The sequence below is a fragment of the Ramlibacter sp. genome, from assembly GCF_035627355.1.
Lineage (GTDB): Bacteria > Pseudomonadota > Gammaproteobacteria > Burkholderiales > Burkholderiaceae_C > Ramlibacter.
Genome location: NZ_DASPLW010000010.1, coordinates 107,443 through 155,751, shown reverse-complemented (window position 1 = coordinate 155,751; position 48,309 = coordinate 107,443). Strand labels below are relative to the sequence as shown.

Here is a 48,309-nt window from a genome sequence, read left to right as displayed (position 1 = left end):
TAATCCTGTTTGCTCCCCACGCTTTCGTGCATGAGCGTCAGTGCAGGCCCAGGGGATTGCCTTCGCCATCGGTGTTCCTCCGCATATCTACGCATTTCACTGCTACACGCGGAATTCCATCCCCCTCTGCCGCACTCCAGCGATGCAGTCACAAATGCAGTTCCCAGGTTGAGCCCGGGGATTTCACATCTGTCTTACATCACCGCCTGCGCACGCTTTACGCCCAGTAATTCCGATTAACGCTTGCACCCTACGTATTACCGCGGCTGCTGGCACGTAGTTAGCCGGTGCTTATTCTTACGGTACCGTCATTACGCCGAGGTATTAGCCCGGCGTGTTTCGTTCCGTACAAAAGCAGTTTACAACCCGAGGGCCTTCATCCTGCACGCGGAATGGCTGGATCAGGCTTTCGCCCATTGTCCAAAATTCCCCACTGCTGCCTCCCGTAGGAGTCTGGGCCGTGTCTCAGTCCCAGTGTGGCTGGTCGTCCTCTCAGACCAGCTACAGATCGCAGGCTTGGTGAGCCTTTACCCCACCAACTACCTAATCTGCCATCGGCCGCTCCAATCGCGCGAGGCCTTGCGGTCCCCCGCTTTCATCCAGAGATCGTATGCGGTATTAGCTACGCTTTCGCGTAGTTATCCCCCACGACTGGGCACGTTCCGATGTATTACTCACCCGTTCGCCACTCGCCACCAGGGTTGCCCCCGTGCTGCCGTTCGACTTGCATGTGTAAAGCATTCCGCCAGCGTTCAATCTGAGCCAGGATCAAACTCTACAGTTCGATCTTGATTTGTTGCCCCTTGCGGGGCCGCTCAAAAGGAATCGAAGTGAACTTCACTTCTCTTCAGTGAGCGTTTGTTGTTCCGAAGAACTTGGCAATCGCCATCAAACGCCCACGCTTATCGGCTGTATGTTGTTAACGAACCTTCTTGGCGCCACCGGCTCATCGCCTGTCTTGCCTGCGTTCGCTGCGATCAGCGAAGCCTTGAATTATGACAGTTTTTTCTAAGCTCTGTCAAGCTGTTTGCCGTTTTCTTTTGCCTTCGCTTCGTTGTCGAAGCTTTTGCAAATCGCTTTCGGCGAAGCCCTCGATTATGGCAGACTTTTTAAAAACCTGTCAAACCCGAGGGTTTTTGCTGATTCCGCTTTGCTTCGGTTGCCGCTAGGCCGCCTCGGCGCTTCGTCTTCAGCAGAGCCTTGAATTCTATACCGGATTTTTCGCTCCGGCCAACTCATCGACTCTTTTTTCTTCCCCGCTTCGGTGACCTCACCTTGCGGTGGCGTCTCGTCTGCGGAGCCCGCGACTATAGCACTCCGCGAACGAGCCCGACAACACGGATGCACTTTCTTACGTGGGCCATGCCGATGGCGCGGCACCCGTTCTCGACGGGGCCTTCTCTGCACAGCACTAGAGCTGCTGCCTGTAGCTTGCGGCGCTCCGCCTCCGGTGGAGCCGGCTACCCATAATCGACCGTTCCATGGCCCTAATCACCCTGCTCGAAGCCCAGTTGGCCTATGGCCACGTTCCCCTGCTGGACCATGCCCAATTCGCCCTCGAGGCGGGTGAGCGCGTGGGCCTCATCGGTCGCAACGGCGCGGGCAAGTCGTCTCTTCTGAAGATCCTGGCCGGGCTCGAGCGGCCGGATGACGGCACCCTTCAGTTGCAGCAAGGAATCCGGATCTCCTATGTGGCACAGGAGCCCGTGCTCGACGGCTCGGCCACGGTTTTCGAAGTGGTTCGCAGCGGCCTGCGCCCCGTCCTCGACCTCATCGACCAGTACAGCCACGGCATGGGCGACCTCGATGCGCTTCAGGCCCGCATCGAGGCCGAAGACGGCTGGAACTGGGAGCAGCGCGTCAACGAGACCTTGCATCGCCTGCATCTCGACCCTGCAGCCCGCATCACCACGCTTTCCGGTGGCGTGCGCAAGCGGACGGCTCTCGCGCAGGCGCTGGTCACGCGCCCCGACGTCCTGTTACTGGACGAGCCCACGAACCACTTGGACCTGGATGCCATCGAGTGGCTCGAGGGCCTGCTGCTGGACTTCAAGGGCAGCGTGGTCACCATCACCCACGACCGCGCCTTCCTCGACCGCACCTCGACCCGCATCGTCGAGCTGGACCGGGGACAGCTGCGCTCCTATCCCGGCAATTTCAGCCGCTACCAGGCCTTGAAGGAAGAACAGCTGGCACAGGAGGCGGTGGTCAACGCCAAGGCCGACAAGCTGCTGGCCCAGGAAGAGGTCTGGATCCGCAAGGGCGTGGAAGCCCGGCGCACGCGTGCCCAGGGCCGCATCAACCGCCTGCAGAGGCTGCGCGAGCAGCGCAGCGCCCGGCGCGAAGCGCTCGGGCGCGTGCGCATGGAAGTGGCGGCCGGGGCGCCCACCGGCAAGCTGGTGGCCGAGCTAGAGGGCGTGGGCAAGGCCTTCGACGGCAAGTCGGTGGTCCGCGACTTCTCCGCCACCCTGCTGCGGGGCGACAAGGTCGGCCTGGTGGGGCCGAACGGCGCCGGCAAGACCACCCTGCTGAAGCTCATCCTCGGCGAGCTGGCACCGGACAGCGGCAAGGTGCGCCAAGGAGCCAACCTGCAGGTGGCCTATTTCGACCAGATGCGCGAGGCGCTGGACCTCGACGCAACGCTGGAGGACTTCATCAGCCCCGGCAGCGAGTGGATCGAGATCGGCCGACAGCGCAAGCACGTCAAGAGCTACCTGGGCGATTTCCTGTTCTCGCCGGCGCGCGCGACATCCCCCGTGCGTTCGCTTTCGGGTGGCGAGCGCAACCGCCTGCTGCTGGCACGGCTGTTCGCGCGTCCGGCCAACGTGCTGGTGCTGGACGAGCCGACCAACGACCTGGACATCGACACGCTCGAGTTGCTGGAAGACCTGCTGCAAGACTACGAGGGGACGGTGTTCCTCGTCAGCCACGACCGGGCGTTCCTGGACAACGTGGTGACCAGCATCGTGGCTTGGGAGGGCGATGGCCGCTGGCGCGAATACGAAGGCGGCGTGCAGGACTGGCTGCAGCAATCGCAGCGCAGCCGTTCGCTGGCGCCCGCACCCAGTCTCTCGCCGGCAGCCGCACCCGCCGCCGCTCCGGCCCCGGCCAAACCACAAGCGACGCCAGCCCCGCGCCGCAAGCTCAGCTACAAGGAGCAGCGCGAACTGGAGGCGCTGCCGGGGCAGATCGACGCCCTCGAGCAGGAACAGGCCGCGATCGCCAGCGAACTCGCCGACGGCAGCCTCTATGCACGCGATGCCGAGCGCGCCGCCCGGCTGGCCGTGCGCAGCAGCGAAATCGAAGACGAACTGATGGCGGCGCTGGAGCGCTGGGAAACGCTCGGCAGCCTGTAGGGCGCGGCTGTCGCCATCTGGCGGCCACGGCTGACCTTTCGGCAGCCGCGCAGGGCACGCGGCCCACCTACAGTGTCCGGGCATGCCATTGCCCCACTTCCGAGGCTTGTCGCGGCCGGCACCCGAGGGCTGGCTTTGGCGGCTCGCCACCTGCCTGCTGCTGCTGGGATGGACCACCGGCTGTGCCGGCCTGCCGAGCCAGGTCGAGCGCACTGCGTCGCGCGCATTCGCCGCCCCGGAACAGACCAGCCTGGGCCGACTGGTGGCCGCGCGGCGCGCACAGGCGGGCACGCGCGCCGCCTCCGGCTTCCTGTTGCTGGACAGCGTGGACTCGGCGTTCAGCAGCCGGTTGGCGCTGGTCGAGCGCGCCGAGCGCAGCCTGGACCTGCAGTACTACGCCATCCACGCCGATGCCAGCACCGCGGTGCTGCTGGAGCGCATCCGCAGCGCCGCCGCGCGCGGCGTGCGGGTGCGCATCCTGCTCGACGACTTCAACTCCGTCGGGCCGGACGCCCAGGTGCTGCGCCTGGCCTTCGTGCCCGGCATCGAGCTCCGCCTCTTCAATCCGCTGACTGGCTCGCGCCGTTCGCTGCTGACCCGCATCCTCGGCTCGCTGCCGGATGTGGATCGCATCCAGAAGCGCATGCACAACAAGCTGTTCATCGCCGACAGCGCCTGGGGCATCACCGGCGGACGCAACCTCGGCGACGCCTACTTCGGCGGCGACCCCGACGGCGCCTTCGTGGATCTCGACGTGCTGGCGGCTGGTGCCGTGGTGCAGCGGATGGCCGCCAGCTTCGACCGATTCTGGAACGACGAGCTGGCCTATCCGGTGCAGGCCTTGCTGGAGCAAGAGGACCTGGACCGGCTGCGCAAGGACGATCGCAAGGAACCGCCTGCCGGCCCTGCTGCCTCCAGTCCCGGCCTCCAACCCGCCTCGACTTCCACTGGCGCCACTGTCGTCGCCCCTGCCTCATCCAGGGCCGCCCCGGGCAGCAGCGACAAGGTGCTCCCCAACGAACGCAACACGCCCCCGCCGCCCTCGACGCGGCGCCCGCCCATGGACCTGCAGCAGGTGCCGCTGGTCTGGGCTCCCGCCGCCCTGCTGGTGGACGAGCCCGGCAAGATCGCGCCCGGCGACGACGAAGCCGACGCCGGCGAGACCGTGGTGGACGGGCTGTTGCAGCTGATGCAGCAGGCCCGCACCGAGCTGCTGATCATCTCGCCCTACTTCGTACCCGGGCCCCAGATGATGGCGGTGTTCGCGCAGGCCCGCGCGCGCGGCGTGGCGGTTCGCGTGCTGACCAACTCGCTCGCGTCGAACGACGCGCCGGCCGCCCACGCCGGCTATCGACGCTACCGGCGCGAGCTGCTCGCGCTGGGCGTCGAACTGCACGAGATGCGCGCCGACTCGCCTGTCGACGCCGCGCAAGGCAGTGCCGGCGCCAGCCGCTCCGGCTTCGGGCTGGGCAGCCAGGCCGGAGGGTCCAAGGGCGCCGCGCCCCGCGCCAGCCTGCACTCCAAGGCCGTGATCATCGACCGGCGACTGTCGGTGATCGGCTCCATGAACCTGGACCTGCGCTCGCAGAAGCAGAACAGCGAAGTCGCCTTGCTGATCCGCAGCCGCAAGCTCGCCGACGCCGGGGCCCGGCTGATCGAGCGCACCTTCGCCCATGGCGCCTACCGGGTCGAGCTGGCCGGTGACGAGCTGCTCTGGCGCGCGCCGCCCGGCGCCCCGTTCGGCGACGCCACCCACGAACCCGACGCCTCGCTGCGGCTGCGCCTGCTGGTCGACCTGCTCGCGCCGATCGCGCCCGACGAGATGCTCTGACGGCGCGCTACATCCGGCGCACCAGCTCGGCGTATTTCTTCCAGAACGCCGCGTCCTGGGTGGTGGCGAAGTTGATCCGCATCAGCGTGCTCGGCTTGCGCTCGGCATGGAACAGCGCGCCGGGCGCCAGCAGGTAGCCTTCGTCCAGCATGCGCTGGGCCAGCGCGTCGGTGTCCACGCCGGTGTCCACCCAGCCGAACAGGCCGGCCGGCTCGGCCGCGAAGCGGCAGCCGGCGTTCAGGGCCAGCTTCACGCTGCGGCTGCGCGCCGCATCCAGCCGGCTGCGGATGCGCTCGGAGTGCCGCCGCAACTGCCCCTGCTCGATGCACAGCGCCAGCGCCCGCTCCAGCAGCGCCGGCGTGGTCAGCGTCGACAACAGCTTGGTGTCCAGCAGCCGCTCGACCAGTGCCGGGTTCGCGGCGAGGAAGCCGATGCGCCAGTTCGGCGCCAGGATCTTGGCGAAGCCGCCGACATGGATGGTGCGCTGCAGGCCGTCGAGCGCGCACAGCCGGGTGGCGTGCTCCGGCGCGATGTGGCTGTAGGTGTCGTCCTCGACCACGTGGAAGTCGTGCTGGTTGGCCAGTTGCAGCAGGCGGTGCGCGCTGCCGGGCGACAGGCAGTAGCCGGTCGGGTTGTGCAGCACGCTGACGCTCACGTACAGCTTGGGCCGGTGCACCTCGCAGTAGCGTGCCATCACCGCCAGGTCCGGCCCGTCGACGCGCCGCGGCACCGGCAGCAGCCGCATGCCCATGGCCGTCAGGCGCGCGAATTCCACCGCCCAGCCCGGCTCCTCGACCATCACCGGATCGCCGGGGCGCAGCAGGGCGCGGCTGACGATGTCCAGCGCGTGGGTCGCCCCTATCGTGGTGATGATGCTGTCCGGGCCGGCGTGCACGTTCATGGCGGCCAGCTTGCGCGACAGCGCCAGGCGCAGCGCGCCGTCGCCCATCGGTTCGCCGTATTGCAGCGAGAACGCCTGCAGGGCCCGGGTGCCGGTCACCTTGCGCACGGCCGCGGGCATGAAGGTCGATTCCATCCATTGCGGCGGGAAAGCGCCCATGCCCGGCTGCGGCTTGCCGCCCAGTCCATGGAACATGCCGCGGATCAGCGTGGTGGCGTCGACCGGCGAGGGCGCCGGCTCGGCCGCTGTGGCAGCGGACGTTTCGGCGCGACGCGCGGCGGACGGCCGCGTGGCCGGCTCGCGCAGGGCCAGCTCGCGCACGAAGAAGCCGCGGTTCTTGCGCGCTTCCACCAGCCCCTGGGCCAGCAACTGGTCATACGCGGCCACCACCGTGGCCGGGCTCACGCCCTGCTGCTGCGCGCACAGCCGCACCGACGGCAGGCGCGCGCCGGGCGCCAGCAGCCGATCGCGGATGCGCTGGGCGAAGCGGCCCGACAGCTGCTCGGTGAGCGACAGGGAGGAGGATCGGGTCAGCATGGGAGCTTTCGTGTACTGCCCGGCGGACCGATACAGATCGGCATCTGAACCGGGCAACTGTACTGGTGGTGTATTGGTTCGCGAGCTTACAGTGGGTTGGATGCACCCACAAGCCATGGCCCTGCACGACTCGCTCGCAAAGCGCGCCGACGCCGGAGCGCGCACATGAGGCCGCAGGAGATCCGCGGGCTCTGGCTCGGCTTCATCGGCGTCGCCGTCTTCGCGCTGACCCTGCCCATGACGCGGCTGGCGGTCGGCACGCCGGAGGCGCCGCAGATGTCCGGCGTGTTCATCGCGCTCGGCCGCGCGGTCGTAGCCGCAGCCCTGTCCGCGGCCTTCCTCCTGGCCAGCCGGGCGCCGCTGCCGCGCCGCGGCGACTGGCTGCCGCTGGCGATCACCGCGGCCGGCGTGGTGTTCGGCTTTCCTCTGCTCACGTCGGTCGCGATGCGCTACGTCGAAGCGGTGCATGCCAGCGTGATCGTGGGCGTGCTGCCGCTGGCCACGGCTGCGGTCGGGGCCTGGCTGCACCGGCAGCGGCCCGGCCCTGGCTTCTGGGCCTGCGCGGCCCTGGGCAGCGCGTTGGTCGTGGCCTTCGCCCTGCTGCGCAGCGGCGGCACGACGCTGCACGTGGCCGACCTGCTGCTGCTGGCCGGCATGGCGTGCGCGGCGGTGGGCTACGGCTGGGGCGCCCGCCTGTCGCAGCGCATGCGCGCCGAGCACGTGATCTGCTGGGCGCTACTGATCTCGCTGCCGCTCACCCTGCCGCTCGCACTCGTCACCCGCCCGCAGGCGACGCTGCCCGCCTCGGCCTGGTGGGCCTTCGCCTACGTCGGCGTGTTCTCGATGTGGCTAGGCTTCTTCGCCTGGTACCGCGGCCTGGCGCTGGGCGGCACCGTACGCGTCAGCCAGGTGCAACTGGTGCAGCCCTTCCTCGGCATGCTGTTCGCCGTGCCCCTGCTCGGCGAGACGATCGACGCCACCACGCTCGGATTCGGCCTGGCCGTCATCGCCACCGTCTTCATCGGCCGCAAGATGCCGGTGCACCCCCGTTCCCAACCGGAGCCTGCATGAACCCCTACGACCTGCCCTCGACCTGGGTGCTGGCGCGCCGCGCCAGCCGCATGAACCCGTCGGCGATCCGCGAAATCCTCAAGGTCACCGAACGCCCGGGCGTCATCAGCTTCGCCGGCGGCCTGCCCTCGCCGAGCACCTTCCCGGTCGATGCGTTCGCCGCCGCCAGCGCCCGCGTGCTGCAGGAAGACGGACCGGCCGCCCTGCAGTACGCCGCCAGCGAAGGCTTCCCCGCCCTGCGCCAGCAGGTGGCGGCCGGACTGCCCTGGCCGGTGGACCCGGACCAGGTGCTGATCACCACCGGCTCGCAGCAGGGACTGGACCTGGTGGCCAAGGTGCTGGTGGATGCCGGCTCGCGCGTGCTGGTGGAAACGCCCACCTACCTGGGCGCGCTGCAGGCTTTCGCGCCGATGGAGCCGGAGATCCTGGGCGTGCGCAGCGACTACGAGGGCGTGCAACTGGACGACCTGAGGGCCAAGGCCGAAGGGGCCCGCTTCCTCTACCTGCTGCCGAACTTCCAGAACCCGACCGGGCGCAGCATGAGCGAGGCGCGCCGGGCCGCCCTGGCCGAACTCGCGGCCGAGCTGCGGCTGCCGATCGTGGAGGACAACCCGTATGGCGAGCTGTGGTTCGATCGTGCGCCACCGCCCCCACTGTCGGCTCGTCATCCGGACGGCTGCCTGTACCTGGGCTCGTTCTCCAAGGTGCTGGCCCCGGGGCTGCGCCTGGGCTTCCTGGTGGCACCGCCGGCGCTCTACCCCAAGCTGCTGCAGGCCAAGCAGGCGGCCGACCTGCACAGTCCCGGGTTCAACCAGCGCATGGCCGCGCAGGTGATGGCGGGCGACTTCCTGCAACGCCACGTGCCGCGCATCCGCGCGCTCTACCGCAGCCAGCGCGACGCCATGCTGGCGGCCCTCGAGCGTGAAATGGCCGGGCTGGGCTTGCAGTGGAACGTGCCCGACGGCGGCATGTTCCTGTGGGCGCGGCTGCCGCACGGGCTGGACGCGCTGGAACTGCTGCCCCGCGCCGTGGAGGCCGGCGTCGCGTTCGTGCCCGGCGCGCCCTTCTATGCCGATGGCAGCGAGGACCCCGAGGCGCAGCGCACCCTCCGGCTGTCCTTCGTCACGGCCAGCGTCGCCGAGATCGACCGCGGCATCGCCGCCCTCGCCGCCGTCATCCGCCAAGCCACCGGCTGATCCGCCGCATCGTTACTGCCAACGGAAACTCCCATGCGCATGCGCCCCTTCCAGCAGGTCGACGTCTTCACCGCGACCCCTTACCTCGGCAACCCATTGGCCGTCGTGCTCGACGGCAGCGGCCTGTCCACGCAGCAGATGCAGGCGTTCACGAACTGGACCAACCTGTCCGAGGCCACGTTCCTGCTGCCGCCCGAGCACCCCGAGGCCGACTACAAGGTCCGGATCTTCTGCCCGGGCCGCGAACTGCCGTTCGCCGGCCACCCCACCCTCGGGAGCTGCCACGCCTGGCTGGGCGCCGGCGGCCGGCCCCAGGGCGAACACATCGTGCAGGAATGCGGGGCCGGCCTGGTCCGCATCCGCCGCGACGCCGCGTCCGGAAAGCTCGCGTTCGCCGCGCCGCCGCTGCGCAAGAGCGGCCCGCTGCCCGAGGCCGAGGTCGAGCTGATCGCGCGCGGACTCGGCCTCGCCCGCACGGACATCGTGGCCCATGCCTGGTGTGACAACGGGCCGAACTGGCGCGGCGTGATGCTGCGCAGCAGCGAGCAGGTGCTGGCGCTGCGGCCCGACGCCGCGGTGCTGGCCGGCCTCGACGTCGGCGTGGTCGGCCCGCGCGGCAAGGTTGGCGTGGCCGGCCCGCGCGCCGCCGGCGACGACTGCGCGTTCGAGGTCCGCGCCTTTTTTCCCGGTAACAACGGCATGGCCGAGGACCCGGTCACCGGCAGCCTGAACGCAGCGCTGGCGCAATGGCTGGTCGGCGCCGGGCTGGCCCCGGAGCGCTACGTCGCCTCGCAGGGCACGGCGCTCGGCCGGGCCGGCCGGGTGCACGTGGAGCGCGCCCCCGACGGCACGACCTGGATCGGCGGCCACTCGGTCACCTGCATCGCCGGCGAGGTGCGGTTGTGAGCGCGGTGCCGGGCATGGACCACCTGGTGGTGGTGGCCGACTCGCTGGTCCAGGGCGCCGACTGGTGCGAGCGCACCCTGGGCGTGACGCCGGGGCCCGGTGGCGAGCACCCGCTGATGGGCACGCACAACCGCCTGCTGCGCATCGCCACCGTCGACCACCCGCAGGCCTATTTCGAGATCATTGCGCGCAACCCGGCGGCCACCGCGCCCGGGCGCACCCGCTGGTTCGACATGGACCAGCCGGCGCAGCAGTCGGCCGTGCGCGAACACGGTCCGCGGCTGGTGCACTGGGTGGCGCGGGTGCCGGACCTGGATGCCGCACTCGCCGCCTGGCGCCGGCTGGGCCTGGACCGCGGCGAAGCCATCGCTGCCTCGCGCGAGACGGCGCGCGGCCTGCTGCGCTGGCGCATCGGCGTGCGGCCGGACGGGCAGCGCCTGCTCGACGGCTGCCTTCCCACGCTGATCGAGTGGACCGGGCCGCACCCGGCGGCGAACATGCCCGAGAGCGGGATCGCGTTGCACGCGCTGGCCCTGCAACATCCGCAAGCCGGCCTGCTCGGCCGCGCGCTATCCGCGATCGGCATAGCCCGCGTCGCCGTGGCCGAAGGCCCGGCCAACCTGTGCGCCACGCTGCGGACGCCCAAGGGCGCCGTGCGCCTGGAATCCTCGGGACTCTGACCATGCGCTTCACCACCACCGAAATCGACGACGCCCGCCGCATCGTCTATGCCCGGCTGCCGCCCACGCCGCAGTACGCCTGGCCCATGCTGCGCCAGCGAATGGGGCTGGAGGTGTGGGTCAAGCACGAGAACCACACGGCGGTCGGCGCCTTCAAGGTGCGCGGCGGCCTGACCTGGTTCGACGCGCTGGCGCGTTCGCGGCCGGAGGTGCGCGGCGTGATCAGCGCCACGCGCGGCAACCATGGGCAATCGGTCGGCTATGCCGCCCGGCTGCACGGCCTGCAGGCCACCATCGTGGTGCCGCACGGCAACTCCACCGAGAAGAACGCGGCCATGCGAACGCTCGGCGTCGAACTGCTGGAGCACGGCGAGGACTTCCAGGCCGCGCGCGAGCACGCCATCGAGCTGGGGCGGCAGCGGGGGCTGCTCATGGTGCCCTCCTTCCATCGCGAGCTGATCCGCGGCGTGATGACCTACTGGCTGGAGTTCTTCGAGAGCTTCGCGCGCGGCAGCGAGCCCGACGTGGTCTACGTGCCCATCGGCCAGGGCTCGGGCTTCTGCGCCGCGGCCGCCGCCCGCGCCCACACCGGCGCGCGCAGCGAGCTGGTCGGCGTGGTCTCGGCCCATGCCACCACCTACCTCGACTCGTTCCGCGCGGGCCGGGTGATGGCCGCCCCGGTGAGCACCGAACTGGCCGACGGCATGGCCTGCCGGATCGCCGACGAGGAGGCGCTGGCGGTGGTGCGGCGCGAAGCCGCCGACGTGGTGGCGGTGACCGACGACGAGGTCGGCGAGGCCATGCGCATCCTGTTCCACGACACGCACAACGTGGCCGAGGGCGCCGGCGCGGCCGGCCTGGCGGCGGCGCTGCAGCAACGCGGACGCCGCGCCGCGCGCAGCGTGGGCCTGCCCATCACCGGCGGCAACGTGGACAGCGCGCTGTTCGCCCGGGTGCTGTCAGCCCCGTCGGTGCCGTCCTACACGGCCGGCGGCAGCGCCCGCCTAGAGTGATCCCGCGCGCCGCGCGGGCGCGGGAGACTTCCATGGATCGAGTCACGGGGCCGTTCGACGGCCGTTGGGTCGCCAGCTCCGCCAGCGAAATGGGTGCCGGCAGCGGGCGCTACCTGGGGTTCGCCAAGGTCTGCTGCACCCGGCCAGGCAGCTTCTGGCTGGCGACGCTGTGCGAGCAGCCCGGCTGCTGCGCCCACCTCTGCGGCGGCGGGCTGTTCGACACGCCGGAGGCCGCGATGGCCAGCGCCGAACTGATCGCCGCCGGCCACATTCGCGCCAACGCGTCCTTGCCGGCCGGCACGGCCCCCAGCACGTCGCCCACCCTGCACGCGGCCTGCTGATCCCGGCCGCCGGGCGTCACGCACGGGACCGGCGGGTTCCGGGCGGCGAACCAGAATCGCGCGCATGGGAACCCTCTACCTCGTGCGGCACGGCCAGGCCTCCTTCGGCGCGGCCGACTATGACCAGCTGAGCGAGCTCGGCCGGCGGCAGAGCGTGCGGCTGGGCGAGTACTTCGCGCACCAGGGGATCCACTTCGACGGCCTGATCGCCGGCACGCTGCAACGCCACAAGCAGACGCTGGCCGGGATCCTGCAGGGCATGAACCGGGCCGGCGAGCACCTCGCCTGGGAAGGCCTGAACGAATACGACAGCGAGGCGGTGATCGCCGCCATCCATCCCGGACCGCGCGAGCGGCCACGCACGCCCGAGGAGGCGCGGCACCACTTCCGCCTGCTGCGCGACGGCCTGGCCCAGTGGATGGCCGGCGCCGCCAACCCCGCCGGCATGCCGACCTGGCGCGACTTCCTGGCCGGCGTGGCCGGCGCGCTCGACCATGTGCGCGCCAACCACTACGGGCAGAACGTGCTGGTCGTCACCAGCGGCGGTCCGATCGCCACCGCGGTCGGGCACGTGCTCGGGGCCTCGCCGCAGGCCACCATCGAGCTGAACATGCGCATCCGCAACACCGCAGTGACCGAGTTCGCCTTCACCCCCAAGCGGCACTCGCTGGTCAGCTTCAACTGCCTGCCGCACCTGGACGCGCCGGACCTGCGCGGCTGGATCTCCTACGCCTGAGCCAGCGATCATGGTGCGGCCGCGGCCGTGACCCGGCGCAAGCAGCGGGTTCGGGCCTTGGCCTAGACTGCCCGCATGAGCAGCGCGAGCGGCAGCCCGGACGACAGCCCCTGGCAGGTAATCTGCCTGTGCGCCGCATGGTGCCGCGCATGCGGGGAATGGGCCCCCGTCTTCGATGCGCTCGCCGCCGCCCATCCGCAGGCCCGGTTCGCGTGGGTGGACATCGAGGACGAAGCCGACGCCATGGGCGACGTGGACATCGAGACCTTCCCCACCCTGCTGGTCGGGCACGGCACCCAGGCCCGCTTCTTCGGACCGGTGCAGCCCTCGCAGGCACAGGTCGGACGGCTGCTCGACACCCTCCTGTCCGGCGATCGCGCGGCGCCCGCCACCGCGCCGGAAGCGAGCGCGCTGCTGCATCGGCTGCAGGCCGCCGTGCTCCGAAAAAGCTAGCAGCCGATACAGGCCTTGTCTGGATGTAACCCCGCAAGGTCCCTTCCTACACCGCGCGGCTCAAGGGCCTGACGAGCGTTTCTCTGCTTTGCAAGCCCAATCCGGGGTCATGGCGGGTGTGCGGCCCCCATGCATCTCTTTCCCAAGCTTTTTCCAGGAGTACCCAGATGGCATCGAACAATCAAGGCAACGCCGGTGGCAAGTCGAACCGCGGTTTCGCATCGATGGATCCGGAGCGCCAGCGCCAGATCGCCAGCGAGGGCGGCAAGGCGGCCCATGAAAAGGGGACCGCCCACGAGTTCACGTCCGAGGAAGCCCGCGAGGCCGGCCGCAAGGGGGGCCAGGCGCGCAGCGCCAATCGCAAGCGGAGTGCGCAGTAGATCGGCTGCGACGGTGCGCCGCGCAGCGGCTCACGAACCAGGGGCCGCCCGCGCAGGGTGGCCCTTTTTTTCGGTGGCCTCAGGTGCCGCCGACGAAGGGATTGCTGCGGCGCTCGCGGCCGAAGGTGCTCTCCGGGCCATGGCCCGGGATGAACACCGTGTCGTCCCCCATCGGCCACAAGCGCTCCACGATGCTCGCGACCAGCGTGTCGTGATCGCCGCCGGGGAAGTCGGTGCGGCCTATGCTGCCGGCGAACAGCACGTCGCCGACGAAGGCGCGCTGCAGCTCGGGTGAATGGAACACCACGTGGCCGGGCGTATGGCCCGGGCAATGGCGCACGTGCAAGGTGTGCGCGCCCAGGGTGACGGTGTCGCCGTCCTCCAGCCAGCGCACCGGCGTGAAGGCCTCGGCCGGCGGGAAGCCGAACATGCTGCTTTGCTGCGGCAGGGCGTCGATCCAGAACTGGTCGCCCCGGTGCGGGCCGATGATGGGCAGCTGCAGCCGTCGGGCCAGTTCGCCGGCAGCGCCGGCGTGGTCGATGTGGGCGTGGGTCAGCCAGATCTGCTTCAGTGAAAGGCCGAGTGAAGCGACCTGCTGCTCCAGCACGTCGAGATCGCCGCCCGGGTCGACGACGGCGGCTTCCAGGGTCTGGTCGTCCCAGACCAGCGAGCAGTTCTGGGCGAAGGGCGTGACAGGGACGGTGCGGTAGCGGAGCATGCCGCGATTGTCCCCGGCCCGCGCGCCTAGCTGCCCGCGGCCGATCAACCTTTCTGCTTCTGCCCGGACGCCGGCCGGCCCGAACGGTCCGGCTCGGCGGGCGAGGAGATGTCGCCGAGCGACAGGCCCACGTCCTCCTCGTCGGCCGGGCTCTTGGCGGCGATGTCGCCGATCGACAGGATGCCGACCAGCCGGTCCTGGCCGTCCACCACCGGCATGCGGCGGATCTGCGCGTTCGACATCTCGACCAGCACCTCGTCGACGTCGTCGTCCTGCCGCGCCGTGCGCACGTGGCCGCTCATCACGTCGGCCAGCTTGCAGGACTTCGGGTCGACGTCGCGCGCGAGACCACGCACCACGATGTCGCGGTCGGTCACCATGCCGCACAGGCGCTCGCCGTCGCACACGGGCACCACGCCCACGTTCAGTTCATCCATCACCTTGGCCGCATCCGCCAGCGTGTCCTGCGGGGTCATGCTTCGGGGGTTGCGGGTCATCACGTCGGCCACGGTTGCCATGGTTCGCTCCTGGTTGGTGCCGGCGCCAGCCGCCGGCTTGCGGACCAATCTACGCAGCCCGGCGGCGAACGCCATAGTCCGCCTCGCAAGCTGCCGTAGGACGTGAATGACGGACCGGGACGCCCTTCAGTCGGGCCAGTGCGGGCGATCGACCAGGGTGGACAGCGGCACCTGCGCCACTTCCTGCAGCAGCTGCGCCAGTTTCAGCCCGGCCGCCTCGACGACGGCCCGGCCCTTGTCGGCGCTGGCCAGCGCGGCGTTGCCGGCGGCGCCCTGCGGGTTGTAGTCCTGCATGTGCCAGCCGAGCTTGGCGCTGCGGCCGTTGCCCAGCAGGCCGAAGCGCTGCGCCCGGTCCTGCGAGCTGGAGCGGAAGTCCTGCGCCCGGGCCATGTCCACCCACTGCGGGCGCAGGGCCAGCATCATCGAGGTCTCGATGTCGCCGGCATGGATGCCGAAGCGGTGCTCCGCCGGCGGGAAGCGGCCGGTGACCTCGTCGCCCAGCGGCAGGTCGTACCAGCTGGCCGAGAAGACGATCAGCTCGCAGCGGGTGCGCAGCTCGCGCGCCACGATGTCCATGAGGGCGACGTGCCCGCCGTGCGCGTTGAACAGCACCAGCCGGCGCACGCCGGCGCGCGCCACCGACTCGCCGATCTCCGTCCACAGCCGGATCGTGGTCTCGGCCGACAGCGTCAGCGTGCCGGGGAAGCGGATGTGCTCGGTGCTCTTGCCGACGACCTGGGTCGGCAGGAACAGCACCGGCAGTTCCGCCGGCAGGTGCGGCAGGCTGGCCACCACGATGCCCTCGACCAGCGTGGCGTCCACGCTGACCGGCAGGTGCGGCCCGTGCTGCTCGGTCGCCCCCACCGGCAGCACCGCGACCACGTCCGCGGCCTCGCCCGAGGCCTGCAGCCGCGCGAACTCGCGTGTCGTGAGGTCGGACCAGAAGCGGGAAGGCAGGGCCATGGCGCGATGGTAGCGGTTGCCATGGCCCCGGCCGATGGCGCTCGTCAGCCCGGCGCCCGCGGCGCCGGTAGCCGCCCGAACAGTTGCTCCAGCGACAGCGCGATGCCCAGCAGCCGACGGTCGCTGTTGGCCGGCCCGTCCAGTTCCAGCCCGACCGGCAGCCGTGTGCTGGCGCCGAAACCGATCGGCACCTGCACGCCCGGCACGCCGGCATTGCTGCCCGGATCGGTGTTCTGGATCAGCAGGAGGAAGTTCTCCAGGCTGCTGGCCTGCGGGTTGGCCGGCAGCGCCGTCACCGGCACGGTCGGGAACACGAAGGCATCCAGCCGCTGGCTGGCGAAGGTTTCCGCGTAGAGCCGCTGCAGCGCGGGCCGGTGCGTCTGCATCGCCGCCTGGTACACCGGCGCCGCGTCGACCACGCCGCCGGTGGGCGCCGGCAGCTTGCGCGGCACCACCAGGCCTTCGTAGGTGCCCTTCACGTCGGGGCTGGCGATGCCGGCCGCCAGTTGCTGGAGCGTGAGGCCGGTGCCCGACTGCGCGAGGTAGGTCGCCATGTCGTCGTTCGCCTCGTACAGCGCCAGCGGGAAGCTGACCGCCGCATTGAGCTGCGCCAGTTGCGGCAGCGGCACCTGCACCAGCGTGACCCCGGCGCTTCGCAGCCGCGCCAGCGCCGCGTCCCAGGCACCGCGGGTGTCCGCATCCAGGTTGGCCAGCATGCTCGGCACGACGCCCAGCCGCACCGTGTCCAGCGGCACCGGCGCCGCCGCCGTTGCGCCGGCCAGCACGCGGTCCAGCAGTTCGACGTCGCGCATGGACACGGCCATCGGACCGGCGGTGTCGCGCGTGTGCGAGATCGGCGCGATGCCGGCCTGCGGGTAGCGCCCCACGGTCGGTCGCAGCGACGCGCAGCCGTTGAAGGCGCAGGGAATGCGCACCGAGCCGCCCGTGTCCGTGCCCAGCCCGGCCGGCGCCATGCGCGCGCCCAGCGCCGCCGCGGTACCCGAGGACGATCCGCCGGCCACTCGCGACGGGTCGTAGGCATTGCGCACGCCCACCGGGTTGCCGGGCGCGATGTAGGCCGGGTTGTAGCCGGTCACGCCGAACGCGAGTTCGTGCAGGTGCGTCTTGCCCAGCACGATGGCACCGGCCTGGCGCAGGCTCGCCACCACCGGCGCGTCGGCGCGCGGCACGAAGCGCCGAAGGGCCGGGGTGCCGGCGGTCGAGGGCAGGCCGGCCACGTGGATGTTGTCCTTCACCACGATCGGCACGCCCTCCAGTGGGCGGCAGGGCGCGCCCGCCGCGCGCCGCTGGTCGACCGCCCGCGCCGCCGCCAGGGCGCCGTCCGCATCGAGCGTGATGAAGGCGTTCAGCTCCGGCCTCGCCTGCGCACGCGCCAGGTAGGCGCGGGTGAGCGCCTCGCTGCGGAGCCGGCCGGCGCAGATCAGGCTCGCGGCCTCCGTGGCGGTGAGGGCATCGATGTCGGGCGCGGGCGCGGTGCCGGGCGGCGAAGCACAGGCGGCCAGCACGAGTGCGGCAAGGGGGACGGCAGTGCGCAATGGACCCATGGCTCTCTCCTTGTGAAACCCGCACCGTCGGCGCGCACCGGCCGCACTCAGCGTGCCGGCGCCACCCGCCAGACGGCATTGCCCACGTCGTCGGCCACCAGCAGCGCGCCGCGCGCGTCCAGTGCCACGCCCACCGGCCGCCCCCAGGCCTTGCCGTCCGGGCTCAGGAACCCGGTGAGCACGTCCCGCGGCGGGCCGGCCGGCTTGCCGCCCTCGAATGGAATGAACACGACCTTGTAGCCCGCCAGCGGCTGCCGGTTCCAGGAGCCGTGCAGGCCCACGAACGCGCCGCGTGCGAAGGGCGGCAGGCGCCCGTCGGCGAAGGCCAGCCCGAGCGGGGCGACATGGTTGCCCAGCGCGTAGTCCGGCACCACGGCGCGCGCCACCAGGTCGGGCCGCGGCGGCTGCACCCGCGCGTCCACGTGCGAGCCCCAGTAGCTCCAGGGCCAGCCGTAAAAGGCGCCCTCGCGCACCGAGGTGAGATAGTCGGGCACCAGGTCGCTGCCCAGTTCGTCGCGCTCGTTGACCACGGTCCACAGCACGCCGGTGGACGGCTCCCAGGCCAGGCCGTTCGGGTTGCGCAGGCCGGTTGCGAACAGGCGCTTGGCGCCGGACGCCCGGTCGATGGTCCAGATCGCCGCGCGGCCCTCCTCCATCTCCAGCCCATGCTCGCCGACGTTGCTGTTCGAGCCCACCGTGGCATACAGCGTGCGACCGTCGCGGCTGGCCAGCAGGTTCTTGGTCCAGTGGTGGTTGTGGCCGCCGGGCAAGGGGGTCACCGCCGTGGGCGGCGCCGTGATGCGCGTCGCGCCGGGGGTGAAGGGGAAGCGCACCACGCCGTCGGCATTGGCGACGTACAGCTGCCCGCCGACCAGCGCCATGCCGAAGGGCGAATGCAGCCCCTGCAGCAGCACCGAGCGGGTCTCGGCCACGCCGTCGCCGTCGGCATCGCGCAGCAGCGTGATGCGGTCCGCGCTCGGCACGCCGGCGCCGGCCCGCTTCATCACCCCTTTCATGGCCCAGCCCTTGATGCCCGGCTCGCCCTGCCCCTCGGGCGGCTGCGGTTGGTTGCTCTCGGCCACCAGCACGTCGCCGTTGGGCAGCAGGTACAGCCAGCGCGGATGGTCCAGCCCGGTGGCGAACGCGGTCACGCGCAGGTCCGCGGCGGGCACCGGCTGCCGGCCCTGCGGCCAGCCCTCGGCCGGCGCGATGTGGACCGTCGGCAGCAGGCCCGTGCGCGGCTCGGGCAGCTGCGGGCTCGGTCCCACGGTGGCCGATTCCGGCAGGCGCGCCATCTCGCCGCACCCCGGGAGCAGCACGGCACCGGCCAGGAAAAAGGGTAACAACCGGTTCATGCCGGCGAGTCTGGTTGTCCCTGCGCAGGACCGCTGTAGGCCCAAACCGCGACAATCCGGGGCATGACCGAAGAGCTGTTCCGTGACGACGGCTACCTGCGAGAGTGCGAGGCCGGCATCGTGTCGGTCGGCGAGCACGGCATCGTGCTCGACCGCACCGTGTTCTATCCCCTGGGCGGCGGCCAGGCCGGCGACAGCGGCACGCTGGTGCTGGCCGACGGCCGCACGCTGGCGATCGCGGACACGCGCAAGGCCAAGGACGAGCAGGGGCAGCCGACCGGTGGCATCTGGCACGTGCCGGCGGCGGGCCAGGACGAGCTGCTGGCGCAGCTGCAATTGGGCGCCCGCGTCACGGCGCGCATCGATTGGGAGCGCCGCCACCGGATGATGCGCTTCCACACCACCACCCACCTGCTGTGCCACCTGGTGCCGCAGCTGGTCAACGGCTGCTCGATCACGCCGGAGTACGCGCGGCTGGACTTCAACATGTCCGACCCGCTCGACAAGGAGCAGCTCACGGCCGGCATCGCGCGGCTGGTGGCGGCGGCGCACCCGGTGGCCGTGGGCTCGATCACCGACGACGAGCTGGACGCCAACCCGGCGCTGGTCCGGAGCATGTCGGTGCAGCCGCCGCGCGGCACCGGCCGCATCCGCACCATCCGCGTGGGCGGCGACGAGCTGGTCGACTACCAGCCCTGCGGCGGCACGCACGTGGCGAACACCGCCGAGATCGGCGCGGTGGTGGTCAGCAAGATCGAGAAGAAGTCGGCCAGCACGCGCCGGGTGGTGCTGGGCTTCGCCTGAGCCGCCGGAACTTCCGCCTACGGCCGCGCTCCGACACCACGACCCATGACCGCCTTCCTGCGCTTGCTCCTGACCGCCGTCCTGCTCGCCATGGGGATGGCCGCGCACGCGTCGGCGGCCGGCACGGCCGTGGTCAGCAGCGAGCGCGTGCGGGCCGAACTGCTCGCGCACGCGCCGGACGGCGTGGGCCCCGGCAAGGCGGTGTGGGTGGGCCTGCAGCTGGCCCACCAGCCGCAGTGGCACACCTACTGGAAGAACCCCGGCGACTCCGGCCTGCCCACCCAGCTCGAATGGACACTGCCGCCCGGCGTGCTGGCCGGCGAGATCCAGTGGCCGGTGCCGAAGAAGATCCCGATCGGCACGCTGGCCAACTACGGCTACGAAGGCACCGTGCTGCTGCCGGTGCCGCTGGAGATCGCGCCGGACTTCAAGCCTTCGCCGCTGGCCCAGGACCTCGAGGTCAGGCTCAAGGCCAGCTGGCTGGTCTGCCGGCAGGAGTGCATCCCGGAAGACGGCGAGTTCACGCTCAAGCTGCCGCTGCGCGGCAGCACCGCCCTGCACGGCCCTGCGTTCGATGCGGCCCTCGCCGCGCAGCCCAAGCCGGTCGCGGCCAGCGACAACTCGGCACGGATCGCCGACGGCGCGCTGGAGATCAGCGTGCAGGGCCTGCCGGCTGCCGTGCAGGGGAAGCAACTCGAATTCCTGCCCGAAACGCCGGAGGTGATCGAAACCGCCGGCGCCTGGACCCAGGCCTGGGACGGCGCGACCTGGACCGCGCGCGTGCCGCTGTCGGCCCAGCGCAGCGCCAGCCCCGAGCGGATGCCGGTGGTGCTGGCCGCGGGTCCCGACGGCTGGCGCACCGAGCTGAAGGTGGTCGGCGCCTGGCCGGCCGTCGCCGCCCCGGCCACGGTCTCGCCGGCGCTGGCCGAGGCCCTGCGCAACAACGCGGCCGCGACGCAGCCGGCGGGCCCCGGCATCGGCCTGGCCGCCGCGCTGCTCGGCGCACTCATCGGCGGCCTGATCCTCAACCTCATGCCCTGCGTGTTCCCGGTGCTGGCGATCAAGATGGTCGGCTTCGCCGCGCATGCCGACGACGTGCGCGCCCGCCGCATCGCCGGCTTCGCCTACACCGCCGGCGTGGTCCTGTCCTTCCTGGCGCTGGCTGGACTGATGCTGGGGCTGCGGGCCGCCGGCGAACAGCTGGGCTGGGGCTTCCAGCTGCAGTCGCCGCTGGTGGTGGCGGCGCTGGCCGCGCTGTTCACGCTGATCGGCCTGAACCTCGCGGGCGTGTTCGAGTTCGGCGCGCTGCTGCCCTCCTCGGTGGCCTCGATGGAGGTGAAGCACCCGGTGGGCAACGCCTTCCTGTCGGGCGTGCTGGCGGTGGCGGTCGCCTCGCCTTGCACCGCGCCGTTCATGGGCGCCTCGCTCGGGCTGGCCGTCACGCTGCCGACGCCGCAAGCGCTGCTGGTGTTCGGCGTGCTGGGCCTGGGCATGGCCCTGCCCTACCTGGCCGCCAGCCTGCTGCCGGCGGTGGCACGCTGGATGCCGCGTCCGGGGGCATGGATGGACACCTTCCGCAAGCTGATGGCCTTCCCCATGTTCGCCACCGTGGTCTGGCTGGTGTGGGTGCTGGGCCAGCAGAGCGGCATCGACGGCGCCGGCGCGCTGCTGGCGCTGCTGGTCGCCCTCAGCCTGCTGGTGTGGACGCTGACGCTGCGCGGCCGCACGCGGGCCGCGCTGGCGGGCGTCGCGGCGGCGGGCCTGGTCGCGCTGGGCTGGGCGGCCGTGCCGCAACTGGTGCAGCCGCCGGCGCAGCAGCAGGTGGTGCGGGCCGATGGCGACTGGCAGCCCTGGTCGCAGGCGCGGGTCGACCAGTACGTGGCGGCGGGCCGGCCGGTGTTCGTCGACTTCACGGCGGCCTGGTGCGTGACCTGCCAGTACAACAAGAAGACCACGCTGGCCAACCAGCAGGTGCTGGCCGCGTGGAAGCGCGAGAACGTCGCGCTGCTGCGCGCCGACTGGACGCGGCGCGACCCGGCCATCACCGCGGCGCTCGCCGCGCTGGGCCGCAACGGCGTGCCGGTCTACGTGTTCTATCGAAAGGGCAGCGCGCCGGTGGTGCTGTCCGAAGTCCTGGGGGTGGAGGAAGTCCTGTCCGTCGTGTCGCCGCTGTGAGACGCGCGCCCAGTCGGGCGCGAGTTCGCGCAAGCGGGCACGCTCACGCGGCCAGCGATCGCAGGTAGCGCTCCAGCACCGCCAGCTCCGCCTCGCTGGGCCGGCCCCTGCCCGTGATCGCACCGAACACCTGGCCCCGCAGGGTGTCGCGCGGGTAGTGGTCGACAAAGCCCCAGCCGATCAGCAACTGGTCGAACACCGCCGGCGCGAACCGCGAGGTGCCCCGTGCGACGCCCTGCCCATCCACCCGCAGCGACTGCGCGCCCGGTGCGCTGGTGAGCGTGAGCACCGCCGGCGCGCCCAGCGCCAGCCGCTCGGGCGCGCGCAGCACCACCTGCCGTCCCTTCTCCTCGGTCCAGCGCGCCAGGGGCCGGCCGCCCTCGAGCGCCAGCTCGCTCGCCTGCCGCCCCTCGGCCCGCGAGGCCTGGAACGCCACCCCCCCGGCGTCCGGATCCGCCGCGCGGATGACGGCGATCCCGAAGTACTCGCCCTCCAGGTCGTAGGGCACGCGGTTGCGCGGGTTCGGCTGTACGCCAGGCATGGGCGCACGCTTCTTGCACCACAGGCCCCAGCAGCCCGGCGCCGACAGGTCGATCGCCTTGCGGCCCGCGGCCTCGACCAGCACCGGCGGCCGGATCGCGCCGGCGTCGGGGTTGTCGGTGTTGATGAAGCACAGCATCTCCATCGCGTTCGAGGTGCTGGAGCCGAAGCCCGAATCGGCCACCGCCCGCACCGGCTGCCCGGGGCGGGCCGGCGCACCGCCCACGTAGTCGGTGTGCGCGTGGGCCATCTCCCACTTGCTGGCCCCGTACTTCGCCAGGATGGCGTGCGCGGCCTCGGCCAGGTCGCGCGCCGCATGCGCGACCGGGTCGGCCAGGGCGTACACCTTGCGCGGCGGTGGCGGCGCGAAGCCCTTGGCAGCGCCGTAGCTGAGCGTCGCAACCTTCCCCGCTTCGGGCGTGAAGCGATAGGCCGCCGAGGTGTTGGCACCCGCCGGCAGTACGAGCTGCGTGGCCGACAGCGAGCCGCCGCTGGCGCTGACCGTGATCGCCAGCGGCTCGCGCAGCCAGCCGCGCGCCTGCAGCGTGATCTCCACCGGCTTCCCGCCCGGCGCCCAGCCGGGCCCCTCGTCGTACAGCGTGGCGCGGGCGATCGCCGCCGCCTGCTGCATGGGCCCGGCCACCGCCGGCGCGAGCGTGCGGTCCTGGTACCAGCCGGGCACGTGGTGGATCGGGTAGTTGCGGGCCGGCCAGTGGTTGCCGCCCATCCAGCTGCAGACCGCCACGCCGTCGCGGACCGCGCGCTCCAAGGTGCGCTGGAACATCTGCTGCCAGCGTGCATCGTCGACCGGCATGCCGATCTCGGTCAGCGCCAGCTGCAGCTGGTGCTCGCGCGCCCACTCGCTGGCCATGGCCAGCCGCTTCGCGCCGGTGTCGGCATCGATCGGCCGGCCGCCGAACCAGGACGCCAGCCCGGCGCTGAACCCCTTGCGGCGTTCGCTGTCGTAGTCGAACGCGTGGCCGTTGCTGGCCGCATCCAGGTACAGGTGCACCTCGTAGACCAGCCCTTCGCCGGCCAGCGGGAAACCCGGGTTGCTCGTCGCCATGGACGTGGCCGCGCTCCATTCGTTGCCGCCGACGTAGATCGGCGTCTCCCTGTCCACCTTGCGGATGGCGGCGATCGCGGCGCGCGCATAGGCGGGCCAGATCGCCAGGTCCTCGCCGCCGCCTTCGCTGGGCTCGGTGCTGCCCGGCCGCGGCAGGTCGTGCGGCTCGTTCATCAGGCCGAAGCCGGCCAGGCCCTTGTGGCCCTTCCAGCGCTGCGCCGCCCGCGTCCAGAAGTCGGCGAAGTGGGCCTGCGCCAGCGTGGCGCCCGGCGCCAGCGAGAAGATGCGCTCGACGATGCCCTGCGGGTCCTCGGTGAACGCGCGGTGCAGCGGCGTCAGCCCCTTGCGCAGCCCCGGCACGCTGCCGTCCGGCCGGTAGCGGAAATCGCGGTAGCGGCCGTAGTTGTGCAGGTCCAGGATGCAGGTCGCGCCCGCGGCCGCATGCGCATCGAGCACGTCCGTGACCAGCTGCGCGTACAGCGGATGGAATTCGCCCGGCTCGCCCACCAGCGCGCGCGCCGCGGCATCGGGCCGGCTGTCGTGCAGCACCGGCTGCAGCAGTTCCCACAGGATGGGCAGGCGGTTGCGGCGAAAGCCCTGACCGGCCAGCCAGGCGATGTCGGCGCGGCGCGGCACCGTGAAGTGCAGGTTGGGCAGCGTGCTGTTGCTGCGCCGGATGCCCGGCTGCGGCCACTCCATGCCCGACAGGTTGGTGCCTATGCTGAACCCGAGTTGCGCCGCCTGCACTTCGCCGTCGCGCCACAGGCAGCCCGGCAGCATGGGCACGGCTGAGGCGGCGGCCAGCTTCAGCAACAGCCGGCGACGGATGGGGTACGGAAACGTGCGCGTCATTCGAGCGCGTCACCTTAGGCTGAGCCATCGGCCCGTCGGGTAGGACGGCGTCGCGTCCAACGCCACCGTGGGCGTGCTTACACTCGTCGCATGAGTTCGATCAGCGATCTGCGGCGCATCCTGGGCACCAGCCGCACCCTGGCCGTGGTGGGCCTGTCGCCGCAATGGCACCGGCCCAGCTTCTTCGCGGCCAAGTACATGCAGGCGCACGGCTACCGCATCGTGCCCGTCAACCCGATGGCGCAGGAGATCCTGGGCGAGCGCTGCTTCCCCAGCGTGAGCGCGGCAGCCGAGGCGCTGGCGGCCCAGGGACAGGCGATCGACATGGTGGATTGCTTCCGCCGCAGGGAGGACATCCCGCCGATCGCGCAGGAGGCGATCGCGATCGGCGCCAGGTGCCTGTGGATGCAGCTCGGCGTCGTCAACGAAGCGGCCGCGCAGCAGGCCCGCGCCGCCGGCCTGGACGTGGTGATGGACCGCTGCGTGAAGATCGAGCACGCCCGCCTGTTCGGCGGCCTGAACTGGGCCGGCGTGAACACCCGCGTGATCTCCGCCCGCCGTCCCCAGCAACTGCCCTACTGAGCCCCCAATGTCCCAGGACCGCGACTACGGCTTCGGCACCCGCGCCATCCATGCCGGCGCCACCCCCGACCCGGTGACCGGCGCGCGCGCCACGCCGATCCACCAGACCACCAGCTTCGTGTTCGATTCGGCCGAGCACGCCGCCAGCCTGTTCAACCTGCAGACCTTCGGCAACGTCTACAGCCGCATCAGCAACCCGACGGTGGCGGTGCTGGAGGAGCGCGTCGCCTCGCTCGAAGGCGGCCGCGCCGCCCTGGCCTGCGCCACTGGCATGGCGGCCCAGATGACCGCACTGCTGGCCATCCTCAAGGCCGGCGACCACATCGTGGCGGCGTCGACGCTGTACGGCGGCTCGGTCGGCCAGCTCGGCGTCGGCTTCGCGCGGCTCGGCATCGAGACCACCTTCGTCGATCCGCGCGACCCGGAGAACTTCCGCCGGGCGATCCGGCCGACCACGCGCGCGCTGTTCGGCGAGACGCTGGGCAATCCGCGCGTCAACGTCTTCGACATCGAGCCGGTGGCGGCCATCGCCCACGAGCACGGCCTGCCGCTGGTGATCGACAACACGGTGGCCAGCCCCTACCTGTGCAACCCGTTCGACTTCGGCGCCGACATCGTGGTGCACAGCGCCACCAAGTACCTGGGTGGCCACGGCACCACCATGGCCGGCGTGATCGTGGAATCGGGCCGCTTCGACTGGGGCTCGCCGCTCGCGCGCGACAAGTTCCCCGAGATGCTGGAGCCCAGCCGCGCCTACCACGGCGTGAAGTTCTACGAGACCTTCGGCGACTTCGGCTACACCATGAAGGCGCGCATGGAGGTCAACCGCACCTTCGGCGCCTCGCTGTCGCCGCTGAACGCCTGGCTGATCCTGCAGGGCATTGAGACGCTGCACCTGCGCATGCAGGCGCACTGCCGCAATACCCAGCGCGTGGCCGAGTTCCTCAGCGAGCATCCGCTGGTGGGCTGGGTCAACTACCCCGGCCTGCCCGGTTCGTCCGACCACGCGCTGGCGAAGAAGCAGTTCCGCGCCATCGACGGAGGGCCGGGCTGCTCGGGCATCCTGACCTTCGGCATCAAGGCCGACGACGCGGCGCGCGCCGGCGAGCGCTTCATCGACGCCTGCGAGTTCCTCAGCCACCTGGCCAACATCGGCGACGCCAAGACGCTGGTGATCCACCCGGCCTCGACCACGCACCGCCAGCTCGACGAAGCCGAGCTGCAGCGGGCCGGCGTGAGCGCCGACATGATCCGGCTGTCGGTCGGGATCGAGGACGTGGACGACATTCTCTGGGACATCGACCAGGCGCTGCGCAAGGCGGTGCCCTAGCCACTGACGGGCGAGCAGCCGGCGCCTGGCGCACGGCTACCGGGCGCCCGTCCTACGCACGGCGAACCGGCCGGCCGATGGCGCCGGCGGCCCCGGCTCCAACAATGGGACGCACTCGGCGAAGGAGCATGCATGGGCAAGGGCAGGTCCGATCCATGAGCGACTGGATCATCGACGTCATCCAGCGCAGCGGGTACCTGGGCATCGCCTTGCTGATGCTGCTGGAGAACGTCTTCCCGCCCATCCCGTCCGAGCTGGTGCTGCCCTTCGCCGGCTACGTGGCCGCCACCGGCCAGCTGCATCCGCTGGGCGTGCTGCTATCCGCGGCCGCCGGCTCGCTGCTGGGTGCCCTGCCCTGGTACTTCGCCGGGCGCAAGCTCGGGCACGGCGGCCTGCAGCGGTTCGCGCGGCGCCACGGCCGCCTGCTGACCCTCTCGCCCCGGAGCATCGACGGCGCGCAGCACTGGTTCAAGCGCCACGGCCCCTCCTCCGTGGCCTTCGGCCGGCTGGTACCGGCGGTGCGCAGCGTCATCTCCATGCCGGCCGGCGTCGGCCAGATGCCCCTGCCGCGCTTCCTGCTCTGGTCCGCCGTCGGCACCCTGGCCTGGAGCGCATTGCTGCTGTCCATCGGCTTCGTGCTGGAGTCGCGCTACGGGCAGGCCAAGGAGACCATCGAGTGGATCACGCGTGGCGTGGTGGGATTCCTGGTGGCCGGCTACCTGTGGCGGGTGTGGCGGTTCGACGGCGGCGAGGCCGCGGCCGACGAACCGTCCTCCGCTCAGAAGAACACGTCGTAGTGCTCGCCCTTGAACCCCAGCACCGCGCTGTCCCGCTGCACCTTCTCCAGCATCACGCCGGAACCCAGGTCGGCGCCTTCGCGGAATACCTGGCCGTTGACGATCAGCAGGCGCTGCGCCGGGTTGGCCGACCAGACCGCGCCGCTGATCACCAGTTGCGGCGCATCGGCCGGCAGGCCCTTGACCGGCTGCGCGGCCTGCGCCGGGGCGGCCGCAGGGGCCGCTGAACCCGTGGGCCGGTTGCCCGTGAACGGCGGCGCGACGGGTGCCGGCACTGCGGCCGGCGCGGGCGGCGTGCGGGAGGGCGGGGGCGCCGTCATGGCGCGGGGCGTGGGCGCCGGCGCCGGTGCGGCCGAAGGTGCGCCCATCTGGGCCGCGGGCGCGCTGCCCTGCGGCGCGCCACCGGGCATCGGCGGGGTCGAAGGCGCCGGTGCATTCGCCGCAGCCCCGTCGGGGTTCGGGGACGGCGCCGCTCCGGTGGCGGGAGCCGGCGCCGCGGCCGGTGCCCCCATGGTCGCCGTCGGCGCCGCGGCGGGCGGCTGCACGACCACGGCCGTGCCCGGTTGCACCACCACCGGCGCTGCGCCGGGCTGCACCACGACGGCCTGCGGTGGCGCGGCGCCCTGCCCGGCGGCATTGCGGGGCTGGGCCGGGACCGGTGCGGGTGTGCTGGCACCGAAGGGGCGCCCGCCGAAGGGCTCCACCGGGGTCACCTGCGCCGCGGCGCTGCCCGACGCGAGCGCCGCCGCCAGGGCCAGCAGACGGAAGGGGGTGGAATGGCTCATGGCATCGCCTCCTCACTGTGCCGCCGGGACCAGCAGGTGCCCCCGATGGCCCGCCGCGGCGTAATCCCGCAACACGGCGCGGGCTGCCTGCTGCACGGCGCCGGACTCGCACAGGGCCACGCAGGCACCTCCGAAGCCGGGCCCGGTCAGTCGTGCGCCGTGCACGCCCGGCTGCTGCTGCAGCCGCTGCACCAGCCAATCCAGTTCCGGCGTCGAGACCTCGTAGTCCTCGCGCAGGCTCTCGTGCGAGGCGTTCATCAGCTCGCCGAAGGCGGGCGCATCGCGGCACACGGCGGCCTGCCGGGCCCGGACGTTCTCGGTGAACACGTGGCGCGCGCGCCGGCGGTGCACGTCATCGGGAAGCTCCTCGATCGCATCCGGCGACCCGATCTCGCGCAGCGAAGCCAGGCCGAGCCGGCGGGCCGCCTCTTCGCACTCGGCGCGGCGCTGGATGGAGCCGCTGGCTGCCGCCGAGCGCGGCAGGCCCGAGTCCAGCACCAGCACCGCGCTGCCTTCCGGCAGCGGCACGGCACGGTGCTCCAGCGAGCGGGTGTCCAGCAGCAGCGCCGTGCCGGTGCCGCCGAGGCTGGACGCCATCGGATCGACCATGCCGCAGCGCATGCCGGCGTACTGCATCCCGGCCTGCTGCGCCAGCTGCGCGATGCGCAGGTCGTCCAGCGGCAGCGACAGCAGGGCGCGCAGGCAGCGCAGGGTCGCCACCTCCAGCGCCGCGCTGGCCGACAGGCCGGCACCGGCCGGAACGTCCGAACCCACGTGGATGTCCAGCGGCGGGATCTCGGCGCCTTCCTCCTGCGCCAGGCGCAGGCAGCCATACAGGTAGCTGGCGAAGTGCCCGGCGGGCGGCTGCTGCAGCACGAACTCGACCGTCGTGCCGCGCTCGGCCACGTGCAGGCGGAACTGCGGCCGGCCGTTGGGCCGCATCGCCACGCGGGTCTGCTGCGGGATCGCCACCGCCAGCGCCAGGCCGTCGTTGCAGCCGGCGTGCTCGCCCAGCAGGTGGACGCGCCCGGGCGCCTGCGCCTCGGCCTGCGGCCAGGCGTGGAACACCTGCTCGAACTCGCGCGCGGCCGGCGTGCGCGGGCGCTCGGCGCACGCCTGCACCTCGGCTTCCAGGGCGACATGGCTCATGGCAGTTCGACCTCCGCGTCCTCCGGCTCGCGGCCTTCTCCCCCCTGGAGAAGGGTCCTGCGGGCCAGCCCGGCAAGGCTCCTGCCTGCGACGGGCTGCAGGAGCGCTAGGCCGGGCGGGCGGCGCGGCGCAGCCAGGCGAACAGCCCGGGCACCGCTTGCCCGCCGTCGATCCTGAGCGCCTGCCCCTCGATGCGTTGTAGTTCGAAGCCGCAGGCCGGCGCCAGCGTTCGGATGTAGGCGGCCGAATGGGCGTAGCGCAGGCTCGGCCGCAGCACCAGGTCGTGCGGCTCGTCGGCCGCCTCCAGCGAGAAGCAGAACGTGCCGCCGGGCTCCAGCACGCGGGCGGCGCCTTCGAACACCGGCTCGAGGGCACCCACGTAGATGAACACGTCGGCGGCGACCAGCAGGTCGTAGCGGCGGTCGGTCCGGCCGAGGAAGGCCACCAGGTCGTCCTGCACCACCTCGTCGTACAGCCCGCGCTCGCGCGCGCACTCGACCATGCGGCCCGACAGGTCCACCCCGTCCAGCCGCTCGCAGCGCGGGCGCAGCAGCGGCGCGCACAGGCCGGTGCCGCAACCCAGGTCGAGCCCGGCACGGTAGCGCGGGCGGTCCAGCCCACCCACCAGCACCTGCGGCCCGCGGTACTGCAGCACCTCGGCCAGGTGCGCCTCGAAGCCGTCGGCGTAGCTGTCGAACAGCGACTCGACGTAGTGCCGCGGCGGCGCGTCCGGGGCCGCCTCGGCCTGCACGCCGCCCAGGCCGAAGCGCACGAGGTCCGCATCGGCCCCGTGGGCCAGGGCCTGCCGGTACGCCTCGGCGGCCTCGTCCAGCAGGCCGAGCTCGCGGGCCAGCGTGGCCCGCAGCAGCCAACCGGCGCCGCTGGCGGGCGCCTGCGCCAGCGAGCGCCGGATCGCCTCCAGCGCCGGCTCGCGCCGCCCCAGCTCGGCCAGCGCGGCCGCCAGGTGGCCCAGCGCCTCGGCGTTGTCCGGTTCCTGCTGCAGCGCTTCCTGCAGCAGCTGCGCGGCCTCGTCCGGCCGGCCCAGCTTGAGGCGCGTGGCGCCCAGGTTGGTCAGGGTGGAAGGCCGGTCCGGCAGCAGCGACAGGGAGGCGCCGAAATCGCGGTTGGCGGCCTCGAAGCGGCCGGCCTGGTAGTGCGCCAGGCCCTGGAGGAAGAAGGCCTTGGCCTGTTCGAAGCGGGCGTCCATGGCGCCGGATCATGGCATGGCCCCCTGCGACAATCGGCCCCATGCCCTTTGCTCCGCTGAAGAACGACAACTTCCTGCGTGCCTGCCGGCGGCTGGCCACGCCCTACACCCCCGTCTGGCTGATGCGCCAGGCGGGCCGCTACCTGCCCGAGTACCGGGCCACGCGGGAGAAGGCGGGCAGCTTCATGGGGCTGGCGACCCACCCCGACTACGCCACCGAGGTCACGCTGCAGCCGCTGGAGCGCTACGCGCTGGACGCGGCCATCCTGTTCTCGGACATCCTCACCGTGCCCGACGCCATGGGCCTGGGGCTGGACTTCGCCGCCGGCGAAGGCCCGCGCTTCGCCCGGCCGGTGCGCGACGAGGCCGCCGTGCACGCGCTGGCCGTGCCCGACCTGGACAAGCTTCGCTACGTGTTCGATGCCGTCACCTCGATCCGCCGGGCGCTCGACGGCCGGGTGCCGCTGATCGGCTTTTCCGGCAGCCCCTGGACGCTGGCCTGCTACATGGTGGAGGGCCGGGGCTCGGACGACTACCGGCTGGTCAAGTCCATGCTGTACGGCCGCCCGGACCTGATGCACCGCGTGCTGCAGGTCAACGCCGCCGCCGTGGCCGCCTACCTGAACGCCCAGATCGAGGCCGGCGCGCAGGCGGTGATGATCTTCGACAGCTGGGGCGGCGTGCTCGCCGACGGCGCCTTCCAGTCGTTCAGCCTGGACTACACCCGGCGCGTGCTGGCCGGCCTGAAGCGCGAACACGAGGGCCAGGCGATCCCGCGCATCGTCTTCACCAAGGGCGGCGGGCTGTGGCTGGAGGAGATGGCGCAGCTCGATTGCGAGGTGCTGGGGGTGGACTGGACCGTCAACCTGGGCCGGGCCCGGGCGCTGGTCGGCGACCGCAAGGCGCTGCAGGGCAACCTGGATCCGAACGTGCTGTTCGCACCGCCCGAGCGCATCGACGAAGCGGTGCGTGCCTGCCTCGCCAGCTTCGGCGTCCCGCACACCGGGCCGGGCCCGGGACCCACCCAGGTCTTCAACCTGGGCCATGGCATCAGCCAGTACACGCCGCCCGAACACGTGCAGGTGCTGGTCGATGCGGTGCACCGGCATTCCGCCCGCCAAGTACCAGCCTGAGCCCACGTCATCGGGACATTCCCCAGTGGACTGGGCCGGCGGGCGGCTCGCGAGGGTTGACTTATGCACAAAAACCGTGTTGCGGCGCAGCGAGTGAGAGTTGTCACACACAGCCGTGCTACGAAACCGATAGCTGCGCTAAGTGCTTGATTTTGCTGGTGTTGTGAAGATGCCGCTTTTGCGTGCAGTTCAGCCAAATCCTTGATTTTTCGAGGGTTGCCGGCGGGCGGGCGGGTTCTATCAACAAAGTTATCCACAGAAATCCTGAAAAAGGGCAAAGCTGTTGCAAATCAAGGACTTGGCCGGTATTTCGCAGGCTGACCTGAGGAATGCGACCTAAAGGATGAGTACCTGGCCGCATCGCCTCGCCATCGTGGTCCCCACGCCGGCCCACAGCACGGTCGCCGGCCCCCTCAGTTACGGAAGTGAGCTCCCGCTTGCGCGAGGGACCCTGGTGCGCGTGCCTTTGGGTCGGCGCGAGGTGCTGGGCGTGGTCTGGGACGCGGTCGACGGGGAGCCGGCCGCCTCGCCCCCGCGCGAGGAGAAGGCGGTGGCCGGCGTGCTGGACGGCCTGCCGCCGCTGGCGCCCAGCTGGCGCGAGCTGGTGGCGTTCGCGGCCGGCTACTACCAGCGCAGCCTGGGCGAGGTCGCCCTGGCGGCGCTGCCGCCGCAGCTGCGCGAACTCAGCCCGCAGCAGTGGCAGCGCCGGCTGCAGCGCGCGCGGGCGACGCCGACCGACACCGCTCCGGCCCCGGCGCCGGAGCTGACGCCGGAACAATCCGCGGCGCTGGCCCGGATCGCGGCCGAGCCCGGTCCCTTCCTGCTGTTCGGCGCCACGGGCAGCGGCAAGACCGAGGTCTACCTGCAGGCGGTCGCGCAGGTGCTGGCGGCCGACCCGGCGGCGCAGGCGCTGGTCATGGTCCCGGAGATCAACCTGACGCCGCAGCTGCAGGCCCGCTTCACCGAGCGCTTCGGCGCTGCCGGCGTGGTTTCGCTGCACAGCGGCATGACCAACCCGCAGCGGCTCAAGGCCTGGCTGGCCGCCCACACCGGCGCCGCCCGCATCGTGCTGGGCACGCGCATGGCGGTGTTCGCGTCCCTGCCCCGGCTGGCGCTGGTGGTGGTCGACGAGGAGCACGACCCCAGCTACAAGCAGCAGGAAGGCGCCCGCTACTCGGCGCGCGACCTGGCCCTGGTGCGCGGCAAGCTGGACGGCGCCAAGGTGGTGCTGGGCTCCGCCACGCCCTCGCTGGAGAGCTGGCAGGCCGCCGAGCGCGGGCGCTACACGCGGCTGGCCATGCCCACGCGCATCGGCCAGGGGCGGCTGCCGCAGGTCCGGCTGCTCGACATGAACCTGCAGCCCCGGGGCACCGTGATCGCGCCGCAGCTGCTGGCGGCCATCGGCGAGCGCATCGCGGCCGGCGAGCAGTCGCTGCTGTTCCTGAACCGGCGCGGCTACGCCCCGGTGCTGGCCTGCACCGCCTGCGACTGGAAGAGCGAGTGCCCGCATTGCAGCGCCTTCCGCGTGTTCCACAAGATCGACCGCACGCTGCGCTGCCACCACTGCGGCTTCACCGAACGGGTGCCGCGCGCCTGCCCGTCCTGCGGCAACCTGGACATCGCGCCGCTGGGCCGCGGCACGGAGCGGCTGGAAGAGCAGCTGGCCGAGCTCTTCGCCGATGCTCGGCGTCCGGACGGGGAGCCGGTGCGGGTGGCGCGCATCGACGCCGACACCACGCGTGCCAAGGGAGCGCTGGAGACGCAGCTCGGCGAGGTGCACGCGGGCGCGGTGGACGTGCTGGTGGGCACGCAGATGGTCACCAAGGGACACGACTTCCGCAACATCACGCTGGTCGCCGCGCTGAACGCCGACTCCGCGCTGTTCTCCAGCGACTTCCGCGCGCCCGAGCGCCTGTTCGCCCTGCTGCTGCAGGCGGCCGGGCGCGCCGGGCGCGAGGCCGATCGGGCCGAGCGCAGCCAGATGTGGGTGCAGACCTTCCAGCCGGCCCACCCCCTGTTCGCGGCGCTGAAGCGCCACGACTACCCGGCGTTCGCTGCGCAGCAGCTGGCCGAACGCGAAGCCGCCGGCATGCCGCCGTTCGCCTACCAGGCCCTGGTGCGGGCCGAGGCGCGGACGCAGGAAGTCGCGCAAGGCTTCCTGCGCGAGGCCGCCGAGGCGGCGCAGCAACTGGCGCAGTCGCCGCAGGTCACCGTCTACCCGGCGGTGCCGATGGCGATCCAGCGGGTGGCCAACGTCGAGCGCGCCCAGATGCTGGTCGAAAGCAGCTCGCGCCCGGCGCTACAGCGCTTCCTCGCCGACTGGCAGCCCCTCCTGCACGCGCAACGCTGCAAGGGCCTGATCCGCTGGGCGGTGGACGTGGATCCGCTGGCGATCTGAGGATCAGCCCGGGCTCTTCTTCAGCTGCAGCGCCCGCTCGTACAGCGCGTTGCGCGGCGCGCCGGTGATCTCGGCGGCGAGCTGGACGGCGGTCTTGACCGGCAGTTCGGCCAGCAGCAGGCGCAGCACGCGCTCGCCGTCGTCGGCCGCGGCCGCCTGCGGCACACCGTGCAGCACCAGCGCGAACTCGCCGCGCGTGCGCTGCGCATCCGCGGCCAGCCAGCCGGGCAGCTGCGCGCAGGGCAGCGTGGCCAGCTGCTCGAACTGCTTGGTGAGTTCGCGCCCCACCGTCACCGGCCGCTCGCCCAGCGCGGCCAGCGCGGCAGCCAGCGCCTCGATGCGGTGCGGCGCCTCCAGCAGCACGACGGCGCGCGCCTCCTGCGCCAGCGCGCCGATCGCGGCCTCGCGCTCGCCGGCCTTGGCCGGCAGGAAGCCGGCGAACACGAAGCCGCCGTCCTGCAGCGAGCCGGCCGCGCTGAGCAGGGTCGTGACGCTGCTCGGCCCGGGGATGGGCACGACCCGCAGCCCGGCCGCGCGCACCGCCGCCACCAGCCGGGCCCCCGGGTCGCTCACCGCCGGCGTGCCGGCATCGCTGGCATAGGCCACTCGCTCGCCGGCCTGCAGCCAGCCGATCACCTGCTGCGCCGCTTCGGCCTCGTTGTGCTGGTGCACGGCCAGCAGGCTGCCGCCGGCGCGCTCCAGCCCGTAGGCGCGCAGCAGCGACTGGGTGTGGCGCGTGTCCTCGCAGGCGATGCGGTCGGCCAGGCCGAGCACGTGCAGCGCGCGCAGCCCGATGTCCGCCAGGTTGCCGATGGGCGTGGCCACGACGTACAGGGCCCCCTCCGGATAATCCTGGGCGCCAGCCGCCTCCCGGGCGGCTTGCCGGGCGGCGGCGTAGGAAGGGGCGCTGGCGGACAGGGGGACCTCGCGATGTTCAGGACTGCAGCCGGCCGCGCGGCCGGCCCCACGACCAAGGCCGCGGGCGACGCCGCCGAGGACCGCGCGCTCGCCCATCTGCTGGACGCCGGCCTGCGGCTGGTGGCGCGCAATTATCGGACGCCGGGCCGAGGCGGCGGCGAGATCGACCTGGTGATGCGCGAAGGCGCCACGCTGGTGTTCGTGGAGGTGCGGCGCCGCGGCCGGCGCGACTTCGGCGGCGCCGCCGCCAGCGTCGGCCTCAGCAAGCAACGCCGCATCGTGTTCGCTGCCCGCCACTTCCTGCTGCGCTATGCGGCGCCGCCGCCCTGCCGCTTCGACGTGGTGGCGCTGGAGGCGGGCGGCGTGCACTGGCTGCGCGCTGCCTTCGATGCACCCTGAGCGCAATGGCCGTCCACCGTCACCATCCATCACAATGGGTTACCCCGCTTGGGCGTAGCGTTCGGTGCCCCAACGATTGCAGGAGACGTCCATGCCGAAATACGTGATCGAACGCGAGCTCCCCGGTGCCGGCAACATGAAGCCCGATGAACTGCAGGCGCTGTCGCGCAAGTCGTGCGACGTCCTGGAAGGCATGGGGCCGCAGGTGCAGTGGATCCAGAGCTACGTCACCGGCGACAAGATCTACTGCGTCTACCACGCACAGAACGAGGAACTGGTGCGCGAGCACGCGCGGCGGGGCGGCTTTCCGGCCAACAGCATCGCCCGGGTGATGGCCGTCATCGACCCGGCCACCTCCGAAGCGCGCGAGCCGGCCCTGGCCTGATGGGGCAGCTGCCGACCGACCTGCCGGGACTGGACGTGCAGCGCGGGCTGCGCCAGTGCGGCGGGCGGGAGGCGCTGTACCACGCGCTGCTGCGCCTGTACGTGCAGCACAACGCCGGCTTCGGCGACCAGGTCCGCGCCGCGCTGCAGCGCGGCGACTACGCTGCCGCCGAGCGCATGGCCCACACGCTCAAGGGGTCCTCGTCACAAGTGGGCGCGGAGTCGGTGGAACAGCCGGCGGCCGACCTGGAAGCGGCGCTGCGCGCGCAGGCGCCGCAACAGGACGTGCAGGCCGTGCTGGACCGGCTGGAGCCGCCGCTGTCCCGGCTGCTGGCCGCCCTCGCGCCGCACCTCCCGGGCGATTAGCCCGGAAGCGCCGGCCCCTCAGGCGGCGTGCCGCTCGCGGGTGGCGGTCGCGTCGGCGTTGGTCCACGGATCGAAGGCGGTGCCGGCTGTCCCGGCGGGATCCGGAAGCCCGGTGACGGCGCGCACCGCTCGCAGCAAGGCCTCGGCATCGAACGGCTTGGTCAGGTAGCCGTCGGCGCCGTCCGCCAGCGCCTGCAGCACGCCTTCGCGGGTAGCGCGGCTGGTGAGCATCAGCACCGGCACGTGCCGCAGCCGCGGGTGCTCGCGCACCTTGCGCAGCACCTCGAAACCATCGGCATCCGGCAGCGTCACGTCCAGCAGCACCACCTGCGGCGCGCTGGGTGCGTTGAAGCCCGCCACCACCTCGGCGCGGTTGGCGGCCAACCGCACCTGGAATCCCTCCAGCGCGAGGAAGCACTGGATGAAGCGGGCCAGCACCGGGTCGTCCTCCACCACCACGGCGGTGGGTACGACGTCGGGCGCGCCGCCCGGCACGATGGCGCCGGACCGGCGCCACACCAGCCCGAGCGAGAGCGAGGCCTTCACCGGCGAGGCTTGCGGGCTGGCCTCGGGCCCCAGCGACTGCGCCAGCACGCGCAGCTGGCTGTCCGTGGCCGCCGCGAAGGCGTCGGCCCGCTCCTCGCGCAGCAGGCCGCGCTGCCACAGTCCCTTGAACAGCGCCGCGAAGGTGGCGTCGCCGACCGACGGCATGGCCGCGCGCACCTGGCGCAGCGGGGTGACGCCGTCCATGCGCACCAGCAGTTCCAGTTCGCGGGCCGACAGCGTGCTGACGCTGCCGCCCAGCTCGCGCCGCCCCGATCCGCTCAGGCCGAACACCTGGTCCTGCGGCAGGACCGACCAGTCCGATTCCGTCTTCATCATTCCTTGCTCCTTCATGCGCCCGCTTCCGCCGCCGGCTCCGCTTGCAGCCGCGACGCCAGCACCCCGGCCAGCGACGCCAGTTCCCGCTCCAGCACGCGCAGCCGGTCCTGCACGGTCGCCGGCGGCTCATAGCTGCGCAGCGCCGTTTCCAGCTCCGCCGCCCGTCGTGCCACTGGGCCGGCGCCGACGTTGGCGGCCACGCCCTTCAGCGTGTGGGCCAGCCGCTCGGCCTCGCCGATCTCACCGATGGCCAGGGCCTCGTGGATCTGCACCGGCACCGGGCCTTGGCTGCGCACGAAGCGCAGCAGCAGTTCGCGATACAGCCTGCCGTTGCCGCGCGCCAGCGCCAGCCCCTGGGCCGCATCCAGCCCGGCGATGCCGTCCCAGTCCGCGTTGGCGGGAGACCCCGCGCCGGGGGTCGCCACCGCCGCTTCGGTTCCCGCCTGCTGCGGCGGGATCCAGCGCAGCAGCACCGCCCACAGCGCCTTGGGATCGATCGGCTTGGTGACGGTGTCGTTCATGCCGGCCTCCAGGCAGCGTTCGCGGTCCTGCGCCATCACGTTGGCGGTCATGGCGACGATCGGCAGGCGGGCGAGGCGGCCGATGCGGCGGATCTCGCGCGTCGCGGTCACGCCGTCCATCACCGGCATCTGCATGTCCATGAACACCAGGTCGTACCAGTGCTTCTGAACCATCTCCAGCGCGACCTGGCCGTTCTCCGCGATCGCGACCTCCAGCCCGGCCTCGCCCAGGATCTCCTGCGCGACCAGCTGGTTGATCTCGTTGTCCTCCACCAGCAGCACGCGCGCGCCGCGGATCGCCGCGAGGCAGGACGGCGGCTCCGAGGCGTCCGGTGCATCCACCGTGCGCTCGGCCGCGTGCAGCCCGCGCTGCCTGGCCAGCACGTCCACCGTGGCGTCGTAGAGCGCCGACGGCCGCACCGGCTTGACCAGCACCGTGTCTATGCCCACGCGCGCGGCTTCCTTCATCAGCTCCTCGCGGCTGTAGGCCGACACCATCATCAGGATGGGCGGCTGCTGCAGCCCCAGCTCGCGGATGCGGCGCGCGGTGTCGACGCCGTCCAGGCCCGGCATGCGCCAGTCGAGATAGACCAGGTCGAATGGCCGGCCCTGGATGGCCGCGGTGCGCACGGCGTCGATGGCCTCCAGCCCGCCGCTCGCCTCGCTGGCCTCGAACCCCAGCTCCTGCAGCAGGTCCACCAGCGCGGCGCGCGCATGGAAGCTGTCGTCGACCACCAGCGCGCGGCGCCCGCGCAGGTCGGACGCCTGCGGCAGTTCGCGCAGCTGCCGGTCGCTCACGCCCAGCCGAGCCGTGAACCAGAAGGTGCTGCCCTGGCCGGGTTCGCTTTCCACGCCGATGCGGCCGCCCATCAGCTCGGCCAGCTTCTTGCTGATCGCCAGCCCCAGGCCGGTCCCGCCGTGGGTGCGGGTGATCGACATGTCGGCCTGCGAGAAGCTGCGGAACAGCCGCGCGAGCTGGTGCGAGGACAGCCCCACGCCGGTGTCGCGCACGCGGAACTCCAGCAGCACCTCGCCGCCCGCGCGCTCGAGCGCGGCGACGCCGATGGACACTTCGCCGCGCTCGGTGAACTTGACCGCGTTGCCCGCCAGGTTCAGCAGGACCTGCTCCAGCCGCAGCGAATCGCCCAGCAGCAGGCGCGGCAATCCCGGCTCCATCTCGACGACCAGCTCCAGGCCCTTGCGCTCGGCGGCGTCGGCCAGCAGGCTGCTGGTGTTGCCCAGCAGCTCCTCGAGGTCGAACTCGCCCTGCTCGAGTTCGAGCTTGCCAGCCTCCACCTTGGAGAAGTCCAGGATGTCGTTGACCACGCGCAGCAGGTGCTGGCCGGCGGACTGCACCTTGAGCAGGTAGTCGCGCTGCCGGGGCCCCAGCTCGGTCTTGAGCACCAGGTGCGACAGCCCGATGATGGCGTTCATCGGCGTGCGGATCTCGTGGCTCATGTTGGCCAGGAAGTCCGACTTGGCGCGCGTCGCCGCCTCGGCCGCCTCCTTGGCCTCGCGCAGTTCTTCCTCCACCTGCTTGCGCTGGGTGATGTCGCGCGACACGCCCAGCAGGCCGATCGGCTCGCCGTCCTGGTCCCACATCGGCGCGGTCAGCGTTTCGTACAGCACCTCGCGGCCGTCGGGGTGGGCGAGCCACTCCTCGGTCAGGCGCGGCTCCATCGCGGCCAGCGTAGCGGCGTCGCGCCGCCGGATCGCCGCGGCGCGCCCGGGCGAGAAGAGCTCCTCGGCCGTGCGGCCGACCATCTGCTCCAGGGACCGGCCCTGGCGGCGGCAATGGGCCGCGTTGGATCCCAGGTACAGCCCGTCCAGGCTCTTGAAGAAGATCGGGTCCGGGATCGAGTTGATCAGCGCGACCAGCAGCGCCTGCTGGCGCGCCGCCTCGCGCTGGGCCGCGCGCGTCTCGGTCTTGTCCTGGAGGTTGATCACGAGCATCGCGCGTGCGTGGTGCTCGATCGGGAAGACCGTGTAGTCCACTTCGCGCCAGCTGCCGTCCCCGCGCCGGTGGCGGCAGGTCCCTGCGAGGGTGCCGCCCGGCGCCGGTTCCGGAGCTTCCGGGCCGGCGCGGTCCCGGTGGAAAGCGGCGAACACGTCCTGCGACAGTTCCACCACCTCCTCGTCGGAGTAGCCCAGGTGCGAACGCACGGCCGGATTGGCCCAGGCCAGCTCGCCGCTGTCGCGGTCGATCCAGAGCATGGGGCCCGAGCTCTCCAGCACCCGGCTCTGGAACCGCAGTTCGCGCACGTGCTTCACGGCCACCGTGACGTCGCGGTAGACCACCACGCTGCCGACCGCCTGCCCCCGCAGGAACTGCGGCTGCACCCGTCGCTCGATCACCCGCCCGTCCTTGAAATCCAGCAGGTCGGCGTCGCGCCGGCCGGGATCGGCGTCCAGGGCGGCGACGAGCTCGTCGAAGCGCGCCGGGTCGCACAACTGAGCGGCCATGCACACGCGCAGAGCGTCCTTGTCCAGCCGGTCCATCTCCAGCTCGGGGAACGACCAGATCTCGGCCGCCCGGATGTTGAAGAACACGTTGCCGTCCGGGCGCACGGCCAGGATGCCGTCGCTCGCGGCGTCGAGCGTGGCCAGCAGCAGCCGGTGGGCGGCCTCGCGCTCGCGCAGCGCCTCGCGCGCGGCGTCGCGTTCGGCTTCGGCGGCGGCCAGCCGCGCCCGCAGGCGGGCGGGGCTGTCGGCGTCGGCCGGGGCAGGTCGGTCAGGGCACATGGCGCTTTCTCGCAAGTTCGCTGGGCCGGGGATCGGCCCGGCAGCGACTCTAGGAAGGCGCGCCCTGCGTTCCGTAAGGCGTTTGCCTACGGGGCCGGCAAGGCTGTGCGTACGCGTCGGATGGCCGCCACGGAAGGCGTGCAATAGGGCCGGCGGTATCATCCCCAACCATGCTCGAACAGCGGATCCAGCAGCACTTCATCGACAGTGCCGACCTCAAATACCAGGCCGCGCAGGCGCTGAGCAAACCGATCGCGGCCGCCGTGCAGGCGGTGCTGGCCTGCGTGACCAGCGGCGGCAAGGTGCTGGCCTGCGGCAACGGCGGTTCGGCCGCCGACGCCCAGCACTTCTCGGCCGAGTTCGTCGGCCGCTTCGAGCGCGAGCGGCCCGAGCTGGGCGCCATCGCGCTGACCACCGACAGCTCCATCCTCACCGCCGTCGCCAACGACTACGCCTGGCAGCACGTGTTCGCCAAGCAGGTGCGCGCGCTCGGCCAGCCGGGCGACGTGCTGCTGGCGCTGTCCACCAGCGGCAACTCGGGCAACGTGATCGCGGCCATCGAGGCCGCGCACGAGCGCGAGATGTCGGTGGTGGCGCTCACCGGCCGGGGCGGCGGCAAGATCGGCCAGATGCTGCGCGAGACCGACGTGCACGTGTGCGTGCCGCACGAGCGCACCGCCCGCATCCAGGAAGTCCACATCCTCGCCCTGCACTGCATCTGCGACGGCGTGGATGCCCAGTTGCTCGGAGAACAGGAACCCCCCGCATGACCCACGCCTTGCTTCGCTTCGCCGCCACGACCTTCGCCGCCGCCACCCTGGCCGCCACGCTGACCGCCTGCGCGCCCCTGGTGCTGGGCGGCGCCGCCGTCGGGACGCTGGTCGCCCTGGACCGGCGCACCTCCGGCGCGCAGCTGGAGGACGAAGGCATCGAGCTGCGGGCCGCCGCTCGCATCCGCGAGGCCATGGGCGAGCGCGCCCACGTGAACGTCAGCAGCTACAACCGCCAGGTCCTGCTGACCGGCGAGGTGCCCACCGACCGCGACAAGCAGCAGGCCGAGCTGATCGTCTCCAAGGTGGAGAACGTCAAGGGCATCTACAACGAGCTGGGCGTGATGGGCAACTCCAGCCTGACCCAGCGCTCCTCGGACACGCTGATCACCGGCAAGGTCAAGGCCTCGCTGGTCGACGACCGCGAGCTGTCGGCCAATGCCTTCCGCGTGGTCACCGAGCGCGGCACCGTCTACCTGATGGGCCGCGTGACCCAGCGCGAGGCCGACAAGGCCACCCAGATCGCCCGCTCTGTCGGCGGCGTGCAGCGGGTGGTGCGCCTGTTCGAGCTCATCTCGGAACAGGAGCTGCAGCAGATCGCGCCGCAGGCCACGGCGCAGCCGGCTGCCCCGGCGCGCTGACGGCTTTGGCGGGCATCGGGCGCCGGGCCTTCAGCCCGGCACCGATCCGCTGCCGGCCTCCCGAAGCCAATCCGCCAGCGCCCGGGCCTGCAGGTCGCCGAATCCGGCGTTGGGGTCGCACGCGATCAGCCGCGTGCGGTCGCCGAAATCCCAGTCGCAGTCGTCCAGGGCCCGCCAGTCGATCGCGCCGCTCAGGCCGCGCACGTGCGCCAGGATCTCCCGTTCGCGCGCATGGCGGCCGATCACGGCCTCGCCGGTGCAACCGCTGACGCGCGGGACCAGTTCGGCCGGCAGCAACTGCAGCAGGTCCGGCCACGGCACGGCGAAGCGCCAGCTGGAGGAGATCACCAGTTCGCAATCGAACTGCGCCAGCGCCTGGGCCAGCGCCGCGGCGCGCGAGAAGCGCTGGTCCGGCTCGCAGGTGGCCGGGTGGAGCACGCCGTCGAAGTCGAGGTAGAGGACGTGGCGCATGGCTCAGGCGGCACGCGCCTCACCCGGCGCCTGGTCCGGGTCGTCGCTCCCGGGCTCGGCCGGCGACAGCAGGATCTCGTCGTAGCCCCGGCCCTTGAATTCCAGCAGGTCGATGCCGTGGCCGAAGGGGTCGGCCAGGCTCGCCATCCGGCCCCAGCGGCGGTCGGCGATCGGCCGCTCCAGCACCGCGCCGAGCGCCACCAGCCGTTGTGCCACCTCGTCGATGCCCTGCACGACGAAGTCGAGGTGCACCGGCGTCCAGTGCCGCGAGTAGTCGCGCCGCTGCGGCTGTGCCGGCCCCAGCGGCGTCGTCCCCGGCGCGTTCGCGAGCAGGTCGATCGGGCTGGAGCCGCCGATCAGCTCCACCCAGTCGTCGCCCAGCCGCCGGCCGGCACGCAGGCCCAGGCCCCGCGTGTAGAACGCGATGGCGCGCTCCAGGTCGTCCACGTCGATGCAGATGCGGATATCCATCGCGGCAGTCTAGTGCCGGGGGCGGCGTTGGCAACACCGCGGGGCGCCGGTGGACGCGGCGCCTGACCATGGGCGAAAGAAAGCGCCTCTAGCGCAGCCGCTTGATCAGCGAGGAGGTGTCCCAGCGCTTGCCGCCCATGGCCTGCACGTCGGCGTAGAACTGGTCCACCAGCGCGGTGACCGGCAGCCGGGCGCCGTTGCGCTGCGCCTCGTCCAGGCACAGCCCGAGATCCTTGCGCATCCAGTCGACCGCGAAGCCGAAGTCGAACTTGTCGGCGATCATGGTCTTGCCGCGGTTGTCCATCTGCCAGCTCTGCGCGGCGCCCTTGCCGATCACCTCCAGCACCTGCTCCATGTCCAGGCCGGCGCGCTGGCCGAAGGCGATGGCTTCCGACAGGCCCTGCACCAGCCCGGCGATGCAGATCTGGTTGACCATCTTGGTGAGCTGGCCCGCCCCGCTGGGGCCCAGCAGCGTGAAGGCGCGCGCGAAGGCCATGCCCACCGGCTTGACGGCATCGAAGGCCTTGGCGTCGCCGCCACACATCACGGTGAGCAGGCCGTTCTGCGCGCCGGCCTGGCCGCCGGACACCGGCGCATCGATGAACTGCAGGCCCTTGGCGGCCGCGGCGGCGGACAGCTCGCGCGCCACGTTGGCCGAGGCCGTGGTGTGGTCCACGAAGATGGCGCCCGGCTTCATGCCGGCCAGCGCGCCGTCCTCGCCCAGCACCACCGAGCGCAGGTCGTCGTCGTTGCCGACGCAGCAGAACACGATGTCGCAGCCGGCCGCCGCCTCGCGCGGCGTGGCGGCAGCGCGGCCCTTGAACTCGCCGGTCCAGGCCTGCGCCTTGGCGGCCGTGCGGTTGTAGACCGTGACCTCGTGCCCGGCCAGCGCCAGGTGCCCCGCCATCGGGAACCCCATCACGCCCAGGCCCAGGAAGGCGACCTTGCGAGCGGGTGTGGATTCGTAGGGGCGGGGATTGGTGCTGGGCATGTCGGAACTCCTCGTGTGTGATTGCAGGGGGTTGAGCAGGCCCATTCTAGAAAAAGGCGTGCGCCGCACGCGCCTCACCCTGGCGCGCCCACGGCCGAGGAAGGAGTACCCGGCCCCTCACGCGCCGCAGGCGCGGACCGTTCGCGCGGAATAACATGCAGCGCGAACACCCTTTGATCGAGGATCCGGCTTCGCCGGTCCTCGATCAACTGATTGAAAGATCAACTTCTGAATCGCGCAGCGATTCAGAAGTTAAACAATGGATAGGTGTTCCGTCCCCGACGCGAGGTCCTGGGTCTTGGCGCGCTGCGAGTTGAGCTTGATCTGCAGGCGCAGGTCGTTGACCGAGTCGGCGTTGCGCAGCGCGTCCTCGTAGGAGATGACGTTGCCCTCGTAGGCGTCGAACAGGGCCTGGTCGAAGGTCTGCATGCCGAGGTTGCGGCTCTTCTTCATGACCTCCTTGATCTCGGAGACCTCGCCCTTGAAGATCAGGTCGGAGATCAGCGGGCTGTTCAGCATGACCTCCACCATGGCCTGCCGTCCCTTGCCGTCCTGCTTGGGCACCAGCCGCTGCGAGACCATGGCCTTGAGGTTGAGCGACAGGTCCATCAGCAGCTGGGCGCGCCGCTCCTCCGGGAAGAAGTTGATCACCCGGTCCAGCGCCTGGTTGGCGCTGTTGGCGTGCAGCGTGGCCATGCACAGGTGGCCGGTCTCGGCGAAGGCGATCGCGTGCTCCATGGTCTCGCGGTCCCGGATCTCGCCCATCAGGATGACGTCAGGCGCCTGGCGCAGCGTGTTCTTTAGCGCCGCCTCCCAGCTGTCGGTGTCCAGGCCGACCTCGCGCTGGGTGACCACGCAGTTCTTGTGCGGGTGCACGAACTCCACCGGGTCTTCGATCGTGATGATGTGGCCGTAGGAGTTCTCGTTGCGCCAGTCGATCATGGCCGCGAGCGTGGTCGACTTGCCCGAGCCGGTGGCGCCCACCAGCACCACCAGGCCGCGCTTGGCCATGGTGACTTCCTTGAGCACCTGCGGCACGCCCAGCTTGTCGATGGTGGGCAGGTTCTGCGGGATCACCCGCAGAACCATGCCGACCTTGCCCTGCTGCACGAAGGCGTTGACGCGGAAGCGCCCGATGCCCGGCGGCGAGATGGCGAAGTTGCACTCCTTGGTGCGCTCGAACTCCGACGCCTGCTTGTCGTTCATGATCGAGCGGGCCAGCGCCAGGGTGTGCTGCCCGGTCAGCGGCTGCGGCGACACCTTGGTGACCTTGCCGTCCACCTTGATCGCCGGCGGGAAGTCGCCGGTGATGAACAGGTCGCTGCCGTTGCGGCTGATCATCAGCTTGAGCAGGTCGTTGATGAATTTGCTGGCCTGGTCGCGTTCCATGACGACTCCTAGTTGACAGCCGGGCGCAACGCGGCGGAGGCACGCGGCGGCACAAGGCACGAGCCCTTGCAAGGGGCGTTCAAGCGGACACCGCGGAACCGGCTTTGCCGGGCCGCTGGTGCCGCCCCCTGGGGGGAGGCGGCCGAAGGCCGCTTCGGGGGGGGCATGTTATCCGGGGAAGTTCTCGGGGATCTTCGCCTTGGACCGGGCCTCGGCCGGCGAGATGATGTTGCGCTTGACCAGGTCCGTCAGGTTCTGGTCCAGCGTCTGCATGCCGAAGCTGTTGCCGGTCTGGATGGCCGAATACATCTGCGCCACCTTGGCCTCGCGGATCAGGTTGCGGATGGCGGAGGTGCCCAGCATGATCTCGTGCGCCGCGACCCGGCCCGAGCCGTCCTTGGTCTTGCACAGCGTCTGCGAGATCACGGCCTGCAGCGACTCGGACAGCATCGCGCGCACCATCTCCTTCTCCTCGGCCGGGAACACGTCGATGATCCGGTCGATGGTCTTGGCGGCGCTGGAGGTGTGCAGCGTGCCGAACACCAGGTGGCCGGTCTCGGCCGCGGTCATCGCCAGCCGGATGGTTTCCAGGTCGCGCATTTCGCCCACCAGGATGCAGTCCGGGTCCTCGCGTAGCGCGGACTTCAGCGCCGCCGCGAACGACAGCGTCATCGGCCCGACCTCGCGCTGGTTGACCAGGCACTTCTTGGACTCGTGCACGAATTCGATCGGGTCCTCCACCGTCAGGATGTGGCCGTACTCGGTCTCGTTCAGGTGGTTGATCATGGCCGCCAGCGTGGTCGACTTGCCCGAGCCCGTGGGGCCCGTCACCAGCACCATGCCGCGCGGCTTGAGCGCCAGGTCGCCGAAGATCTTGGGCGCGTTGAGCTGCTCCAGGCTCAGGATCTTGGAGGGAATGGTCCGGAACACCGCGGCGGCGCCGCGGTTCTGGTTGAACGCGTTGACCCGGAAGCGCGCCAGCCCCTCGATCTCGAACGAGAAGTCGCACTCGAGGAATTCCTCATACTGCTTGCGCTGCGTGTCGTTCATGATGTCGTACACCATGGCGTGGACCTGCTTGTGGTCCAGCGCATCGACGTTGATGCGGCGCACGTCGCCGTGCACGCGGATCATGGGCGGCAGGCCGGCCGACAGGTGCAGGTCCGAAGCCTTGTTCTTCACGCTGAATGCCAGCAGCTGGGTAATATCCACCGGGTCCCCTCTTCGACGTCGTGCCTATTGGAAAGCGCCGGCCGATTATGACGACGATTCACGACAACCTCCAGACCGTCCGGGCGCGGATCGCCGCCGCCTGCGCCGGGGCGCAACGCGCAGTGAACGATGTCACGCTGCTGGCGGTGTCCAAGACCTTCGGCCCCGAGGCCGTGCGCGAAGCGCACGCCGCCGGCCAGCTCGCCTTCGGCGAGAACTACATCCAGGAAGCGGTCGAGAAGATGGCGCTGCTGGAGGACCTGCCGCTCGAGTGGCACTGCATAGGCCCGATCCAGAGCAACAAGACGCGCCTGGTCGCGCAGCACTTCGACTGGGCCCACACGGTGGACCGGCTCAAGATCGCGCAGCGCCTGTCCGACCAGCGCCCCGAGGACAAGCCGCCGCTGTCGGTGTGCATCCAGGTCAACGTCGATGGCGGCACCACCAAGTCCGGCGTGGCGCCCGACGAAGTGGCCGCGCTCGCGCGCGAGGTGGCTCAGCTGCCGCGGCTGCGGCTGCGCGGCCTGATGACCATCCCGGAGCCGGCGCCCGACTTCGACGCCCAGTACCAGGTGCATGCCCGCGCCACCGCCCTGTTCCGGCAACTGCAGGCCCAGGGGCTGCCGCTGGACACGCTGTCCATGGGCATGTCGGCGGACCTGGAGGCGGCCATCGCCGCGGGCAGCACGATGGTGCGGGTGGGGACCGCCATCTTCGGCGGCCGGCCGCGCCGCTGACGCAGCGGCACCGGAGGCCTCAACTCCAGTTGCGGTCAGGCCGCGGATCCAGCCGCCGGGCGGCGGCGACGACATCCTGCAGATCCACCGGGTCGCTGAACGGATCCTCGTCCAGTTCGGTCACGCGATTGAGCTCCTTCTGCCAGCGCCGCAGTTCCTCGACATAGGGCGCGTGCGGCACCCGCGCCAGCCGCCCGTCGCGCGGCACGAGGTCGCAGATGCCGTTGTGCAGCCACTCGCCGGTGTGCCAGTCCGGCATGTCCACGCCGGGGAAGAGGCAGATGCCGTGCAGGTCCATGCCCTGGTTGACCGCCGCCATGGCTTCCTGCATCACGTCGCGCAGCCAGTCGGGCCGGCCGCGGCCCATGCCGCTGGTCTCGCCGATGACCATGGGCCGCCGGTAGCGCTCCCAGGCGCGGCGCAGCAGGTCGCACAGAGGCACGACGCCCGGGCTGCCGGGCGGCAGGGCCTGGTGCGGCCCCTGCTCGCGGTACTCCATCTGCCCGAACGAGTAGTTGTTGGCGCCCACGATGTCCAGGATCTCGGGCGAGCCGCCCAGCTCCGGGTGGGCCATGCCGCACAGCATGTCCCAGGCCAGGAAGCTGTCGACGAAGGTCTCGTGCGCGGCCGCTTCCTGCTGGTCGGGCCGGTCCGGCGGCGCCACCACCTGGATCAGCGGATCCACGTGCACCATCCGCGCCTGCGGCAGCACCTCGCGGATCGCCTGCGCACCGGCGATGGCGGCGGCGCACAGCGCGACCCGGAACCGCTCGCGCGTGGCGCGGTCCTTGCCGTACGGCGCCACCCAGCCCCACTCGCCGCCGCAGAAGGCGAAGAAGGTGATCTCGTTGATCGGGGTGAACCAGTAGGGGCCTGGCAGTTCATCGCGGACGTGCCGCGCCACGGCACCGCAATAGCCGGCGAAGCGCTCGCGAAAGGACGGCTGGAACGGGTCGGCGTCGTCGGGGTAGCCGTAGTGGCACAGGTCCCACAGCGGGGTCACGCGCGTGCGCCGCATCGCGTCGAGCATCGGCGCGATGCTCGAGAAGTCGTAGCGGCCGCCGCCGCGGTCGGCCATCGGCCAGGGAATGCCTTCGCGGGCGACGGCGATGCCGAGGTCCCGCAGCATGCGGTAGTCCTCCAGCGCGTGCTCGCGGTGCTGGGTCTCGGCCACCAGGTCGCGGCGCCGGCCGTCCTTCCACAGGAAGGTCGAGCACTCGAAGCCGGACAGGAAGAAGGTCGGGAAGATCCCCGCGTGCGACGCACCCATGCCCGAGTGCATCACAGCGCCGCGCCGGGCGGGCGCCGCTGTTTGGAAATGCAAGCGGCGCGCCGGGACGGCCGCGCTACTTGCGGGCCGCGGGCGGCATCACCGGCTTGACGTTGCCGCAGTCGGCCGACAGCCACTTGCCGGACGATTCCATCTGCGTGGTCTCGGTCTTGCCTCGGTCGGTGCTGGTGATGGTGGTGCGGGCGGTGTAGGCCTCGTTGCCCTTCATGGTGATCTGGCTCTCGCCGCGCGAGGGCGGGTTGGTGCAGGTGAACACCACCTTCATCGTGTTGCCGGTGCGCTGCTGCTGGGTGGTGCGGCAGTCGCCCTGCTGGCCGGCGATGTCGTTGCGCTCGACCATCTCCTTGGTCATGCACATGCGCATGCCCTGGCCGCCCGGCGACATGCCCACGCCTTGGCGCGCCATCATGGCTTCCATCTGCTTGCGCTGCTCGGGCGGCATGGCGGCCATCTGCTCGCGCATCTCCTTCATCGCCTCGTCCAGCTCGGGGTTGCCCTTGAAACTCTGCTGGATCTCCCACAGCCCGGGCTTGAGCGTGGTCTGGGCGGCGGCCGGCGCCAGCACGCAGGCGGTGGACAGGGCCAGGGCATACGGCAGGATCTTCATGTCTTCTCCTCTTGTGTGACAACGCGCCGATTGTGTCCGCGCCCGCCGCTCAGGCCAGCGTGGCCTGGCGCACGGCGTGTTCCCAGCGCGACATGGCTTCCAGCGCCTGCCCGCGCGGCAGCACCGGCGTGAAACGCCGCTGCACCTGCCACTGCGCCTGCAGTTCGTCGGTGCCCGCA

45 protein-coding genes and 1 rRNA gene (1 of these 46 only partly in view) are annotated in these 48,309 nt (G+C 71.5%); 24 read left to right on the top strand and 22 right to left on the bottom strand.

Annotated features, from left to right (window positions below; all coding sequences use genetic code 11):
- A 16S ribosomal RNA gene (locus VEC03_RS04330) occupies nucleotides 1–784 on the bottom strand; the annotation flags it as partial.
- Nucleotides 785–1,481: 697 nt separating this feature from the next.
- On the opposite strand from VEC03_RS04330, the gene VEC03_RS04325 reads away from it, so the two are divergent.
- Entirely contained in the window at nucleotides 1,482–3,356 is a 1,875-nt protein-coding gene (locus VEC03_RS04325; RefSeq protein WP_324912942.1) for an ATP-binding cassette domain-containing protein, read from the top strand.
- A gap of 82 nt (nucleotides 3,357–3,438) precedes the next feature.
- Complete coding sequence (locus VEC03_RS04320) at nucleotides 3,439–5,187, top strand: phospholipase D family protein (RefSeq protein ID WP_324912940.1); 1,749 nt, start codon at nucleotides 3,439–3,441, stop codon at nucleotides 5,185–5,187.
- 7 nt (nucleotides 5,188–5,194) lie between these two features.
- Here the strand turns inward: VEC03_RS04320 and VEC03_RS04315 are convergent, their stop codons facing one another.
- On the bottom strand, nucleotides 5,195–6,625 hold the full coding sequence (locus VEC03_RS04315; RefSeq protein WP_324912939.1) for a PLP-dependent aminotransferase family protein: 1,431 nt from the start codon (nucleotides 6,623–6,625) through the stop codon (nucleotides 5,195–5,197).
- 165 nt (nucleotides 6,626–6,790) lie between these two features.
- Here VEC03_RS04315 and VEC03_RS04310 point away from each other — a divergent pair, with 165 nt between their 5' ends.
- The 9 genes from VEC03_RS04310 (at nucleotide 6,791) to VEC03_RS04270 (ending at nucleotide 13,401) form a co-directional block, all read left to right on the top strand.
- The gene (locus tag VEC03_RS04310) at nucleotides 6,791–7,696 is read left to right on the top strand and encodes a DMT family transporter (RefSeq protein WP_324912938.1); all 906 of its coding nucleotides are present in this window, start codon (nucleotides 6,791–6,793) and stop codon (nucleotides 7,694–7,696) included.
- Complete coding sequence (locus VEC03_RS04305) at nucleotides 7,693–8,892, top strand: PLP-dependent aminotransferase family protein (protein ID WP_324912936.1); 1,200 nt, start codon at nucleotides 7,693–7,695, stop codon at nucleotides 8,890–8,892. Before VEC03_RS04310 ends, VEC03_RS04305 begins: the two co-directional genes overlap by 4 nt.
- A gap of 33 nt (nucleotides 8,893–8,925) precedes the next feature.
- Complete coding sequence (locus VEC03_RS04300; RefSeq protein ID WP_324912935.1) at nucleotides 8,926–9,798, top strand: PhzF family phenazine biosynthesis protein; 873 nt, start codon at nucleotides 8,926–8,928, stop codon at nucleotides 9,796–9,798.
- 14 nt (nucleotides 9,799–9,812) lie between these two features.
- Nucleotides 9,813–10,478, top strand: coding sequence for a VOC family protein (locus VEC03_RS04295; RefSeq protein ID WP_324912957.1), 666 nt, complete (start codon nucleotides 9,813–9,815; stop codon nucleotides 10,476–10,478).
- Nucleotides 10,479–10,480: 2 nt separating this feature from the next.
- The gene (locus VEC03_RS04290; protein WP_324912933.1) at nucleotides 10,481–11,491 is read left to right on the top strand and encodes a threonine dehydratase; all 1,011 of its coding nucleotides are present in this window, start codon (nucleotides 10,481–10,483) and stop codon (nucleotides 11,489–11,491) included.
- A gap of 32 nt (nucleotides 11,492–11,523) precedes the next feature.
- Nucleotides 11,524–11,832 carry a hypothetical protein gene (locus VEC03_RS04285; RefSeq protein ID WP_324912932.1) on the top strand — a complete coding sequence of 103 codons (309 nt, stop codon included), beginning with the start codon at nucleotides 11,524–11,526 and terminating at the stop codon, nucleotides 11,830–11,832.
- Nucleotides 11,833–11,896: 64 nt separating this feature from the next.
- Entirely contained in the window at nucleotides 11,897–12,568 is a 672-nt protein-coding gene (locus VEC03_RS04280) for a histidine phosphatase family protein (RefSeq protein ID WP_324912931.1), read from the top strand.
- Nucleotides 12,569–12,643: 75 nt separating this feature from the next.
- On the top strand, nucleotides 12,644–13,021 hold the full coding sequence (locus VEC03_RS04275; RefSeq protein WP_324912929.1) for a thioredoxin family protein: 378 nt from the start codon (nucleotides 12,644–12,646) through the stop codon (nucleotides 13,019–13,021).
- Nucleotides 13,022–13,188: 167 nt separating this feature from the next.
- Nucleotides 13,189–13,401, top strand: a complete 213-nt coding sequence (locus VEC03_RS04270) for a KGG domain-containing protein (protein ID WP_324912928.1) — start codon at nucleotides 13,189–13,191, stop codon at nucleotides 13,399–13,401.
- 79 nt (nucleotides 13,402–13,480) lie between these two features.
- On the opposite strand, the gene VEC03_RS04265 is transcribed toward VEC03_RS04270, so the two are convergent.
- The 5 genes from VEC03_RS04265 to VEC03_RS04245 form a co-directional block, all read right to left on the bottom strand.
- Nucleotides 13,481–14,119: an MBL fold metallo-hydrolase gene (locus tag VEC03_RS04265; RefSeq protein ID WP_324912927.1), complete on the bottom strand. Its 639-nt coding sequence runs from the start codon at nucleotides 14,117–14,119 to the stop codon at nucleotides 13,481–13,483.
- Between the two features lie 44 nt (nucleotides 14,120–14,163).
- Nucleotides 14,164–14,637 carry a CBS domain-containing protein gene (locus VEC03_RS04260; protein WP_324912925.1) on the bottom strand — a complete coding sequence of 158 codons (474 nt, stop codon included), beginning with the start codon at nucleotides 14,635–14,637 and terminating at the stop codon, nucleotides 14,164–14,166.
- Between the two features lie 126 nt (nucleotides 14,638–14,763).
- The gene (locus VEC03_RS04255; RefSeq protein ID WP_324912923.1) at nucleotides 14,764–15,600 is read right to left on the bottom strand and encodes a creatininase family protein; all 837 of its coding nucleotides are present in this window, start codon (nucleotides 15,598–15,600) and stop codon (nucleotides 14,764–14,766) included.
- A 44-nt stretch (nucleotides 15,601–15,644) separates the two neighbouring features.
- Complete coding sequence (iaaH, locus tag VEC03_RS04250) at nucleotides 15,645–17,165, bottom strand: indoleacetamide hydrolase (RefSeq protein WP_324912922.1); 1,521 nt, start codon at nucleotides 17,163–17,165, stop codon at nucleotides 15,645–15,647.
- 47 nt (nucleotides 17,166–17,212) lie between these two features.
- Nucleotides 17,213–18,520 carry a sorbosone dehydrogenase family protein gene (locus tag VEC03_RS04245; protein ID WP_324912921.1) on the bottom strand — a complete coding sequence of 436 codons (1,308 nt, stop codon included), beginning with the start codon at nucleotides 18,518–18,520 and terminating at the stop codon, nucleotides 17,213–17,215.
- 63 nt (nucleotides 18,521–18,583) lie between these two features.
- Between VEC03_RS04245 and VEC03_RS04240 the strand changes: the two genes are divergently transcribed.
- Nucleotides 18,584–19,324, top strand: coding sequence for an alanyl-tRNA editing protein (locus VEC03_RS04240; protein ID WP_324912919.1), 741 nt, complete (start codon nucleotides 18,584–18,586; stop codon nucleotides 19,322–19,324).
- Nucleotides 19,325–19,414: 90 nt separating this feature from the next.
- Nucleotides 19,415–21,499: a protein-disulfide reductase DsbD family protein gene (locus VEC03_RS04235; protein WP_324912955.1), complete on the top strand. Its 2,085-nt coding sequence runs from the start codon at nucleotides 19,415–19,417 to the stop codon at nucleotides 21,497–21,499.
- Nucleotides 21,500–21,542: 43 nt separating this feature from the next.
- Here VEC03_RS04235 and VEC03_RS04230 read toward each other — a convergent pair whose 3' ends face one another.
- On the bottom strand, nucleotides 21,543–23,957 hold the full coding sequence (locus tag VEC03_RS04230; RefSeq protein WP_324912918.1) for a glycoside hydrolase family 5 protein: 2,415 nt from the start codon (nucleotides 23,955–23,957) through the stop codon (nucleotides 21,543–21,545).
- Nucleotides 23,958–24,047: 90 nt separating this feature from the next.
- Between VEC03_RS04230 and VEC03_RS04225 the strand changes: the two genes are divergently transcribed.
- The 3 genes from VEC03_RS04225 to VEC03_RS04215 all read left to right on the top strand — a co-directional run bounded on the left by VEC03_RS04225 (nucleotide 24,048) and on the right by VEC03_RS04215 (nucleotide 26,666).
- Nucleotides 24,048–24,539 (top strand): CoA-binding protein, encoded by a 492-nt coding sequence (locus VEC03_RS04225; protein WP_324912916.1) that lies wholly within the window; start codon nucleotides 24,048–24,050, stop codon nucleotides 24,537–24,539.
- 7 nt (nucleotides 24,540–24,546) lie between these two features.
- Nucleotides 24,547–25,869, top strand: coding sequence for an O-acetylhomoserine aminocarboxypropyltransferase/cysteine synthase family protein (locus VEC03_RS04220; RefSeq protein WP_324912915.1), 1,323 nt, complete (start codon nucleotides 24,547–24,549; stop codon nucleotides 25,867–25,869).
- Nucleotides 25,870–26,024: 155 nt separating this feature from the next.
- Nucleotides 26,025–26,666: a DedA family protein gene (locus tag VEC03_RS04215; protein ID WP_324912913.1), complete on the top strand. Its 642-nt coding sequence runs from the start codon at nucleotides 26,025–26,027 to the stop codon at nucleotides 26,664–26,666.
- On the opposite strand, the gene VEC03_RS04210 is transcribed toward VEC03_RS04215, so the two are convergent.
- The 3 genes from VEC03_RS04210 to VEC03_RS04200 all read right to left on the bottom strand — a co-directional run bounded on the left by VEC03_RS04210 (nucleotide 26,648) and on the right by VEC03_RS04200 (nucleotide 29,807).
- Nucleotides 26,648–27,451, bottom strand: coding sequence for a general secretion pathway protein GspB (locus tag VEC03_RS04210; RefSeq protein WP_324912911.1), 804 nt, complete (start codon nucleotides 27,449–27,451; stop codon nucleotides 26,648–26,650). The genes VEC03_RS04215 and VEC03_RS04210 overlap by 19 nt on opposite strands.
- A gap of 12 nt (nucleotides 27,452–27,463) precedes the next feature.
- Complete coding sequence (locus tag VEC03_RS04205; RefSeq protein ID WP_324912910.1) at nucleotides 27,464–28,600, bottom strand: galactokinase; 1,137 nt, start codon at nucleotides 28,598–28,600, stop codon at nucleotides 27,464–27,466.
- A 106-nt stretch (nucleotides 28,601–28,706) separates the two neighbouring features.
- Entirely contained in the window at nucleotides 28,707–29,807 is a 1,101-nt protein-coding gene (locus tag VEC03_RS04200; protein ID WP_324912908.1) for a tetratricopeptide repeat protein, read from the bottom strand.
- A gap of 41 nt (nucleotides 29,808–29,848) precedes the next feature.
- Between VEC03_RS04200 and hemE the strand changes: the two genes are divergently transcribed.
- Together hemE and VEC03_RS04190 are read left to right on the top strand one after the other, a co-directional pair.
- Nucleotides 29,849–30,940, top strand: coding sequence for a uroporphyrinogen decarboxylase (gene hemE, locus VEC03_RS04195; protein WP_324912907.1), 1,092 nt, complete (start codon nucleotides 29,849–29,851; stop codon nucleotides 30,938–30,940).
- 343 nt (nucleotides 30,941–31,283) lie between these two features.
- Nucleotides 31,284–33,338 (top strand): primosomal protein N', encoded by a 2,055-nt coding sequence (locus VEC03_RS04190; RefSeq protein ID WP_324912905.1) that lies wholly within the window; start codon nucleotides 31,284–31,286, stop codon nucleotides 33,336–33,338.
- A gap of 3 nt (nucleotides 33,339–33,341) precedes the next feature.
- On the opposite strand, the gene rsmI is transcribed toward VEC03_RS04190, so the two are convergent.
- The gene (gene rsmI / locus VEC03_RS04185; protein ID WP_324912954.1) at nucleotides 33,342–34,256 is read right to left on the bottom strand and encodes a 16S rRNA (cytidine(1402)-2'-O)-methyltransferase; all 915 of its coding nucleotides are present in this window, start codon (nucleotides 34,254–34,256) and stop codon (nucleotides 33,342–33,344) included.
- 12 nt (nucleotides 34,257–34,268) lie between these two features.
- Here rsmI and VEC03_RS04180 point away from each other — a divergent pair, with 12 nt between their 5' ends.
- The 3 genes from VEC03_RS04180 (at nucleotide 34,269) to VEC03_RS04170 (ending at nucleotide 35,405) form a co-directional block, all read left to right on the top strand.
- A complete protein-coding gene (locus VEC03_RS04180; RefSeq protein ID WP_324912904.1) occupies nucleotides 34,269–34,655 on the top strand; it encodes a YraN family protein in 387 nt (128 codons plus the stop codon).
- Nucleotides 34,656–34,746: 91 nt separating this feature from the next.
- Complete coding sequence (locus VEC03_RS04175; RefSeq protein WP_324912903.1) at nucleotides 34,747–35,040, top strand: DUF4242 domain-containing protein; 294 nt, start codon at nucleotides 34,747–34,749, stop codon at nucleotides 35,038–35,040.
- A complete protein-coding gene (locus VEC03_RS04170) occupies nucleotides 35,040–35,405 on the top strand; it encodes an Hpt domain-containing protein (RefSeq protein WP_324912902.1) in 366 nt (121 codons plus the stop codon). Before VEC03_RS04175 ends, VEC03_RS04170 begins: the two co-directional genes overlap by 1 nt.
- A gap of 18 nt (nucleotides 35,406–35,423) precedes the next feature.
- On the opposite strand, the gene VEC03_RS04165 is transcribed toward VEC03_RS04170, so the two are convergent.
- Together VEC03_RS04165 and VEC03_RS04160 are read right to left on the bottom strand one after the other, a co-directional pair.
- Nucleotides 35,424–36,284, bottom strand: a complete 861-nt coding sequence (locus tag VEC03_RS04165; protein ID WP_324912900.1) for a response regulator — start codon at nucleotides 36,282–36,284, stop codon at nucleotides 35,424–35,426.
- Nucleotides 36,285–36,298: 14 nt separating this feature from the next.
- Nucleotides 36,299–39,550, bottom strand: a complete 3,252-nt coding sequence (locus VEC03_RS04160; protein WP_324912899.1) for a response regulator — start codon at nucleotides 39,548–39,550, stop codon at nucleotides 36,299–36,301.
- Between the two features lie 170 nt (nucleotides 39,551–39,720).
- Between VEC03_RS04160 and VEC03_RS04155 the strand changes: the two genes are divergently transcribed.
- Complete coding sequence (locus VEC03_RS04155) at nucleotides 39,721–40,320, top strand: phosphoheptose isomerase (protein WP_324912897.1); 600 nt, start codon at nucleotides 39,721–39,723, stop codon at nucleotides 40,318–40,320.
- Nucleotides 40,317–40,961 (top strand): BON domain-containing protein, encoded by a 645-nt coding sequence (locus VEC03_RS04150; protein ID WP_324912895.1) that lies wholly within the window; start codon nucleotides 40,317–40,319, stop codon nucleotides 40,959–40,961. Before VEC03_RS04155 ends, VEC03_RS04150 begins: the two co-directional genes overlap by 4 nt.
- 30 nt (nucleotides 40,962–40,991) lie before the next feature.
- Here VEC03_RS04150 and VEC03_RS04145 read toward each other — a convergent pair whose 3' ends face one another.
- The 5 genes from VEC03_RS04145 to VEC03_RS04125 all read right to left on the bottom strand — a co-directional run bounded on the left by VEC03_RS04145 (nucleotide 40,992) and on the right by VEC03_RS04125 (nucleotide 45,495).
- Nucleotides 40,992–41,432, bottom strand: a complete 441-nt coding sequence (locus tag VEC03_RS04145) for an HAD domain-containing protein (protein ID WP_324912893.1) — start codon at nucleotides 41,430–41,432, stop codon at nucleotides 40,992–40,994.
- A 3-nt stretch (nucleotides 41,433–41,435) separates the two neighbouring features.
- The gene (locus VEC03_RS04140; RefSeq protein ID WP_324912892.1) at nucleotides 41,436–41,903 is read right to left on the bottom strand and encodes a VOC family protein; all 468 of its coding nucleotides are present in this window, start codon (nucleotides 41,901–41,903) and stop codon (nucleotides 41,436–41,438) included.
- 88 nt (nucleotides 41,904–41,991) lie between these two features.
- Nucleotides 41,992–42,939 carry an NAD(P)-dependent oxidoreductase gene (locus tag VEC03_RS04135; RefSeq protein WP_324912952.1) on the bottom strand — a complete coding sequence of 316 codons (948 nt, stop codon included), beginning with the start codon at nucleotides 42,937–42,939 and terminating at the stop codon, nucleotides 41,992–41,994.
- Between the two features lie 207 nt (nucleotides 42,940–43,146).
- The gene (locus VEC03_RS04130) at nucleotides 43,147–44,283 is read right to left on the bottom strand and encodes a PilT/PilU family type 4a pilus ATPase (RefSeq protein ID WP_324912890.1); all 1,137 of its coding nucleotides are present in this window, start codon (nucleotides 44,281–44,283) and stop codon (nucleotides 43,147–43,149) included.
- A gap of 168 nt (nucleotides 44,284–44,451) precedes the next feature.
- Nucleotides 44,452–45,495, bottom strand: coding sequence for a type IV pilus twitching motility protein PilT (locus VEC03_RS04125; protein WP_324912889.1), 1,044 nt, complete (start codon nucleotides 45,493–45,495; stop codon nucleotides 44,452–44,454).
- Nucleotides 45,496–45,542: 47 nt separating this feature from the next.
- On the opposite strand from VEC03_RS04125, the gene VEC03_RS04120 reads away from it, so the two are divergent.
- The gene (locus VEC03_RS04120; RefSeq protein WP_324912887.1) at nucleotides 45,543–46,232 is read left to right on the top strand and encodes a YggS family pyridoxal phosphate-dependent enzyme; all 690 of its coding nucleotides are present in this window, start codon (nucleotides 45,543–45,545) and stop codon (nucleotides 46,230–46,232) included.
- A 19-nt stretch (nucleotides 46,233–46,251) separates the two neighbouring features.
- Here the strand turns inward: VEC03_RS04120 and VEC03_RS04115 are convergent, their stop codons facing one another.
- The 3 genes from VEC03_RS04115 to glpK all read right to left on the bottom strand — a co-directional run.
- A complete protein-coding gene (locus tag VEC03_RS04115) occupies nucleotides 46,252–47,502 on the bottom strand; it encodes a b-glycosidase (RefSeq protein ID WP_324912885.1) in 1,251 nt (416 codons plus the stop codon).
- 76 nt (nucleotides 47,503–47,578) lie between these two features.
- Complete coding sequence (locus VEC03_RS04110) at nucleotides 47,579–48,130, bottom strand: DUF3617 domain-containing protein (protein ID WP_324912884.1); 552 nt, start codon at nucleotides 48,128–48,130, stop codon at nucleotides 47,579–47,581.
- Nucleotides 48,131–48,179: 49 nt separating this feature from the next.
- Nucleotides 48,180–48,309 carry the 3' end of a glycerol kinase GlpK gene (gene glpK, locus VEC03_RS04105; RefSeq protein WP_324912883.1) on the bottom strand. 1,427 nt of this gene lie beyond the right edge of the window, so the window shows 130 of its 1,557 coding nt (coding positions 1,428–1,557); its start codon lies off the right edge, out of view; the stop codon is at nucleotides 48,180–48,182.

What these genes read in the sequence shown, in the direction of transcription:
- VEC03_RS04325 (WP_324912942.1), top strand. Translation starts at nt 1,482, where the DNA reads ATGGCCCTAATCACCCTGCTCGAAGCCCAGTTGGCCTATGGCCACGTT.
- VEC03_RS04320 (WP_324912940.1), top strand. Translation starts at nt 3,439, where the DNA reads ATGCCATTGCCCCACTTCCGAGGCTTGTCGCGGCCGGCACCCGAGGGC.
- VEC03_RS04315 (WP_324912939.1), bottom strand. Translation starts at nt 6,625, where the DNA reads ATGCTGACCCGATCCTCCTCCCTGTCGCTCACCGAGCAGCTGTCGGGC.
- VEC03_RS04310 (WP_324912938.1), top strand. Translation starts at nt 6,791, where the DNA reads ATGAGGCCGCAGGAGATCCGCGGGCTCTGGCTCGGCTTCATCGGCGTC.
- VEC03_RS04305 (WP_324912936.1), top strand. Translation starts at nt 7,693, where the DNA reads ATGAACCCCTACGACCTGCCCTCGACCTGGGTGCTGGCGCGCCGCGCC.
- VEC03_RS04300 (WP_324912935.1), top strand. Translation starts at nt 8,926, where the DNA reads ATGCGCATGCGCCCCTTCCAGCAGGTCGACGTCTTCACCGCGACCCCT.
- VEC03_RS04295 (WP_324912957.1), top strand. Translation starts at nt 9,813, where the DNA reads ATGGACCACCTGGTGGTGGTGGCCGACTCGCTGGTCCAGGGCGCCGAC.
- VEC03_RS04290 (WP_324912933.1), top strand. Translation starts at nt 10,481, where the DNA reads ATGCGCTTCACCACCACCGAAATCGACGACGCCCGCCGCATCGTCTAT.
- VEC03_RS04285 (WP_324912932.1), top strand. Translation starts at nt 11,524, where the DNA reads ATGGATCGAGTCACGGGGCCGTTCGACGGCCGTTGGGTCGCCAGCTCC.
- VEC03_RS04280 (WP_324912931.1), top strand. Translation starts at nt 11,897, where the DNA reads ATGGGAACCCTCTACCTCGTGCGGCACGGCCAGGCCTCCTTCGGCGCG.
- VEC03_RS04275 (WP_324912929.1), top strand. Translation starts at nt 12,644, where the DNA reads ATGAGCAGCGCGAGCGGCAGCCCGGACGACAGCCCCTGGCAGGTAATC.
- VEC03_RS04270 (WP_324912928.1), top strand. Translation starts at nt 13,189, where the DNA reads ATGGCATCGAACAATCAAGGCAACGCCGGTGGCAAGTCGAACCGCGGT.
- VEC03_RS04265 (WP_324912927.1), bottom strand. Translation starts at nt 14,119, where the DNA reads ATGCTCCGCTACCGCACCGTCCCTGTCACGCCCTTCGCCCAGAACTGC.
- VEC03_RS04260 (WP_324912925.1), bottom strand. Translation starts at nt 14,637, where the DNA reads ATGGCAACCGTGGCCGACGTGATGACCCGCAACCCCCGAAGCATGACC.
- VEC03_RS04255 (WP_324912923.1), bottom strand. Translation starts at nt 15,600, where the DNA reads ATGGCCCTGCCTTCCCGCTTCTGGTCCGACCTCACGACACGCGAGTTC.
- iaaH (WP_324912922.1), bottom strand. Translation starts at nt 17,165, where the DNA reads ATGGGTCCATTGCGCACTGCCGTCCCCCTTGCCGCACTCGTGCTGGCC.
- VEC03_RS04245 (WP_324912921.1), bottom strand. Translation starts at nt 18,520, where the DNA reads ATGAACCGGTTGTTACCCTTTTTCCTGGCCGGTGCCGTGCTGCTCCCG.
- VEC03_RS04240 (WP_324912919.1), top strand. Translation starts at nt 18,584, where the DNA reads ATGACCGAAGAGCTGTTCCGTGACGACGGCTACCTGCGAGAGTGCGAG.
- VEC03_RS04235 (WP_324912955.1), top strand. Translation starts at nt 19,415, where the DNA reads ATGGGGATGGCCGCGCACGCGTCGGCGGCCGGCACGGCCGTGGTCAGC.
- VEC03_RS04230 (WP_324912918.1), bottom strand. Translation starts at nt 23,957, where the DNA reads ATGACGCGCACGTTTCCGTACCCCATCCGTCGCCGGCTGTTGCTGAAG.
- VEC03_RS04225 (WP_324912916.1), top strand. Translation starts at nt 24,048, where the DNA reads ATGAGTTCGATCAGCGATCTGCGGCGCATCCTGGGCACCAGCCGCACC.
- VEC03_RS04220 (WP_324912915.1), top strand. Translation starts at nt 24,547, where the DNA reads ATGTCCCAGGACCGCGACTACGGCTTCGGCACCCGCGCCATCCATGCC.
- VEC03_RS04215 (WP_324912913.1), top strand. Translation starts at nt 26,025, where the DNA reads ATGAGCGACTGGATCATCGACGTCATCCAGCGCAGCGGGTACCTGGGC.
- VEC03_RS04210 (WP_324912911.1), bottom strand. Translation starts at nt 27,451, where the DNA reads ATGAGCCATTCCACCCCCTTCCGTCTGCTGGCCCTGGCGGCGGCGCTC.
- VEC03_RS04205 (WP_324912910.1), bottom strand. Translation starts at nt 28,600, where the DNA reads ATGAGCCATGTCGCCCTGGAAGCCGAGGTGCAGGCGTGCGCCGAGCGC.
- VEC03_RS04200 (WP_324912908.1), bottom strand. Translation starts at nt 29,807, where the DNA reads ATGGACGCCCGCTTCGAACAGGCCAAGGCCTTCTTCCTCCAGGGCCTG.
- hemE (WP_324912907.1), top strand. Translation starts at nt 29,849, where the DNA reads ATGCCCTTTGCTCCGCTGAAGAACGACAACTTCCTGCGTGCCTGCCGG.
- VEC03_RS04190 (WP_324912905.1), top strand. Translation starts at nt 31,284, where the DNA reads ATGAGTACCTGGCCGCATCGCCTCGCCATCGTGGTCCCCACGCCGGCC.
- VEC03_RS04180 (WP_324912904.1), top strand. Translation starts at nt 34,269, where the DNA reads ATGTTCAGGACTGCAGCCGGCCGCGCGGCCGGCCCCACGACCAAGGCC.
- VEC03_RS04175 (WP_324912903.1), top strand. Translation starts at nt 34,747, where the DNA reads ATGCCGAAATACGTGATCGAACGCGAGCTCCCCGGTGCCGGCAACATG.
- VEC03_RS04170 (WP_324912902.1), top strand. Translation starts at nt 35,040, where the DNA reads ATGGGGCAGCTGCCGACCGACCTGCCGGGACTGGACGTGCAGCGCGGG.
- VEC03_RS04165 (WP_324912900.1), bottom strand. Translation starts at nt 36,284, where the DNA reads ATGAAGACGGAATCGGACTGGTCGGTCCTGCCGCAGGACCAGGTGTTC.
- VEC03_RS04160 (WP_324912899.1), bottom strand. Translation starts at nt 39,550, where the DNA reads ATGTGCCCTGACCGACCTGCCCCGGCCGACGCCGACAGCCCCGCCCGC.
- VEC03_RS04155 (WP_324912897.1), top strand. Translation starts at nt 39,721, where the DNA reads ATGCTCGAACAGCGGATCCAGCAGCACTTCATCGACAGTGCCGACCTC.
- VEC03_RS04150 (WP_324912895.1), top strand. Translation starts at nt 40,317, where the DNA reads ATGACCCACGCCTTGCTTCGCTTCGCCGCCACGACCTTCGCCGCCGCC.
- VEC03_RS04145 (WP_324912893.1), bottom strand. Translation starts at nt 41,432, where the DNA reads ATGCGCCACGTCCTCTACCTCGACTTCGACGGCGTGCTCCACCCGGCC.
- VEC03_RS04140 (WP_324912892.1), bottom strand. Translation starts at nt 41,903, where the DNA reads ATGGATATCCGCATCTGCATCGACGTGGACGACCTGGAGCGCGCCATC.
- VEC03_RS04135 (WP_324912952.1), bottom strand. Translation starts at nt 42,939, where the DNA reads ATGGGCCTGCTCAACCCCCTGCAATCACACACGAGGAGTTCCGACATG.
- VEC03_RS04130 (WP_324912890.1), bottom strand. Translation starts at nt 44,283, where the DNA reads ATGGAACGCGACCAGGCCAGCAAATTCATCAACGACCTGCTCAAGCTG.
- VEC03_RS04120 (WP_324912887.1), top strand. Translation starts at nt 45,543, where the DNA reads ATGACGACGATTCACGACAACCTCCAGACCGTCCGGGCGCGGATCGCC.
- VEC03_RS04115 (WP_324912885.1), bottom strand. Translation starts at nt 47,502, where the DNA reads ATGGGTGCGTCGCACGCGGGGATCTTCCCGACCTTCTTCCTGTCCGGC.
- VEC03_RS04110 (WP_324912884.1), bottom strand. Translation starts at nt 48,130, where the DNA reads ATGAAGATCCTGCCGTATGCCCTGGCCCTGTCCACCGCCTGCGTGCTG.